A 57,671-nucleotide genomic window follows, 5' to 3' on the forward strand; every position below is an offset into this window, starting at 1 on the left:
GGCTGCACACCTACAATCACCACCGCGGACACACCGCGCTCGCAGGCAAACCACCCGCCAGCCGCGTCCCCAACCTCACAGGGCAATACACCTAGTCCTCGTCGCGCAGGCGGCGCCAGACCCGGGTGCGGTGCAGGACGTAGACGGCGGCGAAGACGACGACGGTCTGGAGGCCGACGGCGAGCAGCCAGAAGACGATCCTGCTCTCCAGCTCGTTGGTCAGGTACTCGAAGTTCATGCCGAAGAACCCGGTCAGGAAGGACAGCGGCAGGAAGATCACCGAGACGATGGCCAGCCGGTTGATGACGCCGTTCTGTTCGCCGGCGACCAGCGAGGAGTAGCTGCCGAGCGCGCGGCGGGCGGCCTCCTGGAGGGACTCGATGCCCGCCAGGACGCCGCGCGCGGCCCGCTCGAACTCCTGCGCCAGCCGCTGGCGTTCGGGCGGGAACTCCTCGCTCATCATCCGGCGGGTGATCACGTCGTCGACCGCCTGGAGGTAGGGCAGCAGCGAGTGGTGCAGCAGGGCGGCCCGGCGGCGCAGCTGGGACAGCAGGTAGATCTGCTGGGGGCGCCGCGCCTCGAACATGTCGTCCTCCAGCTCCTCCACCCTGAGCCGGGCGTCCACCGCCGCGCGCCGGAAGGTCGCGAGCGCCTCCTGGAGCAGCAGGAAGAGCGTCGCCACGGCGTTGGCGGGCCGCTCCTGCCGCAGGTGCCGCGCGATGTCCGCCGCCGGGACCGGCCGGTCGTGGTGGGCGACGACCAGGTAGCGCTCGGCGGCCAGGACGTGCACATGGGCGATGCCCGCGTCCCGGACCACCGGCACGACCAGGGCGGCGACGCCCCCGAGGAACTCGGCCCGCGACAACTCGCCCCACCGGCCGAACCAGTCCAGGTTCTCGGCGTCGAGTCCGAGCCTGCGCGCCACCGACTCCTCCGCCCGGCCGGCCTCCTTGGGCAGTTCGACGACGAGGAGCACGAACGTGTCCAGCGCGAGGCGGCGGCGCGCCTCCGCCACGGAGAGCGGCATCGAGTCCCCCTCCGGCACCGACACCATCGTTACGATCATCGCCCTCACCGCTGGTCGGCCGCGCCTCCTCCGCTCCAGCCTGCGGGCACCCCCGGCCCCCCGCACCCGCACCCCCTCGTGTGCCGCACCCGACGGCTCCGAACGGGTGAGGGCCGGCCGTTCCCGCCGGTCAGGCGACCGTGCGCAGGCTGTCCGCCGCCGTCGTGGTCATGCCCCGTACCACCCGGTGCGCGCAGGCCGCCGTGAGGAGTTCGCCGAGCAGGTCCGGGTCGCCGATCTCCAGACCGAGGAGCGACTCGATGCGCTCCAGACGCTGGTAGAGGGACTGCCGGCCGATGTGGAGCAGGGCGGCGGTGCGGGTCGGGGAACAGCCGTGGCGCAGGTGCACCTCCAGGGTGCGGACCAGGTCGCTGGGGTGGGCCGCCTCCCAGGCCAGCAGCGGGCCGAGGGTGTGCCGGACGAGCGCGGCGAGGCGCTCCCGGTTGGCGGCGACCCCGCCCCGGGTCAGCTCCCGTTCCAGGGCGAGGGCGCGGGCGGAGGTCACCGACGGGCCCTCGGGGGCGGCGGGTTCGGCGGGCGGCACGGTCAGCGCGAGTTCGAGGGTCGTCCGGGCCGCGCGCAGCGTCCCGCTCCAGTGCAGCCAGCCGCCGCCGGCGTCGACCGCGTGCCCGACGGCGACGGTGAGCCCGGGGGCGGCGGCCGCGCGGAAGGCCTCCTGGACCAGGCGGACCGGGTCGCCCGGGACGGCGGGCCCGCCGAGGCCCGCGCCCCTGCCGCCCCGGCCGGCGCTCCCCCGGCCGGCGTCGCCCGGCAGGGCGATCAGGGCGAGGACGTCACCGGGGAACGCGGCCCGCATCAGCCCGGCGCCGCCCAGCAGCCGTACCGCCCGGTCCACCGCGCCGGTCTCCCGCGTGCCGTGCACCGACACCCCGATCAGCCGGGCCCCCGGACCGGGATGGAACCCGGCCAGCGCCGACCGCGCCTCCACCTCCGGCTGGTTCAGCGCCGCGCCGTCGGCCAGGTCGGCCAGCAGGGCCGCCGTGTGGTCGTCGCCCCAGGGCCGCACCACCGACCGCCCGGACAGCCCCCGGGCCACGATCGCCCGGTTCGCGGCCTCCGTGATCCGCACGAAGGGCACCACCCGGTGCAGGGCGAGCAGCGGCAGACCGAGCCGGCGGGCCTCGTCGGTCACCTCCGTCGGCATGCTGGGCAGCGACCTGCCGACCTCCACCGCGAGCCCGGCCGCGCCCCGGGCCGCCAGCTCCCGCACGTACCGGCGCCGGACCTCGTCCCCGGCGCCGGTCAGCCCGAAGCCGTTGGTGAGCAGGAGTTCGCCGCCGTCGAGGAAGTTGGCGCCCTCGTAGACCTCGCTGGAGTGCACCCAGCGCACCGGGCGGTCCAACGCGCCCTCCCCGGCGAGCAGTTCGGGGCTGGCGGCGCACACCGGGTCGAGGGAGAGGACTTCGCGGAGGGTGAGTGCGGGCACGGGGACCTCCAGGGGACGGACACGGGCCAGGACATTTCGTCCGGCCGCGGGTTGCCCGGAGGGTACTTTCCGCACGTTGCCCTCGTGTTTCGGCCACAGGAGAGTGAAGTCATGAAGCCTTTGGATCAGGCACAGGCCCGCGCCTGGCTCGCCACCGCAGTCGCCGAGGCCCGCGCCGGGCTCGCCGAGGGAGGCATCCCCATCGGCGCCGCGCTCTACGGCGCCGACGGCGAGCCGCTCGGCCGCGGGCACAACCGGCGCGTCCAGGACGACGACCCGTCCATGCACGCGGAGACGGCCGCCTTCCGGGCGGCGGGACGGCAGCGGACGTACCGGGGCACCACCATGGTGACCACCCTGTCGCCCTGCTGGTACTGCTCCGGTCTGGTGCGGCAGTTCGGGATCTCACGGGTGGTGATCGGCGAGGCGGCCACCTTCCACGGCGGCCACGACTGGCTCGCCGGGCACGGGGTGGAGATCGTCCTGCTGGACGACCCGGAGTGCGTCGGGCTGATGCGCGACTTCATCAACACCAACCCGGCTCTGTGGAACGAGGACATCGGTGAATAGCACGAGCGCCAGCCCCGGCCCCCGTATCCCCACCATCGACCTGCGGCCCTGGCTGGACGGCGACGAGGCCGGCCGGCAGGAGATCGCCCGGACCGTCGACGCAGCCCTGCGGACCGCCGGTTTCCTGCTCGTCACCGGGCACGGGGTCGCCCCGGAGCTGCGCGCCGCGGTACGGGCGGCCGCCCGCGCGTTCTTCGCGCTGCCCGCCGAGGCGAAGGCGGCCTACGAGGCGAAGGTCGGCGGGCGGGGGTGGCTGGGCCCGAAGGCGGAGGCCAACGGCTACTCCGAGGGCACCGAGACCCCGCCGGACCTGAAGGAGTCGCTGACCTTCGCGACCCACGAGCCCTTCGAGGACCCGGTGGTCAACGCCGAGTGGTACGCACCCAACGTGTGGCCGGCCGAGATCCCCGAGCTGCGCACGCTCTGCGAGGAGTACCTGGAGCGGATGGCGGAGCTGGAGAAGGAGCTGCTGTCCCTGCTGGGGTACGCGCTCGGGCTCGAACGGGACTTCTTCAGCCGGCACATGGACCGTCCGACGTACGGCTTCAACATCAACTGGTACCCGGGCACGGACGTCATCGGCGAGCCCGAGCCGGGGCAGTTCCGGATCGGCCCGCACACCGACTTCGGGACGGTGACCATCCTGGACCGGCAGGCCGGCAAGGGCGGCCTCCAGGTCTTCACCGACGACGGCGGCTGGGAGGACGCGCCCTTCGACCCGGAGGCCTTCACCGTCAACATCGGTGACCTGATGGCCCGCTGGACCGGCGACCGCTGGCGCTCCGGCCGCCACCGGGTGCTCCCGCCGCCCGCCGACGCCCCCGCCGAGGAGCTGATGTCCCTCGTCTACTTCGGCGAGTGCACCCCGGGCACCACCGTGGAGTCCGTGCCGGCGCCGGTCGGGCGGGTCGCCTACCCGCCGGTCGACTCCCACGTGTATCTGCGCGCCAAGCTCGACTCCATCACCGTCGGGTGATCTCACAGCGTCAGGATTCGTGACCCAACAGTCATCACCCGATCTGGCCCGGAGCAACTCCCCCTTCCTACACTTGCGTCGAGGGGGGACTGCCTTGCACAGACGGTTGCACGGGCGAGGAGCGCTGTTCGACGTCGAGCCGGCCGGGCTCGTACCGAGGCTCGTCGGGTTACGGCCGTACCAGCACCGCGTGCATCCCTTCGAGCACCCCGGTGAGCTGCCGTTCGTCGTGCTGACCGGGGCGCGGGGGGCCGGCCGGAGCGCGGTGCTGCGGGAGCTGCGGGACGCCTACAAGGGGCACACCCCGGTCGCGCTGATCGACTGTGCGGAGCCGCAGTTCACGGCGCCGCCCGCCGAGCGGCCGCCCGAGTCCTGGTCGCCCCTCGCACAGGCGCTGCTGGTCGTGGCCGAGCAGCTGGCCGAGCCGGTGACCGGGGCCGGGCGGATCACCTTCCCCCGGCTGATGTCCGGGCTGGTGGCGGTGGCCGCCGGGGGCTGGGGCGACGCGGAGGCCGAACGCATCCGGCGCGAGGTGGAGCGCATCCTGCTGCTGAACGAGAGCGGCTCGTGGATCAGCGGCTTCGCCGGGCGGTGGGCCGGGAAGGTGGCCGCGAAGGTCGTCGCCGCCGCCACCGGCACCGGGCCGCTGGTGTCCGGGGCCATCGAGGCCACCCTGGAGTCGGTGGCCGAGGGCTTCTCCAGCCGCCGGCACCAGAAGGCGTCGGTCTGGTACCGGACGTATCCCAACGCGGGCGGCCACGCCCAGCGCGGGCTGATCCTGCTCTCCGGGCACTTCCGGGCCGGCGGCACCAGCCGCGGCCACGCCGAGCGGTATCTGGTGCGGGCCCTGCTCGCCGACCTCACGGAGGCGTACGCGGGCGTGCTGCCGCGCATGCGGCGCCTGGGCCGCCCGCTGGTCCTCGTCGACAACGCGCAGACCGGCCCCGGCCCCGGCCTGCTGGACGCCGTCCTGCGGGACCGCTCCGACGGCGTCGCCGACCAGGTGGCGTTCGTCGCCGGGGCCCGCGGCGACGGCCGCGAACTGCTGCGGGGCGGTGTCCGGCGGGAGCTGGCCGAGGTCGCCCGGCGCACCGGCTGGACGCCGGAGGCGGCGGTGCCGTCCTCGCGGGCGCTGCTGGTGGCCCTGCCGCCGCTCTCCCCCGACGACACCCTGCACCTCGTCGACACCACGGGCGCGCCCCGGCTCCCGCAGGCCGTGCACCGGCTGACCGGCGGCAATCCGCTGGGCGTCGCGGTGCTCGCCGAGGCCGCGGAGCAGAACCCGGACCGGACCGGGTCGCTCGGCGACCTGCTCACCGCCGGCGTACGGCGGGCCGAGGACGGCCCGGCCGCCCCCGCCTACCTCCAGCTCCTGGACCGGCTGGTCCCCGAGGGGAGTCTCGACGAGCTGACCGTGCTCGCCACCGCCCACGACCACGACTCGGCGTGCGCGCTGGCCGCCGCGCTGCTGCCGGACGACTTCGGCCCGGCCGACGTCCGCGGGCTGCAGGCCCGGCTGCTGCGGGAGGGACTGCCCGCCGTGCCCGGCCAGTTCGTCGGCGACCCCTTCGTGCGCACGCTCCTGCTGCTGCGGCTGCATCTGCGGGACGCCGACCACGGCGGCTGGCGCACCGCCCACGAGACGCTGATCGCGCACTACGCGGAGCACCTCGGCACCGACCGCCTCGCCCCCTTCCGGCTGCACCACCAACTGGCCCTCGGCAGGACCGAGTCGGCGGTCGTGCACCTGCGCGACACCTTCGCGCTCCTGGACACCCGGGACTGGCTGCGCGCCCTGCGCTTCATCGCCTCCGCGCCCTACTTCCACGCCCACGACGCCGAGGGCCGCGACTTCACCGGCCACGGCGACCGGCGTACGGCGGTGGCCCTGGGCCGCACCGACGCCCGTCTGGAGCTGCCGGACGGCGTGGCCGTACTGCACCTGCGGGTACGGCGGTTGCTGCACGCGGTGTGGCAGCTCTCCGACCCGCTGGTGCTGCCCGACCCGAAGGTGGCCGACCGGATGCGCTTCGAGCTGGAGCAGCTGTCCAACCTGCGGCCGGCCGGCAACGCGCTGCTGTGGCGGGCCTCCCGGGAGTGGCCGGCGGCTGTGCTCGCCGGGCGGCCGCCGGCCGATCCGGACGACGACGAGGGCGACGACGAGCGGAGCGGGGTGGCGTGATGGCGGGGCGGGGCGTGGGCAGGTGGCTGCGTGAGGGCGTCTGGGAGATCCCGCTGCGCCGCTATCTCGCCCTGCTGGTGGCGGCCGGTCTGGTCGCCGCTCTGGTCGTCGGGGTCCGTGTGATCGCGCACGACGACCGCTCCTGCGCGCCCGGCGTGGCCCGGCCCGAGGGCACCGACGAGTGCGTGGGCGTGGCGACGGGCGCCTACGACTTCGGGCATCCGGAGCTGCGGGCCACGGTCAGGGCGATCGCCAGGGAGAACGCCCGGCTGAAGTCCGGGAGTTATGTGACGGTGGCGGTGATGCTGCCGTACACCGCGACGGCCGCGGCGAGCGTCGCCGACATCCAGCACGAGCTCCAGGGCGCCTACCTGGCCCAGTACCAGGCCAACCACGAGTCCAACGGGGAGGTCCCGGCGATCCGGCTGGTGCTGGCCAACCCCGGGGCGACCAGCCAGTACTGGCAGCGGATGGTCACGCAGCTGGCCGGGATGACCGGCGGCCCGGACCGGCTGCGGGCCGTCGCGGGGGTGGGGCAGAGCACCGACGACAACAAGAAGGCCGTCAAGGAGCTGACCCGGCTGGGGATTCCGGTGGTGGGGTCCTCGATCACGGCGGACGACCTGGCCAACGGGCAGGACGGCAAGGACCCCTACCCCGGCCTGGCCCGGGTCTCCCCCACCAACACCGACGAGGCCCGCGCCCTCGCCTCCTTCGCCAAGGTCGGCGCGGACCGGGCGGTGCTGGTGTACGACAAGCCGGGCGACCCGTACACCCGGACCCTCCAGAAGTCGTTCGCCACGCTGATCAAGGGATCGTCGCTTTACGGGGACTGGACGTTCACGCCGCCGGCCGACCGCAGCCAGGAGGGGACGACGGCGAACACGTTCCAGCACATCACCAACACGATCTGCGACACGAAGCGGCCGGTCGACACGATCCTGTTCGCCGGACGCCACACGCAGCTGCGGCAGTTCATCAACGCGATGGCCGACCGGGGCTGCCGGGACCGCAAGTTCACGGTGCTGACCGGCGACGAGGGCTCGTACCTGGCAGGGGAGAAGCGCCTGGCCAAGGACGCCCTCGGGCCCACGCTGTCGGTCCGCTACACCGCTCTCGCCCACCCGGACGCGTGGGGCGCGGGCAGCCCGCGGACCGGGGGGTCGGCGGCCGACGCGCGGACGCTGAAGGAGCTGCTGGAGAAGGCGCTGAGGAAGCCGGTGGGGCCGATCGGGTCGGTGGCGCTGGAGGACGGACAGCTGATCATCGCGTACGACGCGATGCGGCTCACGGTGCACGGCATCCGCGAGGCGGTGCCGGAGGGGAGGTCGGTGCCGACCCTGGCGGACGTGGGCCTGCAGTGGCCCCAGGTGAAGGGGTCGCTGCGGGTGGACGGGGCGAGCGGGTGGATCTGCCTCGACGTGCACGGGAACCCCTACGACAAGGCGGTGCCGATCGTGGAGCTGGGCGCGGGGGGCGCGTCGCGGTTCCTGGCCCTCGCGTGGCCGGAGGGCAAGCCGCCGAGCGCGGAGTGCCTGCCGCCCGCCTGACCTAGAATCCCTCGATCAGGCGTTCGAATCTGGTGCGCCAGGCCTGTTCCGTCTCCCGCTCGCCCCGGAACTCGTGGGTGAAGCGCAGCACGCAGCCGCCCTCGCCGTCCCGTTCCAGATGGAAGCGGACCCTGCCGCCCGGGGAGACCGTGTACTCCGCGACCCGGTCCACGTCCCAGGCCGTCACGTTGCCGGTGCCCAGGTCGCCGAGGGTGACCGTGCCGCCCATCCTCGGTTGCAGCACGTCGACCGGGGTGAACCAGGCGGCCAGCCCCTCCGGGGTGGACAGGCTCGGCCAGACCTGGCCCATCGGGGTCGGGAGGCGGACCAGGAAGTGGATGATGTGCGTGTTCCCGTGGGTCTGGCTGATGCCCTGTTCGACGGAACCGCTCATGACACCAGCGTGACCCCGGCCACCGCGATCCGCACCCCACGGGCGCTCGGCGCCGGTCAGACGCCCGCGTACGAGTGCTTGCCGGTGACGAAGATGTTGACGCCGTAGTAGTTGAACAGCCAGCAGCCGAAGGCGATCATCGCCAGGTAGGCGGCCTTGCGGCCCTTCCAGCCGGCGGTGGCGCGGGCGTGCAGGTAGCAGGCGTAGGCGACCCAGGTGATGAAGGACCAGGTCTCCTTGGGGTCCCAGTTCCAGTAGCGGCCCCAGGCGCTGCCGGCCCAGATCGCGCCCGCGATGATCGTGAAGGTCCACAGCGGGAAGACGGCCGCGTTGACCCGGTAGGCGAACTTGTCCAGGGAGGCCGAGGCGGGCAGCCGCTCCAGCACGGACGTGGCGAAGCTGCCCGGCTTGCCGCCGTTCTCCAGCTTGCTCTCGTAGGCGTCCTTGAAGAGGTAGAGGATCGTGCCCACCGCGCCCACGTAGAAGACCGCGCCGCAGAAGATCGCCGTCGAGACGTGGATGTAGAGCCAGTACGAGTGCAGGGCCGGGACCAGCGGCTCGCTCGCCGTGTAGAGGACGGTGACCGCGAGGCCGAGGTCCAGCAGGACCGTGGTGATCAGGAACAGGCCGAGCCAGCGGACGTTCTTCCGCAGGGCCAGCAGCGTCAGGTAGACGCCGACGGCGACGGTGGAGAACGTGATGTTGAACTCGTACATGTTGCCCCACGGCGCCCGCTGCACGGAGGCCGCGCGGGCGATCACGCCCGCCAGCTCCACCAGGAAGGCGAGGACCGTGAGGGAGATCGCGATCCGGCCGTAGAGGTCGCCCTGCTCGTCGCCGCCGTGGGCGCCGGGGCCGTCCGGGACGTCCCGCGAGCCGGCCGCGGACCGCACGACGACCTGCGGGCGCTCCAGTACGGCGGTGCCGCCGGCCTTCTTGACCGTGACGGCGGGCGCCGTCCTCGCCGCCGGCTTGTTCGTCAGCGCGCTGGCGGTGCGCGCGACCCGGCTGCGGGAGCCGAGCAGCCACTCGAAGATGTAGGCGAAGAACGCCAGCGTGTAGACGGCCATCGAGGAGTAGACGAGCGTGTTGCTCATGCTCGCCAGATGCTCGTTGGTCGCGGCGAGGGTCGTTGCGGCGGCGGAAGTCATCGCTTCTCAGCCCCTTCGGCAGGTACGACTTCGGGGTCGGGGGATTCTGCGGGGTCGGCGTCGGCGGGGGCGGGGGGCCCTGGTGCCTGGTCGTAGAGGATTCCCGCGAGGTCGCCCAGTTCCTCGGGCACCTTCGCGGACTCGCTGCGGCCCAGGCCGGCCATCTCGACGACGGTGACGCCGTCGGGGCCCTGCACCGCGCGCACCCACACACGACGGCGCTGGATGAAGAGCGAGGCGGCCAGGCCGAAGATCGCGGCGATCGCGCCGGCCAGCGCCCAGCCGCCGCCGGGCTCCTGCACGATCTCGAAGCCGGCCCATTCCTTGACGCCCTTCTCGAACGTCACGGAGCCGGCGCCGTTCGGCAGCTGCATGGTCTGGCCGGGCTTGAGGTTGTCGCGGAACTGCGCCCCCTTGGAGTCCTTGAACTCCTTCATGTGGGACTTGTCCAGCTGGTACACGCTCTGCGGGATGCCGGAATCGACGCCGAGGTCACCGTGGTACGGCGTCAGGTTCAGCACCGGGTTGTCCAGCGCCGGGAAGCTGGAGAGCACCGAGGTGCCGCCGGCGTACGTCGGCAGGAAGAAGAGGGAGATGCCGAGCTGCTCGCTGACGCCCTTGGCAATCTCGTAGCCGTCCATCACCTTCACCACGCCCTGGGAGGTGATGTTGCCGTCGAGCGGCAGCAGCGGGACGGCGTCGCGGTAGACGACCTTGCCCTTGCTGTCGCGGACGGTGATGACGGGCGCGTAGCCGTGGCTGACGAGGTAGACCTTGGCGTCGCCGATCCTCAGCGGCTCGTTGACCTTGACGGTGGTCCGCTTCGACTTGCCGTAGGCCCCCTCGCTGTAGTCGATGTCGGCCTTGAAGGAGACCGCCGTGCCCTTGCTGGGGCCGCTGGTCTGGTAGCTGGCGGAGAAGTTCTTCAGGTCGAAGCTGAACGGCACCAGGTCGTCGGTGCTGAACATCGAGCCGGACTTGAAGTCGTCGTACTGGAGGATCGAGTTGGCGAAGCCGTCGCCCTCGACGACCAGCTTGGTGCCGTCCGACTTGTACATCTGGCCGGAGGCGAAGGCGACCAGCAGCACGATCAGCGCGATGTGGAAGACCAGGTTGCCGAACTCGCGGACGTAGCCCTTCTCGGCGGCCACCGCGTTCCCGGCGAGGTGCGAGCGGAAGTGCCGCTTCTTCAGCAGCTTCAGGGCGGCCTCGCGGACCTCCTCGGGCGCCGCGGCCGTCCGCCAGGTCGTGTACGCGGGGAGGCGGTCGAGCCGCTTGGGGGCGCCCGGCGGGCGGCCGCGCAGCTGGCCCACGAACTGCCAGGCGCGGGGGATGATGCAGCCGATGAGGGAGACGAAGAGCAGGATGTAGATCGCCGAGAACCACACCGAGCTGTAGACGTGGAACAGGCCGAGCTTGTCGTAGACCGGCGACAGCGTCTTGTGGGCCTTGCGGAAGTCGTCGACCTTGCTGATGTCGGCGCCGCTCTGCGGGATCAGCGAGCCGGGGATCGCGCCCAGCGACAGCAGCAGGAGCAGCAGCAGCGCGACCCGCATCGAGGTCAGCTGCCGCCAGAACCAGCGGGCCCAGCCGACCACCCCGAGGCCGGGGACGATCGGCGGCTCCTCGACGGGGGCGGTGGAGAGCTGGGAGGAAGCCGCTCCGAGGTCCTGCTCGCCGTTGCCGGTTTCGGTCTTGCTCATCGATCAGATCCCCACAGTGAAGCCGTTGGACCAGCCCTGCATCTCCTGCACGAGGCTGTCCCACGCCCCGGTCAGCAGCAGCACACCGGTCACGATCATCATCGTGCCGCCGATGCGCATCACCCAGACATAGTGGCGCTTGACCCAGCCGAAGGCGCCGAGCGCCTTGCGGAAGGCGACAGCGGCGAGCACGAAGGGCACGCCGAGGCCCAGGCAGTAGGCGACCGTCAGCACGGCGCCCCGGCCCGCGCTCGCCTGGTTGAAGGAGAGCGCGGTGACGGAGGCCAGGGTCGGACCGATGCAGGGGGTCCAGCCGATGCCGAACAGCGCGCCGAGTACCGGTGCCCCTATCAGACCGGTCACCGGCCGCCGGTGGAAGCGGAACTCGCGCTGGGTGAACCAGGGCATCAGGCCCATGAAGAACACGCCCATGGCGATCATCAGGACGCCGAGCACCTTGCCGAGGGTGCCGGACTGCTCCTGGAGGGTCTGGCCGAAGTAGCCGAACAGCGCCCCGCCGGAGACGAACACGGCGGTGAAGCCGAGGACGAAGAGGGAGGCTCCGGCCACCATCCGGCCCCGCCGGGCCTCGGCCAGGTCGGTCCCGGCGACCCCCGTCACATAGGACAGGTAACCGGGCACGAGGGGCAGCACGCACGGGGAGAAGAAGGAGACGAGCCCGCCGAGCAACGCGACCGGCAGGGCGATCAGCAGGGCTCCGCTGAAGACCGTCTCGTTCTTGCCCGTCTCCGCCGCGAGCGTGAGGAGTGCGCTCACGTCACTTCTCCGCGAGGACCGGCTTGATCATCTTGACCAGGTTCTCCTCGCTGAGCGCCGCCAGCGAGCGCGCCGCGACGTTCCCCTTCCGGTCGAGGACCAGGGTGGAGGGGATGGCCTGCGGGTTGAGCGTGCCCTTCTTGAAGCGGAGCATCAGCTTGCCCGTCGGGTCGTACAGGCTCGGGTAGTCGATGTCGTTCTGTTTCTCGAAGGCGACCGCGGAACCGGTGCTGGTGTCGCGCGTGTTGATGCCGACGAACTGGACGCCCTTGCTCGCGTAGGCCTTGGAGACGGAGGCGAAGTAGGGCGCCTCGGCGCGGCACGGGCTGCACCAGGAGCCCCAGACGTTGATGACGACGACCTTGCCCCGGTAGCTCGCGACGTCCAGCGTCCCGTCGTCGATGGTCTTCCCGGACAGGTCGGGGGCCGCCGCGCGGTGGCCCTCGGCGACCGTGTCGATGCCGTCCTTGCCGGTGACGAAGTTGGTGTTGCCGCCTCCGCCGGAGGTGCCGCCGTTGCCGCACGCGGACAGGGTCAGGGCCGCCGCTGCGGCCATGGCGCCCAGCATGACGGCGCGGCTACGGGTACTCATGTGAAAAGTTTCGCATGCCCGTTCTGGGGATCTTGCGCACCCCCCTCGGTCCGGGAACGCCCCCGCTCAGGCCGGGGTTCCCTGCCTGAGGAAGCCCTTCCAGCCGCCGGCCGGCCGCTGCCCCACGTCCAGCGTGCGCAGCCGCTCCAGCGCCTCGGGCCGCTGCACGTCCAGCCAGTCCACGAACTGCCGGAAGGAGACCAGCCGGACGTCGGCGCCCTTTTCCTTCTCCCGGGCGATGTGCTTGAAGGCCGTCTCGACGGCGTCCATGTAGATGCCGCCGTTCCACTGCTCGAAGTGGTTGCCTATGAAGAACGGCGCCCGGTTCGTCGTGTACGCCCGCTCGAATCCCGCTATGTACGCCTGTGCGGACTGCTGTCGCCAGCCCGGGTAGTTGTGGGCCGGGGCCTTCGTCGAGTTGACCGACTGGTTGGCGAGCATGTTGTAGTCCATGGAGAGGACCTCGAAGGAGCGCCCCGGGAACGGTATCTGCTGAAGGGGCAGGTCCCACACGCCCAGCTTCCGGCCGGGCCACACCTGGCGGCCGCCGGGCGAGGAGGCGTCGTAGCGCCAGCCCAGCTCGCGGGCGGTGGGCAGCAGGTTGTCCTGGCCGAGCAGACAGGGGGTGCGGCCGCCGACCAGCTCCTTGTCGTAGTCGAAGGGCAGGGAGGGCAGGTCGGTCCAGCCGGTGTTGGTCCGCCACTGCTTCACGAACGCCTTGGCCTGGTCTATCTCGCTGCGCCACTGCTTGGGGGTCCAGTTGCCGACGGTGCCGTGGCCGCCGCAGAAGTGCCCGTTGAAGTGGGTGCCTATCTCGTGGCCCTCCAGCCAGGCCCGCCGGACGTTGGTCAGGGTCGCCCTGACGTGCTCGTCGGTGAGGTAGCCGATGTCGGAGGCGCCGCGCGGGTTGTTCGGCGGGTCGTAGAGCCGCTTCTTCGACTCGGGCAGGAGATACAGCCCCGAGAGGAAGAAGGTCATCGACGCGCCGTGCTCCGCGGCGAGGTCCAGGAAGCGCGGGAAGAGGCCGTTGCCGACCTCGCCCGCGCCGTCCCAGGAGAAGATCACGAACTGCGGCGGGGTCTGTCCCGGCTCCAGCGGCTCGGGGGCGGCGGGCTGGCGCGGCTGTTTGCCGGTGACGGAGGTGGAGCCGTCGCCGAGGGGGCGGGCGTTGGGCGTCGGCTTCGCGGACGGCTTCCCCGACGCCCGCGCGGTGGAACCGCCGGCCCGGGTCGCGCCGTCGGAACCGGTGTCCGCACCGCAGCCGGCGAGCCCGAGGGCCAGTCCGGCCGTGGCGCCCGCGCCGACGCCGAGCATGCCCCTGCGCGTGATGATCCCCATGGTTCCCCGATTCGTCACGTCCTCTGGTGGTCACCCACTCAGAGGGCGCGACGAACGATCAGGTTCCGTCACTTCCCGGAGATTTCACGCCAAAAAATGTCATACGCGGTTGAAGTGGCGCAGATCACTCGGACCATTCGGGCCATTCGGGGATCAGGCGCCGAACGCCTTGTCCTTCCCCTTCACCGGCTTGGCACCGGCGCGCAGGTGGGCCGGGACGAGGTCGACGGCGGGCTCGCTGTAGCCCACGGAAACGATCCTGTCCCCCTGGTACGTGAACGTCGTCAGGGAGGCGAGGGTGCACTGCCGCCTGCGCGGGTCGTGCCAGAGCCGGCGCTTCTCGACGTACGAGCGCAGGATCCAGATCGGCAGCTGGTGGCTGACCAGCACGGCCTCGTGACCGCGCGCCCGGTCCCGGGCGGTGTCCAGCGCGCCCTTCATCCGGACGACCTGGTCGACGTACGGCTCGCCCCAGGACGGCTTGAACGGGTTGACGAGGTACTTCCAGTTCGCGGGCTTCTTCAGCGCCCCGTCGCCGACCCCGAAGGTCTTGCCCTGGAAGATGTTCTCGGCCTCGATGAGCCGCTCGTCGGTGGCGAGATCGAGCCCGTGCGCCTTGGCGATCGGGGTCGCGGTCTCCTGCGCGCGCTCCAGCGGGGAGGCGACGACATGGGTGACGTCCCGGGACGCGAGGTGCTCGGCGACCCGGTCGGCCATCTGCCGGCCGAGCTCGGAGAGGTGGTAGCCGGGGAGCCGCCCGTAGAGCACCCCGTCCGGGTTGGCGACCTCGCCGTGCCGCATCACATGCACGACGGTGATGTCCCGCCGCTCGGTCTGCTCGCTCATGCTGCCGTGGCCTCCGCGGCCGCTCGGGCCGCCGCCGGGAGGGCGTCGGCGATCTTCTGGATGGCCCGCTCGTCGTGGGCCGTGGACACGAACCAGGACTCGAAGGACGACGGCGGCAGGTAGACGCCGTCGGAGAGGAGGGAGTGGAAGAAGGCGGTGAACCGGAACGACTCCTGGCCCCGCGCGTCCTCGTAGGTGCGCACCGGGCGGTTGGTGAAGAAGACGGAGAACATGTTGGAGGCGGTCTGCACCTGGTGCGCGACGCCCTCCTTGCTCAGCGCCTCGCCGACCAGTGCCTGGATCTGCGCGGACACGGCGTCGACCTTCTCGTAGGCCGCGTCGTCGAGCAGCCGCAGCTGGGCGAGCCCGGCGGCGGTGGCGACCGGGTTCCCGGAGAGGGTGCCGGCCTGGTAGACGGGGCCGGCGGGCGCGAGGTGCGCCATGACGTCCGCCCGGCCGCCGAAGGCGGCGGCGGGGAACCCGCCGCCCATCACCTTCCCGAAGGTCATCAGGTCGGGCACGACCCCGTCGATCCCGAACCATCCGGCCCGGCTGGTCCGGAAGCCGGTCATGACCTCGTCGGAGATGTAGAGCGCGCCGTTCTCCCGGCAGGCGTTCTTGAGGCCCTGGTTGAAGCCGGGCCCGGGCGGCACGACGCCCATGTTCCCCGGCGAGGCCTCGGTGATCACGCAGGCGATCTCGCCCGGGTGCCGGTGGAAGGCCTCCTGCACGGCTTCGAGGTCGTTGTACGGCAGCACGATCGTGTCCCCGGCCTGCGCACCGGTGACACCCGGGGTGTCGGGCAGCGCGAAGGTGGCGACGCCGCTGCCGGCCGCCGCGAGCAGGGAGTCGACGTGCCCGTGGTAGCACCCGGCGAACTTGATCACCTTGGTGCGGCGGGTGAAGCCGCGGGCGAGCCGGATGGCGCTCATGGTGGCCTCGGTCCCGCTGCTGACGAGCCGCACCTGCTCCAGGGGCCCGATGCGGGCGACCATCTCCTCCGCGAGGGCGACCTCGCCCTCGCCGGGCGTACCGAAGGAGGTACCGCGGGAGACCGCCTCCTGGACGGCGGCGATGACCTCGGGGTGCGAATGACCGAGGATCATCGGCCCCCACGAGCAGACGAGGTCGACGTACTCACGCCCGTCCGCGTCGGTCAGGTACGCGCCCTTGCCCGACACCATGAAGCGGGGCGTGCCGCCGACGGCGCGGAAGGCGCGCACCGGGGAGTTCACACCGCCGGGGGTGACGGCGGAGGCGCGGTCGAAGAGCGCCTGCGAGACGGGCGCGTCGTAGGGATAGGGCGTTTCGCTCTGAGCACTCATGACGTGCGACTTCTCCGCCTTCTCGGACTCCGGTTGCCTGGTGACCTCCTCAGGGTAGGCGGAGGAGGGCGGTGCGCTCGCAGTGGAGGAGCGTGGACGCCGGTCGGGGGGCGGGGCATCTGCGAGACTGTGATCCGATACACGCAGCTCATCCGGCCTGCACGTGGTCGAGGGCTGTAAGGATCCTGCGGACCGATGTTTCGACGCACGTTTCGGCGGGCGGCCGCGGGGGAGGTCACTGACACGATGATCGGGTTGCGCGGCGGGGGCCACGCGTCCTAGAAAAGCAGTCGGGTGGAGATATGCATCGCGGTGGCGGACTGGGCGAGGGGACTGACGACCTGGGTCCTCGACGTGCCCGGCGGGGAAGGCACCGACGCGACGCGGAGGAAGAAGCCGAAGCAGCACGTCAGGAACAAGGCGTACCGAGTGAGTCCGAGCGGCGCGAGCGACGTATCGATCAGTGGGACCAGAGGGGCCGGCGGATCGATCGCGACATCGACCGTCCCGAGAGCGGGAGCAGGAATGGTGGTCGGGTGGGGGTGACGTACAAATACTTCGGCGCACCGGACGGCGCGACCGCGGCCCGCGTCCCGATCTCGATGCGTCCCGAGGAACTCGGCGGCGACGAGCTCGGCATGAACGGCATGTTCACCAAGATCAAGCCGGAGACGATGGCCGCGATGGTGCTGACGGGCATCGAGGGCGTGCCTCTGCACAAGGTTCCGCCGCTGGAACTGGTCGTGCTGCACCCGGACTACGCCGTGGTGAAGCTCCCCATGACGGTCGTCGACCCGCTGCGCGGGATAGGCGAGGAGGCGGTCGGCGCCGCGGCCTTCATCTGGTCCACGGTCCCGGACCGCGGCGGCCCGCGCGACGCGTTCAACGTGTACCAACTCCTGCACGAGTGGCAGGACTTCAGCCACCGCCTGCACGAGGCGGGGCACCAGCCGTACTGCCTCGTGTGGCCGTGAGCGGCATCGGCGCAGGATTCGGGCGGGGCTTGGGAGCCCCGCCCTTTCTCGTCGGCTCCCGGGATTCCCGGTGACCGGCCGGCGCCCTCAGACCCAGGTGTCCAGCCACATCCGGGCCTGCCAGGCGGAGTACGGGATGGTCTGCCCGGTGTAGAGCGGGAAGAAGTAGACGAAGTTCCAGGCGATGAGCAGGACCAGGACGCCCGCGGCCACCGCGCCCCGGATCCGGCGCCGTTCGGTCGCCCCCGGCGGGCCCGCCATCGCCCCGACCGTCATCGCCACGGCCAGGCAGAGGTACGGCACGAAGACGACCGCGTAGAAGGAGAAGACCGTGCGGTCCTGGTACAGGAACCAGGGCAGATAGCCGGCGCCCACCGCGCACAGGACCGCGCCGGCCCGCCAGTCGCGGCGCAGCGCCCAGCGGTAGAGCAGGTAGAGCAGAGCGCCGCAGGCCGCCCACCACAGGGCCGGGGTGCCGAGGGCCAGGACCGTGCGGGAGCAGGCGGACGCGGAGTGGCAGCCGTCCGTGCCGGGTTCCGGCGAGTCGTAGGAGAAGAGCACGGGGCGGCCGAGGACCAGCCAGCTCCAGGGATTCGACTGGTACTTGTGGGGAGTGTGCAGCCCCACGTTGAACTGGTAGACGAGGTACTCGTAGTGCCACAGGCTGCGCAGCGGGGCCGGTATCCACGACCAGGTGCCGCCGCGGCCGTCCGCCCAGTGGCGGCCCCAGCCGTCGTCGGACAGGAACCAGCCGGTCCAGGTCGTCAGATACGTGACGGCGGCGACCGGGGCGAGGGAGAGCACCGAGGGGCCGAGGTCCCGGCGGAGCACGGCCCGGTAGGGGTGGCGGGCCCCGGTCACCCGGCGGGCGCCGACGTCCCAGAGCAGGGTCAGGACCATGAAGAAGGCCAGGAAGTACAGGCCGTTCCACTTGGTGGAGGCGGCCAGGCCCAGGAAGAGACCGGCCGCGAGCCGCCAGGGCCGCCACCCCGTGCGGGCGCGGTCGCCGGTCCCGGCGTCCGGACGGACCCGGCCGTCGGCACCGGTCGGCAGCGCCGCCGCGAGCCGGGCACGGGCCCGGTCCCGGTCGATCAGCAGGGCGCCGAACGCGGCCAGCGCGAACACCGTCACGACGAGGTCCAGCAGGGCGGTCCGGCTCATCACCACGTGCAGTCCGTCGACCGCCAGCAGCGCGCCGGCCAGGCAGCCCAGGAAGGTGGACCGGAACAGCCGCCGTCCGATCCGGCACAGCATCAGGACCGACACGGTGCCCAGCAGCGCCGTCATGAAGCGCCAGCCGAACGGGGTGAGGCCGAACATCCACTCGCCGAGGGCGATCACCCACTTGCCGGTCGGCGGATGCGCGACGAAGGAGCCCTGCCCGGAGAGCGGGACGACCTGCGGGTGGGCCAGGATCTGCGGGTCGGCGACCGTGCGGTCCGGCCAGCTGCCCTCGTATCCGAGCCGCAGCAGCGACCAGGCGTCCTTGGCGTAGTAGGTCTCGTCGAAGACGATCTGCCGCGGCCGGCCCAGGTGCCAGAAACGGATCGCGCCCGCCAGGACGGCGACGAGCACCGGTCCCAGCCAGCCCGTCGCCCGCGCGAGTCGGCGGGCCGCCGCCGGTGGCAGCCGGAGCAGGGCCCACAGCCGGTACGGCGGCTCGGGGAACGGCGGCACCAGGCTCTCGCGGACGCCGGCCGGGGCGCCTCCGTCCGGTCCGGACCGGCGCGGCCACGGCGCCCGCGGCAGCCGCCGCCGGCCGTCGGCCGTCGTAGGCGCACGGCTGTCGTCGACGACCGGGAGGCCGCTCGGGTTACTACTCGTCACTGGATGACCTCTCCCGGGCGCCACTCGTGCACCGGACGCCCCGTCGACCGGTAGGACGACCGCACCGGCTCCCCTGTTCCCGCCGTCCCCTCCGATGTGCGAGGGCCGTACGAACGCGCAGGTGGCGGATGCGACGGGGGTCGCGCCAGGTGCCGCGGGACCGGCTAACTTATGGAGTCACAGCCGGTACAAATACCGGCAATACCGACTTTTTCCTTCTCCGTGAGGCGGCCCGTCATGAGCCTGAGCATCCGCAACCAGATTCCCGGCACCGTCACCGCCGTCACCCCGGGCGCGGTGATGGCGACCGTGAAGGTGCGCCTGGACGGCGGCCAGGACCTCACCGCCGCGATCACGCTGGAGGCGGTCAAGGAGCTGGGCCTCGCCGAGGGTTCGGCCGTACGGGCGATGGTGAAGTCCACCGAGGTCGCGCTCGCCACCGGCCGGGTGGAGGGCGTCTCCATCCGCAACCAGCTGCCCGGCACGGTGAGCGACGTCGCGACCGGCGGGGCGATGGCCACCGTGAAGGTCGCCGTCGACGGGGGCGAGCTGACGGCCGCGATCACCAGGGACGCGGTGACCGACCTCGGCCTGACGGCCGGTTCACCGGTCGTGGCCCTGATCAAGTCGACCGAGGTGTCGCTCGCTTCGGTGTGACGGGGCCGTACGGCCGCTCACCGCTCCCCGTGCTGCCGCCTGATCCTCGTCGCCACCTCGTTCTCCTCCGTCTCCCACCAGGGGCGGACGCGTTCGGCGGACGGGGTGGCGGCGGACGGGGTGGCGGCGGCCGGGGTGGCGGCGGCCGGGACCGAGGGGGCCGGGGCGGTCCGGGCGGCCGGGGCGGTCTGGGCGGCCTGGGCGGGAACGGGCACCGCCGCGGCGGCGGCCGCCTGCTCGTCCAGGCGGCGGTCCAGGGCCGCGGTCTGGACGCGTTCCGCCCGCGCCCACTGGAAGAGGACCGTCAGCAGGAAGGGCAGGGCGACCAGTTCGGCGATGCTCAGCATCGCGCCGCCGCCGAGCTGCTGGTCGTGACGGACGTCGGGGGACCAGGACGGGTGGTGGTGCAGATACCAGGCACCCGCGATCAGCGTGCCGTGCGTCATCACGACCAGGCCCGGGACCGCGTCGATCACCCCGTCCACGAAGACCAGGGCCGCCCGCACCGGATGGGTGCACCAGGCCGGCAGGGTCTCCTCGCCCGTCAGCACCGGTACGACGAACAGGCAGCCCGCGACCAGCAGGTGCAGGTACATCAGCTCGTGCAGCCAGCCCACGCGCAGGGCGGTCGCGAAGTACGGGGTGAAGTAGATTGCCAGCTCGGTGGCGAGCACCAGGGCCGTGCTGACCAGGGGGAAGGTCAGCAGGCGGAGCACGCGTCCGGTCATCGCCCGGCGGACCCGCGCCGCCGCGCGCTCCGGCAGCGCCTCCACCGCGAGCCGCAGCGGGTCGCCCAGGGCCAGGCCCAGCGGGGCCACCAGGTCGAGCAGGATGTTCTGGACGGCGGCGGGCCAGAACAGGACGCGGTCGTAGACCGCGAGGGCGGACATCGTCGCGACGACCAGCGAGCCGAGGCCGAGCAGCCCGAAGGCGGCGGTCCGGGCCGGCGACCAGGACCGGCCGGCGCGGCGCAGCCGCCGCACGCCCCAGCCGTAGAGCGCGCCCAGGGCCAGGACCAGCAGCAGCGCGGGTACGTCCGGCTGCCAGCTGGTCAGCAGCCGAACCGCCGTCAGCTCCTTCATACGGGACGTCCTCCTCGATCACGGGACGAAACGGGCCGGGCCGGTCCCCCGCGCGACGCTATACCCGTCCCGCCCCGCTCCGGTGCAGGGGGTTCCGGTGCACAATCGGGCCGATCACCGACATGACGGCAAAGTGGGGGAACATGTTCGCCAGACGACTGGCCATGACCGTGACGGTCGCTTTCCTGATCACCGGACTCGGCGCCTGCTCCGGCGGGAGCGACACCACCGGCGGGGGCGGTGCTGCCGGCGGGAGCGGCAGCACCGGTGGCAGCGGTGCCGCCGGTGGGAGTGGGGGCGGAAGCGGCGATGACACGGTCTTCGGGCTGAAGGACACGCTCCGGCACGTCGCCGCGAAGACCACCCGGGCGACCCGGCCGCACCTGGTGCGCACGTGCTCCACCGCCACCCGCCGGGTCCGGCACACCTCCACCAGCGGCACCGGCACCCGGCGCAGGACGCGCACCTGGTACACCACCGAGCGCCACCGGTCCTGCACCAAGGTCCACCGCGGCACCGAGACGTACCGCAGGACCGTCCGGCCCGAGGAGTGGTGCGTGCGGCTCGACCACGTGAACGGCGACCGGAACCGGGACGACGTCTGGTACCAGGTCCCTCGCACCACCTACGACGAGGCCGTCGGCACCGACCACCACGCCCGGCTGGAGTTCGTCCCGACCGCCACCGGCTGCTGAGGCCCGCCCCGTCCGCCCCTCCGGCGCACAGCTGCCCACATCTCCCCCACTGGAATGACATGCACTGTTCACACGTCCTCCACTTCTGACGCGTGGGAGCGCAAGGAACCGGCCATTGACTCTCGGGCGCGGCACCCCATTCGGAGCCGCGTGGGGAGAAACCGTTTCCGTATAGGGGGGGCACTGTGGTGTCCGCGCTCGAGGGTTCCGCAGGTCCGGAGCCCGAAAGACCCGTGCCCAGGCGGCAGTCCGCCGCCCGTGGGCTCGGGGACCGGGTCTTCCGGTACCAGTTGACGGCCACCGGTGTCGTCGTCCTCGCCGTCATGGCCGCCGTGGGACTGTTCCTGCTCCTGCGGGCCGGGCAGGCGCTGCGGGCCCGGGGGGTCTGGGACTTCCTCACCACCGCCGAATGGCAGCCGGACGTCCACCGGTTCGGCATCGCGGCCGTGCTCACCGGCACCCTGCTCATCGCCGCCGTCGCCGTCACCATCAGCGTCCCGCTGGCCGTCGGCACCGCCCTGTTCATCTCCGACGTGGCCCCCCGGCCGCTGCGCCGCACGCTCGTCACCATGGTCGACCTGATGGCCGCCGTGCCGTCCGTGGTCTACGGCCTGTGGGGACTGTTCTTCTTCCAGCAGCACGTCATCGGGCTCTCCCGCTGGCTCTCCGACTGGTTCGGCTGGATCCCCGTGTTCAAGGTGGACGGCACCCAGCCGGGCGAGCCGCTCGCCTCCACCAGCGTCTACACCGCGTCCGCGTTCGTCGCCGGGATCGTCGTCGCCCTGATGGTCGCGCCGATCCAGTGCTCGGTGATGCGCGAGGTGTTCGCGCAGGCACCGGCCGGTGAGCGCGAGGGCGCGTACGCGCTCGGCGCCACCCGCTGGGGCATGATCCGGGCGGTCGTGCTGCCCTACGGCATGGGCGGCATCATCGGCGGCACGATGCTGGGGCTCGGCCGGGCGATGGGCGAGACGATCGCCATCTACATGATCATCTCGCCGGTCTTCGTGATCCAGCCGCACATCCTCCAGACCGGCTCGAACTCCGTCTCCTCCCTGATCGCCCTGCACTACGGCGATGCCTCCACCTTCGGCATGTCGGCGCTCATGGCCGCGGGCCTGGCGCTCTTCCTGCTCACCCTGGCGGTCAACTTCACCGCCTCCTCGATCGTGGCCCGGTCACGGTCCGGCGCGCAGAGCGAGGCGTAGCGATGACCGTCGTACAAGAAACCGCGCCCGCCGCGGCGGACGCCGTGGACGCCGTCCCGCCCGCGGACGCGCCCGAGGTCCCGGACGTGCCGCGCCGGATCGGCGGGCCCACCCGCTCCGGCGTGCTGTCCCTGCTCGGCGCCGCGCTCTCCGGACTGTGCGTCGCCGTCCTGCTGTTCGGCGAACTCGCCCCCTTCACAGGCGCGTTGGGGTTCCTCGTCACCGCCTACCTTTCGTTCCTCGGTATCTACGCGGTGCTGACGGGTCTTGACGAGGACGGGCAGGCGGTACGGAACCGGGTGATGACCGTCGTGCTGTGGACGGCGGCCCTGCTGCTGTTCACCGCGCTCGCCTCGGTCGTCGGCTTCACCGCCTGGCGCGGCCGGGAGGCGCTCCCGCACGGCAACTTCTTCACCCAGGACATGCAGGCGGCGGGCCCGCTGGACCCGCTGACCGACGGCGGCATCGCGCACGCCATGCTCGGCACCCTCGTCATGATCACCATCGCGCTGGCGATCACGGTCCCGCTGGGCCTGGCCTGCGCGGTGTACCTGAACCAGATCCCCGGCCGCTTCTCCCGGTTCGTCCGCACGATCGTCGAGGCGATGACCGCGCTGCCGTCGATCGTCGCCGGCCTCATGGTGTACGCGACCTGGATCCTCGGCCTCGGCATGCAGAAGTCGGGCCTGGCGGCGGGCTTCGCGATCAGCGTGATGATGCTGCCGATCGTGATCCGCGCGGCGGACGTCGTCCTGCGCCTGGTACCGGGCACGCTCACCGAGGCCTCCGAGGCGCTCGGCGCCCCGCGCTGGCGGACGGTCTGGCACGTGGTCCTGCCCACCGCCCGCTCGGGCCTCGCCACGGCCGTCATCCTCGGCACCGCGCGCGGCATCGGCGAGACCTCCCCGGTCCTGCTCACGGCGGGCTTCACCGCGGCCCTCAACGGCAACCCGCTGAACGGCCCGATGATCTCCCTCCCGCTGGCCGTCTTCAACTTCGTCCGGTCCCCCGAACCGACGATGATCGCCCGCGGCTTCGGCGCGGCGGCGGTCCTGATGGCCCTGGTCCTGGTCCTCTTCGCGATCGCCCGCGTCATCGGCGGCCGCGGCCCCGGCCACCAGGGCAAGGGCCAGGCGAAACGAGCGGCCCGCGCCTCGCGCAGGGACGCGGCCAGATTCGCCGACCTGCACGCACCCGGCCTCCGCCTCTTCGAGACGGCCGGGAGCAACTCCCCTCCCGGGGACGCGGAGAACCACGCGACCGGCCACGCCGCACCCGCACCCGCACCCGCACCCGCACCCGCACCCGCACCCGCACCCGCACCCGACGAACCCGAACACGGCCCCACGGACGGAGACCGTCACTGATGTCCAGCCCTGTCATCAACGCCCTCAGACGGCTGGGCATCCTGGCCGCACTGATAGGCATCCTCAGCACAGCCACCCCCGCGTCGGCGGACACCTACACCCCCATCGCCGGCGCCGGCTCCACCTGGGCCGAGAACGCCGTCGACGAATGGCGCCGTGCCGTCAACCAGTACGGCATGCGCATCAGTTACGCCGGCACCGGCTCCTCCGACGGCCGCCGCCAGTTCCTCTCCGGCACCGTGGACTTCGCCGTCTCGGACATCCCGTTCCAGACGAACCCCACCGACGGCAGCGCGGCCGAGCGCCCCGCGGCCGGCTCCTACGCCTACATGCCGATCGTGGCCGGCGGCACGGTGTTCATGTACCACCTCACCGTCAACGGCAAGCGGGTCACCAACCTCCGCCTCTCCGGCGACGTGGTCACCAAGATCTTCACCGGGACCGTCAAGACCTGGGACGACGCGGCGATCAAGGCCGACAACCCCGGCCTCCAGCTCCCGCACCGCACGATCGTCCCGGTCGTCCGCTCCGACGGCTCCGGCTCCACCGCCCAGTTCACGATGTGGATGGCCGACCAGCACAAGGCGCTGTGGAACGCCTACTGCGCCAAGGTCGGCCGCTCGGGTTCGTGCGGGCAGACGTCGTACTACCCCACCGTCTCCGGGATGATCGCCCAGTCCGGCGACCTCGGTGTCGCCGGTTACGTCGCCCAGAACTACGGCGAGGGCGCGATCGGTTACGTCAACTACTCCTACGCGCTCAACGCGCACTACCCGGTCGCCAAGGTCCTGAACCACGCGGGCTACTACACCGAGCCGACCCCGCAGAACGTCGCGGTCTCGCTGCTCAAGGCGAAGATCAACACCGACAGGAGCTCGGCGGACTACCTCACCCAGCGGCTCGACGGCGTCTACAACGACAGCGACAGGCGCAACTACCCGCTGTCCAGCTACTCGTACATGATCCTGCCGCTGAAGGTGCAGGGCACCTTCACCAAGGCCAAGGGCAAGACGCTCGGCGCGTTCTCGTACTACTTCATGTGCCAGGGCCAGCAGCAGGCGCCCCAGCTCGGCTACTCGCCGCTGCCCATCAACCTGGTGCAGGCCGGCTTCGAGCAGATCCGCCGCATCCCGGGTGTCGAGACGCAGAACATCAACATCAAGAACTGCAACAACCCGACCTTCACCGCGGGCGGCGAGAACAAGCTCGCCCAGACCGCGCCCTACCCCGCCGCCTGCGACAAGAAGGGCGCCGCGCCCTGCACCAGCGGCAGCGGCGGCGCCACCACCGGCTCCGGCTCCGGCTCCAGCGGCGGTTCCTCGGGCTCCACCGGCGGCTCCGGCACCGGCACCGCCGCCACCGGCTCGACCGGCGGTTCCACGTCCGGCTCCGGCTCCACCGGCTCCACCGCGGGCGGCGGCAGCGCCCAGCCCTCCGTCGACCCCGACACCGGCCAGACCATCTCCCCCGACGGCTCCACCGGCGGCGGCTCGGGCGGTACCGGTACGGCCGCCGACGGCACCGTCGCCCTCGCCCAGCCGGTCGCGGTGGCCACCGGACACGGCTGGACCGGCACCCAGACGCTGATGCTGCTGGCCGCGGCCCTGGTGTTCGGCCTGCTCCTGCTGCCCTCGGTGGTCTCCCGCCTGATCGGCGCCAAGGGCAACGGCCGCTCCGGCGACGGGGGTTCGCGATGAGACGGACCCTGATACGCAACGCGCTGACACGGCTGCTGGCCGGCGCCGCGGTCGGCGCGCTGGCCGGACTCGCGGTCGCCCAGACCGCCCCGCCGGCCGCCGCGGTCACCGGCTCCGCGGTGACCGTCTCCGGACGCGGCGAGTTCAAGGACATGAGGTTCACGGTCAGCCAGACCGCCGATCTCACCAGTCAGGCCGTCACGGTGAGCTGGACCGGCGGCACGGCGACCACCTTCGCGGGCACGCAGTTCAACACCGACTTCGTGCAGATCATGCAGTGCTGGGGCGACGACGACGGCACCGTCCCGGCCAACCCCGGCCCGGCACGCACCCAGTGCCAGTACGGCGCCTCACCGACCACCAGCCGCGGCGGCTGGCCGGGCAACGGCCAGGACGACACCCGGCAGGTCTTCTACAGCGCCGACCCGGCCAACTACGGCCAGGACGACCGGTACGGCGCCGCCAACCCGAACGCCGGCGGCGAGGTCCCCTTCAAGTCGGTCGACGGCACCACGATCACCACGAACACCCAGAACAACGCCCTGTTCAACTACAACACCACCAACGAGATCGACTTCGCCCGCACCGGCTCCGACGGCACCGGCAAGGAGTACTTCGAGGTCCAGACCGCCAACGAGGCACCCCACCTCGGCTGCGGTGAGCCGGTCGCCACGAACGGCGTGACCAGGCCCCGCTCCTGCTGGCTGGTGATCGTCCCGCAGGGCCACCTGGACCTGGACGGACAGCCGTACGCGGACAAGAGCCAGGTCAACGCCGGCTCCCCGGTCTCCTCCACCAACTGGAAGAACCGGATCGCGGTCAGGCTGGACTTCAACAGCGTCGGCACCAACTGCGCCCTCGGCTCCGACGAGCGCGCCACCACCGGCAGCGAGCTGGTGGCCGACGCGATGACCAGCTGGCAGGCCCGGCTCTGCTCGACGGGCAAGGTCTACGGCTACACCGAGCTCGGCGAGCCCGACACCCGGTCCCGGCTGATCTCGGACGCCGCCTCCACCGGCATGGCCTTCACCACCCGCAAGCTGGGCGCCGACCAGGGCACCACGGCACCGTCGGGCACGACGACGTACGCGCCGGTCGCGCTCTCCGGAGCCGTCATCGGCTTCACGATCGAACGAAGAGCCAAGTCCGACGCGCCGGACAGCGTCAGGAAACTCGCCGGCACCAAGGTCGAGTCGATCAAGCTCGACGCCCGACTCGTCGCCAAGCTGCTCACCGAGTCGTACCGCAACTCCACCTGGGGTTCGGTGCTGGGCGGCACCGCGGCCAAGGGGTACGGCTGGGCGAGGAACAACCCGGCCGGTATCGCCTCGGACCCCGAGTTCATCGCGCTCAACCCGGAGTTCGCGTACCTGTCGGTCGCCGAGACGCCGGCCACCGACACCGACCTGATCACCTCGCTCGGCCACTCCGACACCGCCCGCGCGGTGTGGCGGTGGATCCTCGCCGACAAGGAGGCCCGGCAGTTCCTCTCCGGCGTCCCCGACGACGACGGCATGCGGGTCAACCCGTACTACAGCACCAACGCGGACCTGAACCCGGCCGGCGTCGCCTTCGACCCGTCGAACACCGACGACTACCCGAAGAGCGACCCCTGGTGCACGGTCCCGCCCGGCTCGGACGCGCCGTCCACGGCCACCCAGTGCATGACGGACTTCCACCCCTACGTGGACGACATGCACTCCGGCGCCCTGCACACCCGGCGCGCGGACACCCTGTGGAAGTCCAGCTGGGACGCGCTGGCCAGCCCGCAGGCGTACAAGAGCCCGGGCCCGCAGACCGTCGGCTCGCGCTTCATCATCACGATCACCGACGCGGCCTCCGCCGCCCGGTACGGCCTGCAGACCGCCCGGCTGAAGAACACGGCCGGCGCGTACGTCGCGCCGAGCACGGCGAGCCTGACCGCGGCCGCCGCGACCCCCTCCGGCTCCGGCTCCGGCATCGCCGAGATCACCCCGGCCAACGCCACGGCCAAGGGCGCCTACCCGCTCTCCGAGCTGGTCTACGCGGCGGTGCGGCCCGGCGAGGTGAGCAAGGCCGCCCGCCAGGACTACGCGGCCCTGCTGCGCTACGCGGCGGCCACCGGCCAGATCCCGGGCGCCGACCCGGGCCGGCTGCCCGACGGATACGCCCCGCTCTCCACGAAGCTGCGCGCGCGGACCGTGAAGGCGGCGAACGCGCTGCTCGACTACACGGGACCGACGTCCGCGGGGGCCGGCGGCGGCACGGCGGACGGCGGCGGGACCGACACGTCGGACGGCGGGGCCCCGGCCGGGGACGCCGGGACCGACGCCGGTACGACCGGCGGGACGGGCACGGGGGCGGGTACGGGGGCGGACGGTTCCAGCGCCTCGCCCAGCGCCTCGGCGTCGTTCGACGGCGGCAAGGCGCTGCGGACCACGGCCGCCGGGAACACTCCGGCCGACCCGGCCAACCCGCTGCGGTACGCCGTGCCGGTGGGTGCCGCGCTCGGGGCCGTGGCCGGGGCCGGGGCGCCCTTCGCGGGTGACTCCCGGCTGTCGACGGGCGCCGTGACGGCGGCAGTTCGCCGGCTGCGGAATCGACGCGGCTGGCCGCGCCCGCGCGGCGGAAGCCGCTGATTCGACACGGCCCCGCGCCCCTGACGGGGCGCTTCCCCTCAGACGACCGTCCGCCCCGAAAGGCAGTCGGGGCGGACGGTCCGCACCACCCTGCCAGATCCCTCTGCAACACCCCAGCTAGCTCTCGTCAGGAGACTCTCGATGCGCAGACTGCGCTCTCAGGCGGCGTTCGTCGCCGCTGCCGTGGTGGCCGGCGGCCTGGCCCTCGCCACCCCGGCGGTCGCCGACCCGGACGCCGGTGCCTTCCGCCAGCTGGTCGGCGTGGGTTCCGACACCACCCAGGACGTGCTGAACGCCCTGGCGGGCGACACCGTCAACGGCACCAGCTACGCCGCCACCGCGGTGAAGTCGGCGAACGGCGCGGGCATCGCGTCGTACGACGCGATCGAGCCCGGCACCGGCTCGACCACCTCGACCATCACCACCCGCTCCGGCGGCCCGTCCTTCCTGCGCCCGAACGGCTCCGGCAACGGCCGTCTCGCCCTCAGCGAGGCCCTGACCGGCGACAAGTACCCGACCAGCGCCGGTGTCCCGATCAGCGGCCAGGTCGACTTCGCGCGCTCCTCCGGCGGCCCGTCCGTCTCCGGCACCGCCCTCACCTACGTCCCGATGGCGCGGGACGCGTTGGGCGTCGCGGTCCGGGGCTCGGCCCTGGACACGCTGACCGCCGACCAGCTGCACGACATCTACTCGGGCACGATCACCTCGGTGAACGGCCAGACCGTGCACCCGCGCATCCCGCAGGCCGGCTCCGGCACCCGCAAGTTCTTCCTCGCGGCGATCGGCCTGACCGACGCCACGCTCTCCCCGAACGTCACCACCGTCCAGGAGAACCAGGCCGACGCGGCCCTCACCGAGGACGGCGCGCTCGTCCCGTTCTCCGTCGGCTCCTGGATCGCCCAGATCAACGGCATCTCCCCCGACTACAGCAAGACGGCGGCCGCGGCCGGCGGCCACCTGGCCTCCGTCCAGCTGCCGGGCGACAGCGGCGGCGCCACCAGCCCGGTCACCACGGTCAACGGCAAGCTGGCCCCGGTCACCGCGTACTACGAGAACTCGACCTTCGGCCGCGACGTCTACAACGTCGTCCCGACCCGCGCGATCGACACCACCAGCATCTTCTTCGACAAGGACCTCTACGACGTCTTCGTCACCAGCGGCAGCCACACCGCGCAGCTGGCGTCGGACGACGCGGAGAAGGTCATCGCCTCGTTCGGCTTCGTCAACGAGTCCTACAACGGCTTCGTCAACCTCGCCAACAAGCACGTCAAGCAGGGCGGCCTGGAGGAGTCCGGCGTCGACCTCAGCGTGCCCGGCGCCCCCACCCTGAAGTCCTCGGTGGGCGACGCGAGCCTGAAGCTGTCCTGGACCGCCCCGTCGGCCACCGGTCTGCCGGTCACCGACTACCGCGTGACGCTGACCGACGCGGACGGCGGCGTCGTCGCCACCAAGGACCTGTCGGCGTCCACCACGTCGTACTCCTTCACCGGCCTGGCCACCGGCACCTACACCGCCGCGGTCACCGCCAACAACCTCAACGGCACCGGTGCCGAGGCCGGTTGGACCGGCGCGGTCAAGTACACGAGCAAGACGGCGGCCACCACGGCGACCACCGCGTACGGCAAGACCCCGAAGGTCGCGGTCACCGTCACCGGCTCGCACGGCGTCACCCCGAGCGGCAAGGTCACGGTCAAGGAGGGCTCCACCACCCTCGGCACCGGCACCCTGAGCTCGGCCGGCAAGGTCACCATCAGCCTGTCGAACCACCTCAAGGTCGCCACCCACTCCCTGACGGTGTCCTACGGCGGCAGCTCCAAGCTGAACTCGTCCTCGGCGGCCGTCTCCCTGAAGGTCACCAAGGCGGCCGCGTCCGTCTCGGTGTCCGCGCCCACCTCGGTCAAGCACACCGCCAAGGCCAAGGTCACCGTCAAGGTCGCCGCGACCGGCACCACGCCGACCGGCACCGTCCGGATCTACCAGGGCTCCAAGGTGCTGGCCACCGGCACCCTGAGCGGCGGCAAGGTGACGCTCACCCTGCCGAAGCTGTCCAAGGGCAAGCACACCCTGCACGCCTACTACGTCGGCTCCTCGACCGTGGGCGCGAAGACCGGCGCCAACTTCACCGTCAAGTCCACCTGACCGGCTGACGGGCCCGCCGGGAGCCTCAGCGGCTCCCGGCGGCCCGCATGGACCTTCCCGAAGGAGGCGGGCCGCCGTGACCGTCGCCGTACCGACCCCGAAAGCTCTGGCTCCGGCCGTGCCGCGCAGGCCCGTCCGCAGCCTCACCGTCGTCCGCCACCTCTCGCGCGGCGGACTGCTCAGCCTCGCCGCCCTGCTGCTCGGCATCACCGCCCAGCTGCTGGTGGTCAGCGGCGCCCAGGAACGCTCCGCGCAGCACGCCGCCTTCGACGAGCTGCGCGAGCAACTCGCCCTGGGAACGGCCCCGGTGGCCCAGACCGGCCAGGACGGCAGGCTGCTGGCGCCCGGCACGCCGGTCGCCCTCATCGACATCCCGAAGCTGGGCCTGAGCCAGGTCGTCATGGAGGGCACCGACTCCTCCGTCATGACCGACGGCCCCGGTCACCGCCGGGACACCCCGATGCCCGGCCAGACCGGCACCAGCGTGGTGCTGGGCCGGGCGGCCGCGTACGGCGGCCCGTTCGGCGACCTCGCGCGGCTCACCACCGGCGACACCTTCACCGTGATCACCGGCCAGGGCAAGGCGAAGTACCAGGTCGTCGACGTACGGCGGGCCGGGGACCCGGCGCCGACCGCGCTGGCCCAGGGCAAGAGCCGGATCGTCCTGGTCACCGCGACCGGCCGCGACTTCATGCCCTCCGGCGTGCTGCGGGTCGACGCCGACCTGGTCTCCGCGCCGTTCCGGACCCCGTCGGCCGTGATCCGGGCCGGCACCCTGCCCGGCTCGGAGGAGCCGCTGGCCCGCCCGTCCGGGGTGCCGTGGCCGCTGGTGATGTGGCTGCAGGCGCTGCTGCTGGCCGCCGTGGCCGCCGTCTGGGCCTGGCACCGCTGGGGCCGCCACCAGACGTGGATCGTCTTCGCCCCGGTCGTCGCGGTGCTCGGCCTCCAGGTCGCGACGCGCACCACCGAACTGCTGCCGAACCTGCTGTGACCGAGACGACCGAGACGACCGAGATGACCGAGGTGGCCGACGAGATGACCGAGGCAGTTGAGACGACCAAGGCGATTGGGATGACCAAGGCAGTTGAGACGACCAAGGCGGTTGGGACGGCCGACACCGCCGTACTGCCCGCCGTCGTGGACGGCGGCCCCGCCCCCGCCACCCTGGACGCGCGCGCCGTCTCGGCCTGGTTCGGGTCCCACCAGGTGCTCAGCCGGGTGTCGCTGACCATGCCCGCGGGCGAGGTCACCGCGCTGATCGGCCCGTCCGGCTGCGGCAAGTCGACGTTCCTGCGCACCCTGAACCGGATGCACGAGCTGATCCCGTCCGCGCAGTTCGGCGGTGAGGTGCTGTTCGAGGGCGAGGACATCTACGACCCGTCGTGGCGGCTGACCGACGCCCGCCGCAGGATCGGCATGGTCTTCCAGAAGCCGAACCCGTTCCCGGCGATGTCGATCTACGACAACGTGGTGGCCGGCCTCCGGCTGACCGGCACCAGGGTGAGCCGCCGGGAGAAGGACGTGCTGGTCGAGGAGTCCCTCACCCGCGCGGGCCTGTGGAAGGAGGTCCGCGACCGGCTCCGCCAGCCCGGCGGCGCCCTCTCCGGCGGCCAGCAGCAGCGGCTGTGCATCGCGCGGGCCCTGGCGGTCCGCCCCCGGGTGCTGCTGATGGACGAGCCCTGCTCGGCGCTGGACCCCACCTCCACCCGCCGGGTCGAGGAGACGATCCAGGACCTGGCCGGCCAGGTCACGATCGTGATCGTCACCCACAACATGCAGCAGGCGGCGCGCGTCTCCCAGCAGTGCGCGTTCTTCCTGGCCGAACAGGGCACCCCGGGCGGCATCGTCGAGCACGGCGCCACCGGCTCCGTCTTCAACTCCCCGCGGGACGGGCGGACGGCGGACTACGTCGCGGGCCGCTTCGGCTGACCCGGCCGCGCGGGGTCAGCAGTACGGCGGCTGGTTGGTGAGCGAGGACGCCACCCGCATCCAGACGCCGAACTGCCGGTAGAGCGCGGGGAGCCCGCCGCGGGCCTGGACGGTGCGGCTGTCCAGGGCCGTCACCCCCGGGATGCCGAGCAGTACGGCGGGGACGGACGCGGACTGCCAGCGCACGGCGAGAACGGACTCCTCCTCCGACGCCTCCGGCCGCTTCGGCGCGGGTGTCAGGGCCTCGCCGACGGCCTCCTCGATCGCCCGGCGGGCCTCCTCGGCGGGCCGCAGCTCGGCGGCGAACCGGTCCCGGGCGTACTTCACGGGCACGGTGGCGACCGATTCGTCCCACGCCGTCATCTCGGCGCACGCCACGTCGTCACCCGTGAGGGCCACGACGGGGACCCCGAGGACGGCGGCGGTGGCGTGCGCGAGCCCGATCTCCCCGACGGGCCTGCCGTCCAGCCAGATGTCCTCGATCTCGTGGCCCATGAAGCTGTGGCTGAGGACACCGAGGGCACCGGCGCGGGCGTGGTAGCCGACGAAGACCGCGGCGTCGTGCCGTGCGTCGAGCCCCTCCAGCATCATCATCTGCTTCGGCTTGCCGCGGACCAGGCGGGCGGCGGGGTGCAGGTCCTCGGGGAGCAGGTTCCGCATCGGCCCGTGGGCGTCGTTCACGAGGACCTCGGTCGCCCCGGCGGCCACCGCACCGCGTATCGCCGCGTTCACGTCCTCGGCCATCATCCTGCGGCCGCGCTCGTAGTCCCGTCCGCCCGGCTGCACGTCGTCCCGGTCGACGAGACCGGTGATGCCTTCCATGTCCACGCTGATGTAAATATGCACGTCCCGAGGCTATCCGGACCCTACGTATTGTAGTTTCCCCAACGGTCAGGGCGGCCGGTCGGCTCATCGGGGGTACTCATGCAGGGCACGGACACACAGGAGGCGCGGCGCGGCCTCGCCCCCACGGTGGCGGTGCTGGCGGCGAGCCTGCTGATCGCCGCGGTGGGGGTGTACGAGCTGTCCGGGTTCGGCCTCCAGGCCCTCGACCGGCGGCCGCACCTGTTCAGCGACGGGCTGGCGACCGGCGGGGTGATCGTGGCGGCGGTGGCGGCCGGGGCCGCGATCGGCAACCTGGCATGGATACTGGCGGCACGCCGCCGGGCCGAACGGGAGCGTGCGTAGGAACCGGCGGGACGGGAGCGAGCGCGGGAACCGGTGGGACGGGAACGCGCGTGGGAACCGGCGGGACGGAAAGCGTTCGTAAGAGCCCGCGCCCCGTTTCACACCGTGCTCAGCACCCGGTCCGGGTCCCCCACAGCTAACCTACAGCCTGTAGGGTCAGCCCCTTCGTCATCGTCGCCCTCCGTCCCCCGTCCCCCGTCCCCCGTCCCCAAGGTGCCGGTCACCATGTCGCCACAACTGTCGACCCCGATCCCCCCGCGGACGTCCGCCGCCCGCCACGTCCCCGGTGCCGACCCCGGCGGCACACTGCGCAGGCGGGCCGCCGACGCCACCGTCTGGTACCTGCGCCTGATCGCCGTACTGAACATAGTGGCGGTGATGTCGCTGCCGTTCCGCCAGGAGGTCGACGAGCACAACAACGGCCGCCTCACCCTGCACCTGCACCGGCAGCACGCGCACCACTCCGGCCAGTTCTTCACGCCGTACCTGGCCACGGCGGGCCTGGTCTCGGCCGCGCTCGCGATCTTCTTCGTCCTGGTGATGCGGCGCCGCAAGCGGGCGGCCTGGCTGGTCAACACGGTGCTGTCCGCGCCGCTCTTCGCCCTCTACGTCCTCGCGCTCACCCAGCACGACTACCGCGCCCACGTCTTCAACTGGGTCTCCGCCGCCCTCACCGGCCTCTTCGTGGCCGCGCTGCTGATCAGCCGCAAGGAGTTCGACGCGGTGGGCGACCCGTCGAACCCGAAGCTGGCCGCGGCGGTGGCCGCGGGCGGCGTCCTGGTCACGGGCGGCCTGGGCACGCTCCTGGTGCACGCGACGAACAAGCTCCCCGGCGCCACCCTGCCCGACGAGGTCGCCTACACGCTCCTGCGGGGCGTCAGCGTGGGCCCGCTCGCCGACCGGGTGAGCGCGGTCCACGCCCCCCGCTGGACCGACATCGTCATCAACATGCTCCTCGCGGCCGCCTTCTGCCTGGTCCTGTACGCCGGCTTCCGCTCCCCGCGCGGCCGCCGGCTGCTGGGCCCCGAGGACGAGACCCGGCTGCGCGGCCTGCTGGACAGGCACGGCGCCCGCGACTCCCTCGGCTACTTCGCCCTGCGCCGCGACAAGGCCGCGATCTTCTCCCCGACGGGCAAGGCGGCCGTCACCTACCGCGTCGTCGGCGGCGTCAGCCTGGCCTCGGGCGACCCGATCGGCGACCCGGAGGCCTGGCCCGGGGCGATCGACGCGTGGCTGACGGAGGCGCGCCGGCACGCGTGGACGCCCGCCGTGATGGGTGCGAGCGAGGAGGCGGGCACCGTCTACGCCCGCCACGGCCTGGACGCCCTGGAACTGGGCGACGAGGCGATCGTCGACATCGCCGACTTCACCCTGGAGGGCCGGGCGATGCGAGTGGTCCGCCAGGCCCACAACCGGGTCCGCCGGGCCGGCTACACGGTCCGCGTCCGCCGCCACGAGGACATCCCCGCCGACGAGATGGCGACCCTCGTCGACCGGGCCGACCACTGGCGCGACGGCGCCACCGAACGCGGCTTCTCGATGGCCCTGGGCCGCCTCGGCGACCCGGGCGACGGCCGCTGCGTCATGCTCGAATGCCGGGACGCGGACGACACCCCGCGCGCCCTGCTCAGCTTCGTCCCCTGGGGCGAGCACGGCCTCTCCCTCGACCTGATGCGCCGCGACCGCGACGCGGAGAACGGTCTGATGGAGTTCATGGTCGTGGAACTCCTGCTCGGCGCGGCCGACTTGAAGGTCGACCGGGTCTCGCTGAACTTCGCGATGTTCCGCTCGGTCTTCGAACGCGGCTCCCGCCTGGGCGCGGGCCCGGTCCTGCGCCTGTGGCACGCGACCCTGACCTTCTTCTCCCGCTGGTGGCAGATCGAGTCCCTGTACCGCGCCAACGCCAAGTACCGCCCGATATGGGAACCCCGCTACCTCCTCTTCGCCAAGAGCGGCGACATCCCTCGCATCGGCCTCGCCAGCGCCCGCGCGGAGGGCTTCCTCACGGTTCCCTGGGGGCCATGACCAGGCCGGGGACCTTGGGCAGAACGGCGCGGACGGCGTCGGCGACCCGGGGGAGGTCCACGCCGAGGCGGGCGAGGCTGGGCAGGAGTTCCGCCAGGGAGAGGTCGACGAGCCGGACGATGGTGAGGAAGTCGTCGATCGGATCGTTCAGGGGGAGCGGCAGTTCGGTGTGCTGCCTTCCGAAGGTCTCGGTGCAGAGTCTCAGATCGTCGTCGGTCAGGCCGTCGAGTGCGTGCGCGGGAACGTCCAGCCCGCACTCCCTCAGGCGTCGGGCGAAGTCCTCCCGGTCCATCAGCAGAGTGGGCGGGACGGTGACGAGATGGTGCGGCGGCACCGGCCGGTCCCATTCGAGGAAGCGGCCACTGCTCCGGTAGGTCACCAGATCGCCGTCGTCCCGGCTCGGTGTCGCCGGTGCGGTGCTGTGGGAGGTGCGCAGGCCGTAGCGGTGCAGGCAGTCGATGGCCTCCTGCGGTGACACACGCGCGTTCGAGGCCGCTCGGAGGATGAAGGGCATGGGCAGCGTACGGGCGACCAGATCGTCCTCGGTCGCGGGCAGCACGGCGTAGACCTGGTCGAGGACGTCCCGGTCGGCCGGGTACCAGTCGTCGGGAAAGTTGGCGTCCTGCATCCGCAGGCCGTACGCGCGCAGCCGCTCCGCGACGGTTGCGGGTGACAGCCCGCTGTCCACGGCGATGCCGACGAGCTGCCAGATGGGCACCTCCTCCGCCGCCCCGGTCGTGCTGCGAAGACCGTCACGCAGTTCGAGAAGGTCCGGGTCGAAGTCCGCGACGGCGTCGGGCAGGCTTCCAGCGGGAAATCCCCACTCCCGCACCTGGCGCGCGAGGTCGCTCAGCGGGACGCCCGTGCTCAGGGACGCGTGTACGAGGAACCCCGGAGGCACCGCGTGGCGCAGGTCGAGTCGTCGTATCGAGACGTCGTCCCATCCCCACTCCGTACCTGTGCGCAGCACGTCCCGGGCCGACCGCTCGTCCATCGAACCCAGCTCAGGGTCGAGTCCATAGGCCCGAAGCGCCGCCACCACCTCCGGCAGGGACCGGTCGAACGTGTTCATGGCGGACAGCACATGGCCCACCGTGACCGGCTGCCCCGTATCGAGCCACGGGGACGTCCCGTTCATGAGCCTGCTGAGCAGGCGCACCACCCAGTCCTCGGGCGTGCCGGTTGGCATGTCCGCCACGGCCGGGGTGAAGCCGAGCGCCTCCATCCGGCCGACGGCCTCGTCGACGCCGAGGTTCAGCGTCAGATGCGCCCGGAGGAAATGCCCAGGCGCCACCGGCTCGTCCGCCTGGAGCCAGGCGACCGTGCTGTAGTCCCTCGCGACCCCGCGAAGCTCACCGTCGAGCAGGGCGACCGCGGCCTCGTCGGAGACGACGACCGGTTCCCGGGGGCGTCGTGGAGTGGGCAGCCGGAGCAGTTCCATGCGCGCGAGGACCTCGCCGTACGTCATCCCGCAGGCCCGCGCGACTGCCGCCACGTGTCCCGGGGGCACGCGGCTCCGGTTCGGTCCCGGCATGCCCCAGGTGCGGGGCGCCGATCGCGCCCGGTCCTCGGTGCGCATCAGTACGTCCGACGGCCGGGCCGGCAGCACCTCCCGGACCTCGGACAGCTCCGGAACGAGCATGGTCAGCGCCGTCAGTTCGTGGTTCGGGCGGTGTGCCAGCAACCGCCACAGCAGCGTCGCGTCGTCCGTAAATGTATTGGCGACCTGGGTGATCGGGACGCCCAGGTCGTTGCGGTGGCGGCCATGGACCAAGGAGACGTCGGGCGGGAAGAACCCCGCCGTCGCCACGGGTGCCCGGTGCCCGTTCAGGTCCAGGTCGATCCCCTGCCCGCCGGCCGCCTCGGTCACGAGGTCCGCCAGCCGGGGGCTGTGTGCGGCCACGTCCGCCAGCCAGGCGGGCGTCAGCAGGGGCGGGTCGGCCGCGAACAGCGCCGGCAGCGCGGCCGTGAGGAGCCGTTCGACCTGTTCGTCCACGTCCTGGTCGAGGATCTCGCCACGGTCCACGGACAGGTCTCGGGGACTGCTGGCCCCCGTCAGGTTCACCACGGCCCCCCGCAGCCGGCCGGAGTCCGCCGGTCCGGCCGCCAGCACCCCCTGTCGTACCCGGGGCTCGACGAAGATGCCGTCGACGAGGACACCGCCGCCGTACTCGCACCAGACCACCTGGCCGTCGCGGCCCGCACCCGCCTCGGGCCAGGGGAACGTGTTCCCGTGCGCGACGACCCCGTCCGGCCGGCCCCCGGCCGAGGACTCCCTGGTCTCCAGCACACCGGGCCGCCAGGGCGCCCGCTCCTGGCCGTCGTTCCTCCTGGCCTTCGTCGGGAACTCGGCGACGCCCAGCAGCCGGCGCAGCTCCCGCACGCAGGACGGCGCCTTCTCGGCGTCCCGGAGGTAGAGGCGGACCCTGGTGCCGACGAACGAGCGGTCCTCGGAGGGCCTGACCCGGAAGTAGTGGCCGGGGCCGGTGATCAGCACGGTGAGCGGCTCCGACCTGCCGTTGGCGGCGCAGGTGGTGACCCGGATCTCGTCCGCGAGCATGAAGTAGCTGAGCACGCCGATGCCGAACCTGCTGTTCGGATGGACCGTGATGCCGCTCCTGCGCCACCCCTCCAGCTCCTCCTGGAACCGGGCGTGGTCCTTGAAGCGGACACCGGCCTGGGAGAACACCTCCGCGAGCACGGTCTCGTCCATGCCGATGCCGTCGTCCTGGCACTCCAGGTAGTGCCGCTGCTCGACCTCGTCGAAGTCCTGGACGAAGACGATCCTCCCTTCGTAGCTGTCGCTGCCGGTCCTGGCGTGCTCCCAGGCTCGGCGCAGCCGGCAGGCGTCCAGGGCGTTCTGGTACAGCTCGCGGATGGCGAGGGAGCGGTCCCGGTAGAGGTTCTCGCCCATGAGGAGTTCCTGGACGCGTACCTCGTCCAGCCGGAACCGGATCACCTCGCCGGCCCGCCGGGGCTCACCGGCCTCGTCCACCTCGTGCACCTCGTCCGGGTGCGCGTACGCGGGAAACGCGCCCATCTCGCCCGCGGGCCGGTGCCTGCGCGCGCCCCGCAGCAGGGTGTCGACGTGCTGCGCCTGCTCGACGAGCGCCGCCACGACGGCGGGGTGGTGGCAGGAGGCCCTCAGCACCAGGGTGTCGTCACGCGGGTACCAGTGGGCCTCGCGCAGCGTGTCCCGCAGCGACTTCGCCGTCACCGGATCCGGGATGCCCACGTGCTCGACGATGTCCGAGGGCAGGTCGGTCGCCTCCATGGCCATGGCGTGGGCGATCGCGAACAGCGGCCCCACCAACTGCTCCCGGACGTCCCGCCACTTCCCGCCGCCGAGCCGGACCGGGGTCGGCTCCTGCCTCAGCAGTCCGTCGCGCCCGGTGCCGTACAGCTTGCGCGGCGGCGCCTGGACGCAGGACAGCAGAGGGGACAGGAACCTGGGGGCGAGGAGCTGGCCGAGGCCCGTGTCGCCGGGCTCCAGATCGGCGAGCAGATCGGGGAGCGCGCCCACTTCCTGCTTCGCCCACTGGTGAAAGAGCCACCAGCCGATCTCCGGCCGCCCGTCCCCGCGGTCGGGCAGAGCGTGGCCTCGGTTGGCCTGGCGGATGAGCCGCTTGTGGTTGCGCAACTGGACGTTCTGCTTCTCCCGGTGTGCCGAACGCCCCGCCCGTTCCTCCAGATCCGTGGGGTCGGCATCGGCGAGGGCGAGGACGGTGTACGCCCCGTGCGTCTGGTGCAGGAAGGGCAGCAGAGCCATCAGTGCGGCCTCGGCGGGCGCCAGCACCGGCCCCCTCGGACCGTCGGGCATCTTGTGCATCAGCAGATCCAGCGCCTCGCTGATGCGCCGACCCAGCTCCGGGTCGTGCCAGGGGTCCCGCTCCAGTGGGTCGCGCCGCTCGTCGTACAGCTTCGCCAGCCGTCGTACGACATCCCGGGTCCGTTCCCGCAGCCCTTCGGCTTCCTCCTGCTCGGCGGGGTCGACGAGGAGCCACGCCCGGGATCCGGTCGCCGCGTCCGACCAGTCGTGCCGTTCCTGCGGTGGGGGCGGGGGCCTGCGGTCGGCGGCCTTGCCGACCCGGGCCTTGTGGGCCGCTTCCGCGAGGCGCTGCCACTGCTGCGACGTGAGACGGGGGATGCCGGCCGGGTTACGGGTTCTGGCGCGTTCCGTCAGCACGTTCAGGAACGCGAGCAGTCTGGCGGTGTCGCGCGGTGGATTGCAGCGGAGCCAGTCCGCGACCGTGCTGGCGGCAACGGGCAGCGATCGCCTGGTCTCCAGGGCCGCGGCAACGGATGTCGCACTGGGCTTTCCGGCCGCGTCGATCAGCCTCCGCACCTGCTCCTCGTACGTCACGCGGCCCGTCCCCCTCCGTGCCCGTCCGCCCTCGCACCGGCGCGAGTCGTACGACTCGTACGACTCGCGAACTCGCAGATTACCGGCTTGACCTGCGCTGTCACCGGCGTTCGCGGACATCGGCCGCGAACGCGGACGGCGGCCTCGGGGCACATTCGTCGGCGTCTCCACCACCACCGCCGCCGCGATCTCCGGAAGGAACCCCGATGACCGCCCCCGTCCTCCTCGCCGCCCTGTGCGGCCTGCTCGCGCTGCTGATCGTGGCCTGTGCCGCCGTCCTGATCACCCGCACCGCGCTCGGCGACGCCGACTCGAAGGACCGGGCGCGGATCCTCACCGCCGTCGCCGAGGTGGTGCGGGCGCTGCGGGGCAAGCGGTGATGCCCGCCGGCCCCGCACGCAGCGGCTGCTCCACGCCTCCCGTCCGCGGCCTCGTCATCGCTGGTGCCCCGGCCACGGAAACCCGCTCCCGCAGGCTGTGTGCCGGTGTCAGCGGCACATCGCCCGGCCCCTACCGCAGCGCCCGAATCACGAACCGGTGCCGGTGCGCGAAGCCGCCGGTCACCGGTCCGGCGGCCCGTGTTCGCGCGCCGCCCGGCCGCTTCAGGCCCGGGTCGCGCCGCCGCCCGTCAGGCCGCCGCCGACCGTGAAGCCGATGGTCGCGCCGCCGCCCTCGCGGCGGAAGGCGAAGGGGGCGCCGCCGTGGGCCATGGCGACCTCGCGGACGATGGAGAGGCCGAGGCCGGAGCCGGGCAGGGAGCGGGCGTCGGCGGCGCGGTAGAAGCGGTCGAAGATGCGGATCAGGTCGCCGTCGGCGATACCGGGACCGCGGTCGAGGACCTCGACCCGGACCGTGCCGGGACGGGCCGGGCCGGTGACGTTGATCTCGATGGGGCCCTTGCCGTCCCGGTCGAACTTGGCCGCGTTCTCGACCAGGTTGGACAGGGCCCGCTGGAGCATGCCGGGCCGGCCGTCGGTGGTGGTGTCGCCGCTGAAGCGCAGCAGGATGTCGCGGCCGGTGCGGCGGCGGGCCAGCCCCGCCACGTCCTCCGCGATGTCGGCGAGGTCCACCCGCTGCGGCGGCTCGCTGTCCGACTGCCCCGCCGCGAGATCGACCAGCTCGTTGACCAGGTCGGTCAGCTCGCGCGCCTCCTGGCCGAGGTCGGCGACGAGCTCGTCGCGGGTGGCGGGCGGCAGCTCGTCGATACGGCGCAGGAGGGAGATGTTCGTACGGAGGGAGGTGAGGGGGGTGCGCAGCTCGTGCCCCGCGTCCTGGACCAGACGGCGCTGGTCCTCCTCCGACTGGGCGAGGCGGCCGAGCATCCGGTCGAAGGCCCGGCCCAGGCGGCCCACCTCGTCGAGGCCGGTGACCGGGACCTGGATGCCCAGCTGCCGGGTGCGGGCCACGTCCTCCGCGGCCGAGGTGAGGATCACCAGGCGGCGGGTGATCCGCCGGGCCAGCCACCACCCGAACAGCCCGGCGGCGATCACGACCACCGCCATCAGCGCGAGCGTGCGCTGCTGGAGCGCCCGCAGCAGATCCTCGGTGTCGCTGAACTCCTGTGCCACCTGCACCGCGCCCCGCCCGTCGCCGAGCGCGACCGTGGCGACCCGGAACAGGTCCTCGCCGACCCGGACGTCCTTGTGCTGGGCCGTCGTCCCGGCCGCCTCGGCGATGGCGGCCGCCCGGTCCGCGGCGGTCACGGGCAGCACCGGGCTGCCGTGGTCGACGATCTCCCCCCGCGCGCCCAGCACCTGCACGTCCGTCCGCGCCGGCCGGACCACCTCGTGCCCCGGCCGGGTGGAGGAGAAGAAGTCCTCCGGCACCATCTGGTGCTGCTTGACCTCGTCCTGGACGTCGGAGACGACCTGGGTGAACACCGACTGCTGGTCGACGCGGACCAGGCGGGCGGCGGCGTTGTACGACAGGATGCCGACCACGATGGTGACGGCGGCCGTGACCGCCGCGAAGGAGACGACGAAGGTCGTACGGAGTGAGACGAGCTTGGGCCGGCGGTGGGCCAGCACCCGGCTGAGCCGCCTCAGACGGCCCACTCAGTCCTCCCGCAGCACGTAACCCACGCCCCGGACCGTGTGGATCAGCTGCGGGGCGCCGGGCTCGTCGAGCTTGCGGCGCAGGTAGCCGACGTACACGGCGAGGTTCTTGGAGCCGGGGCCGAAGTCGTAGCCCCAGATCCGGTCGTAGATCGTGGAGTGGTCGAGGACGATCCCGGCGTTGCGGGCGAGGAGTTCGAGCAGCTCGAACTCGGTGCGCGTCAGCTCCAGCTCGCGCCTGCCCCGCCAGGCCCGGCGGGCCTGGAGGTCCATGCGCAGGCCGGCGGCCTCGACCTGGCGGTCGGAGACCAGCGGTTCGCGGCCGGGCTCGGCGGCGGGCCCGCCGCCGGTGCCACCGCCGGTGGTCACCGGGGAGGTGCGGCGCAGCAGCGCGCGCAGCCGGGCGAAGACCTCCTCGACGTCGAAGGGCTTCACGACGTAGTCGTCGGCGCCGGCGTCCAGGCCGGCGATCCGGTCGGCGGTCTCGACCAGCGCGGTCAGCATCAGGATGGGGGTGCGGTCGCCCTCGGCGCGCAGCACGCGGCAGACCTGGAGGCCGTCGATGCCGGGCATCATCACGTCGAGGACGAGTACGTCGGGCTGGTCGCGGTGGGCGTGCGCCAGGGCTTCCACACCGTCCGCGACCGCCGTCACCTCATAACCCTCCAGGGTGAGGGCCCGCTCCAGGGCGTGGCGGATGGCGCGGTCGTCTTCGGCGAGCAGCACAGTCTGGGGCACACACCCAGTCTGCCAAGGCCTCCGGCGGTTCCGCCGTGGTGAGCGGGCCTACGATCACCCTTTTTACCTGCCTCTCACCGTCACAGAGGCAACCGGAGGGAAAACGCCGGGCCCGCCCGCGCCGACGCCCTCAGGGGGCGCTCACGGCGCACTCACGGCGCCCGCACGGGGCGCTCAGCTCGCGGACAGCCTCGCCAGTTGCTCCGCGAAGGGAACCACCGTCGGCAGGACCCCGTCGGCCTTCTCCCGCCCCGCCGCACCGGACAGCCCCGCCGCACCGGACAGCCCCGCCATCAGCGCCGCCAGCTCGGCCGCCGCGCGTTCCACGCGGCTCTGCAGGCCTTCCGCGCCCCAGTCCTCCGACGCCGCGTACACGGCCGTCGGGACGACGACCGCCCGCAGGTAGGCGAAGAGGGGGCGCAGCGCGTGCTCCAGGACCAGGGAGTGCCGGGCCGTCCCGCCGGTCGCCGCGACCAGCACCGGCTTGCCCACCAGCGCCTCCTTGTCGAGCACGTCGAAGAACGACTTGAACAGGCCGCTGTAGGACGCGGTGAAGACCGGTGTGACGGCGATGAGCCCGTCCGCCCGCGTCACCGCGTCCAGCGCGGCGGCCAGCTTCCGCCCGGGGAAGCCGTTGGTGAAGTTGTGCGCGATCTCGACGGCGAGGCCGCGCAGCTCCACGACCTCCGCCTCGACCCCCGCCTCGACCCCCGCATCCACCCCGGCGCCGGCCGCGGCCCGGCCCACCGCGGCGGCCAGCCGGTCGGCCAGCAGCCGCGTGGACGAGGGCACGCTCAGCCCCGCCGAGACGACGACGAGCTTCATTCCCCAGCCTCCTTCTCCGCCGCGGCCAGCAGCGACGCGTGCGTCGGCGCCTCCGGTACGTTCGCCGGACGGCCGTTCGCGAACTCCTTGCGCAGCACCGGCACGACCTCCTCGCCCAGCATGTCGAGCTGCTCCAGGACCGTCTTCAGCGGCAGCCCCGCGTGGTCGACCAGGAACAGCTGGCGCTGGTAGTCACCGGCGTACTCCCGGAACGCCAGCGTCTTCTCGATGACCTGCTCGGGCGTGCCGACGGTCAGCGGGGTCTGGTCGGTGAAGTCCTCCAGGGAGGGCCCGTGGCCGTAGACCGGGGCGTTGTCGAAGTACGGCCGGAACTCGCGCACCGCGTCCTGGGAGTTCTTCCGCATGAACACCTGGCCGCCGAGCCCGACGATCGCCTGTTCCGCCGTCCCGTGGCCGTAGTGGGCGTACCGGGACCGGTACAGCTCGACCATCCGCTTGGTGTGGTCGGCGGGCCAGAAGATGTTGTTGTGGAAGAAGCCGTCGCCGTAGTACGCGGCCTGCTCGGCTATCTCGGGCGAGCGGATGGAGCCGTGCCAGACGAACGGGGCGATCCCGTCCAGCGGGCGCGGGGTGGACGTGAAGCCCTGGAGCGGGCCGCGGAACTTGCCCTCCCAGTCCACGACGTCCTCCCGCCACAGGCGGTGCAGCAGCGCGTAGTTCTCGATGGCGAGGTTGATGCCCTGGCGGATGTCCTGGCCGAACCAGGGGTAGACCGGGCCGGTGTTGCCGCGGCCCATCATCAGGTCCACCCGGCCGTCGGCCAGGTGCTGGAGCATCGCGAAGTCCTCGGCGATCTTCACCGGGTCGTTGGTGGTGATGAGGGTCGTGGAGGTGGAGAGGATCAGCTTCTCCGTGCGCGCCGCGACGTAGCCGAGCATGGTGGTCGGCGACGACGGCACGAACGGCGGGTTGTGGTGCTCGCCGGTCGCGAACACGTCCAGCCCGACCTCCTCGGCCTTCAGCGCGATCGCCACCATGGCCTTGATGCGCTCCCGCTCGGTCGGCGTGCGTCCCGTGGTGGGGTCCGGCGTGACGTCGCCGACCGTGAAGATCCCGAACTGCATGCTCGCTCACCCTCCAAGTTGTTTACGATTCAACTATACCCCGTGAACGAGCCCCCACCGCCACGTATTCCCCCCCACCGGTCCCCCGCCGGTCCCCCGCCCTCCGCACCGCTCCCCACGGCCGCGCCCCTCCTCGGACGAACGCGGCGGCGGCCCGCGACGTACGATCCGGCCATGACCCCCGCCCACGGCGGCACCCGCGGGATCGTCGACCCGGCCGGGCTCCTCTCCCGCGTGCGGTTCCGCCGCCACCGGCCCGCCGAGCCGCTGCGCCGGTACGTCGAGACGTACTGGTTCATCGACTGGGACCTGCCCGCGCCCTACGTCTCCCACGTGCTCCCGCACCCGTCCGTCCACCTCACCTTCCAGTGGGACGAGGACGAGGGCCCGCCCTACGCCGAACTGACCGGCGTCGCCCTCGGCCGCTACGACCGCAGGCTGACCGGCCGGGGCCGGGTGTGCGGCGTGAAGTTCCGCCCCGGCGGCTTCCGCCCGTACGCCCCCGGCCACCCCGTCTCCCACTGGACCGGCCGCGCCCTCCCCGCGGACCGGGTGATCCCGCCGGCCACCGCCGACACGGCCCGCACGGTCCTCGGCCCCCGCGACGACACCGGACGCGCCGCCACCCTCGACGCCTTCCTCCTCGCCCTCGCCGCCGCCCCCGACCCGCGCGCCGACCGCGCCATGGCCCTCGCCGAACTGATCCGGACCGACGGCACCGTCCGCCGGGTCGGCGACCTCGCCCGGTCCCAGGGCCTGTCCGTGCGCGCCCTGCAACGCCTCTTCGCCGAACACGTCGGCATCACCCCGAAGTGGGCCGTCCTCCGCCACCGCATCCACGGGGCCCTGGAACGGGCGGGCGGCGAGACGGACATCGACTGGGCCCGCCTGGCGGCCGAACTCGGCTACGCCGACCAGGCCCACCTCGTCCGCGACTTCAAGGCGACGATCGGCGTCCCGCCGACGGCGTACCCGAACGGCGGCTGAGGCGGCCGCCGCCACCGTTGCCCGGCAGGACCGCAAGTCTGCCCCCGCGCCCCTGGGAACCCGCCCGCCCGCGTGCGAGCGTGGGCACCAGGTCCGCCCAGGTTCGCCCTCGACCGCCGGAGGAAGGCACATGGGACTCGCCCGCGACGAGAACGCCACGGCAGGGCAGGAGACGGCACCCCAGCGGCCCAGGGCACACCCGGCACCCGCCGGTACCGCCGTGCAGCGGATGCTCGCCGAGCAGGGCCGCGCCGGGAACAGGGCGGTCGTCGAGATGCTGCGGCGGGCCGGACACCCCGGAGCCCAGGCACCGACACCGGCACCGGGACCGGTGCAGCGTTCCGCGGAGGAGGACGGGCACGCCCACGGCGAGGTCCACGACCACAGCCCGGAGGGACAGAGCACCCTGCTGGCCGCCGCCATGCAGTCACCGAGCGAGTCGCTGCCCTCGTCGGTGGTGGCCAAGGCCGGGGCCTTCTACCAGAACGACCGGCTGTCCTCCACCCGCGTCCACCGCGACACCGTCGCCCAGCGGGCCACGGCGGCACTGGGCGCCCAGGCGATGACCGTCGGCCACCACATCTTCCTCTCCGCCGGGGCCACGGGCGACGACAGGCTGATCGGGCACGAGCTCAGCCACGTCGACAAGAACCTCAGGGGAGTGCCCGAGACGGGCAACAGCAACGGCGCCGGAGTCACCGTCACCGACCCCGGCCAGAACTCCGAGCAGGCCGCGGAACGGGACGGCCACGCCTACGCCGCGGGCGAGACCACCGCCCCCTCCCTCGGCAGCTGACCGAGCCGGGAAGCGCCCCGGGCCGGGACGTTGCCGGGTCAGAAGGCGTACTCGTCCCCCGTCGCCAGCACCAGCACCCGCTGCCGGTCGTTCGTACGGTCCTGGTCCGTCGCGCCGCCTCCCCACACCACCGCCACGTCCAGCACCACCTCCGACGCCCGCGACCGCAGCCGTACCGGAATCCGCAGCTGCTCGCCCGGCAGCTCGACGGCCAGCGGCCCGGTGCCGCACACCACCTCCCGGGCACCCGTGCGCGCGCACCCGGCCGGCAGCAGCTGCTCGTCCGCCAGCGCCGCCGACGAGGTCAGCCGCACGCTGGCCCCGGACACCGCGTCCGGCCCGCGGTCGCGCGGAGTCACCCGCACCTCCACCAGGTCGCCGCGCAGCACCGCGGCCCCGTGCACCTCCAGATCGGCCTGCCCGGCCCAGGCGGTGCCGCCCGCGCCGAGCACCAGCGCCCCCACCGCCACCGCCACCGCCAGCCCACACCTACGCATAGCCATGCCACCCGTCCCGTCCGTCTCCGGTCACCGTCTCCGGCATTCGTACGGATGTATGCCACCCGAGCCCCGCCGCAGGCGCCCTCCATCAGGTGACACACGGACGGCATGGCAGGCTGCCGGCATGCTCATCCTGCGCTCCGCCGCCCTCTTCGTCGTCGCCGCCCTGTTCGAGATCGGCGGCGCCTGGCTGGTCTGGCAGGGTGTGCGCGAACACCGCGGCTGGCTCTGGATCACCGGGGGCGTCCTCGCGCTCGGCGCCTACGGCTTCGTCGCCACCTTCCAGCCCGACGCCCACTTCGGCCGCATCCTCGCGGCGTACGGCGGCATCTTCGTCGCCGGTTCCCTCCTCTGGGGCGCCGTCGCCGACGGCTACCGCCCGGACCGCTGGGACCTCACGGGCGCGGCGATCTGCCTCGCGGGCATGGCGGTCATCATGTGGGCACCACGAGGAAACTGACCCGGGGGCGCGGGAAAACCGACCCGAGGGCGCGAGGAACACGGGGAAACCGACCCGAAGGCGCGAGGAACCGCGCGACCGCCACGGCCGACGCCCGCCGACCCCACCGACCCCACCACCCCCGCCGGCCCCCTCCGACCCCACCGCCCCCACGGCCGCCCGGCCGCCCGACCGCCGAAACCGCCCCCCGCCTATCCTTGGCACGGACAAGCCCGTACACGCACCCCCGCTGAGGAGCAACCCATGGCCCCCTCCCGCATCGCGGTCGTCACCGGCGCGAGCAGCGGAATCGGCGCTGCCACGGCCCGGCAGCTCGCCGCCGCCGGCTACCGCGTGGTCCTCACCGCCCGCCGCGAGGACCGCATCGAGGCGCTGGCCAAGGAGATCAACGACGCGGGCCACCAGGCGACCGCCTACCCCCTCGACGTGACCGACCGTGCGGCGGTGGACGAGTTCGCGACGGCCTTCGAGGCGATCGCCGTCCTCGTCAACAACGCCGGCGGAGCGCTCGGCGCCGACCCGGTGGCCACCGGCGACCCGGCCGACTGGCGCACGATGTACGAGACGAACGTCATCGGCACCCTCAACATCACCCAGGCGCTGCTGCCCAAGCTGGAGGCGAGCGGCGACGGCACGGTGGTCGTCGTCTCGTCCACGGCGGGGCTCGGCACCTACGAGGGCGGCGCCGGTTACGTCGCCGCCAAGCACGGCGAGCACGTCCTCGCCGAGACCCTCCGCCTGGAGATCGTCGGCAAGCCGGTGCGCGTGATCGAGATCGCCCCCGGCATGGTCAAGACGGACGAGTTCGCGCTGACCCGCTTCGGCGGCGACCCGGAGAAGGCGGCCAAGGTCTACCAGGGCGTGGCCGAGCCCCTCACCGCCGACGACGTGGCCGACACCATCACCTGGACGGTCACCCGCCCCAGCCACGTCAACGTCGACCTCCTCGTCCTGCGCCCCCGCGCCCAGGCCTCCAACACCAAGGTCCACCGGGAACTCTGATGCCCGAGGAGGACGCGGCGAAGGCCCTGGAAGCGGACCTGGAACAGGCCCGCCTGCGCCAGGAGACGAAGAACGAACGCCAGGTCTGGTACTTCCTGGCCTACTTCCTCTTCGGCATCCACATCCTCGCCTTCGTGATGATCTACGCGGTCCACCACGCCAAGTGACGGACCGCGAGGTCAGCCCTTCACGCAGACGACCTGCCTGAGCTTCGCCACGACCTCCACCAGGTCCCGCTGCTGGTCGATGACCTGGTCGATCGGCTTGTACGCGCCCGGGATCTCGTCCACGACACCGGAGTCCTTGCGGCACTCCACGCCCCGGGTCTGCTCCTCCAGGTCCTTCGTCGAGAAGCGCCGCTTGGCGGCGTTGCGGCTCATGCGCCGGCCGGCTCCGTGCGAGGCGGAGTTGAAGGCCAGCTCGTTCCCGAGCCCCTTCACGATGTACGAGCCCGTGCCCATGGAGCCCGGGATGATGCCGTAGTCACCGGAGCCGGCCCGGATCGCGCCCTTGCGGGTCACGAGCAGGTCCATCCCCTCGTACCGCTCCTCCGCCACGTAGTTGTGGTGGCAGGAGATCTCCGGCTCGAAGAGCGGCTTCGCCTTCCTGAACTCCTTGCGGATCACGTCCTTCAGGAGCGCCATCATCAGCGTGCGGTTGTGCTTCGCGTACTCCTGCGCCCAGAACAGGTCGTTGCGGTACGCCGCCATCTGGGGGGTGTCCGCGACGAAGACCGCGAGGTCCCGGTCGACCAGGCCCTGGTTGTGCGGGAGCTTCTGGGCCACGCCGATGTGGTGCTCGGCGAGTTCCTTGCCGATGTTCCGGGAACCGGAGTGCAGCATGAGCCAGACCGAATCGGACGTATCAATACATACTTCAATAAAATGATTGCCTGCACCGAGCGTCCCCATCTGCTGGTGCGCCCGTCCCTCGCGGAACTTCACCGCGTCCGCCACCCCGTCGAACCGCCCCCAGAACTCCCCCCAGCCGGCCGTGGCCAGGCCGTGGAAGTCGCCCGGTTCGACCGGGTCCGCATGCATGCCCCGGCCCACCGGAATCGCCTGTTCGATCCTGGAGCGCAGGCGGGACAGGTCGCCGGGCAGGTCGTTCGCCGTCAGGGACGTCCTCACCGCGGACATCCCGCAGCCGATGTCGACGCCGACCGCCGCCGGGCAGACCGCGCCGTGCAGGGCGATGACCGAGCCGACCGTCGCCCCCTTGCCGTAGTGGACGTCCGGCATGACCGCGAGGCCCTTGATCCACGGCAGGGTCGCGACGTTGCGCAGTTGCTGGAGCGCCCCGTCCTCGACCGTCGCCGGGTCGGTCCACATCCGGATCGGTACCTTCGCGCCCGGTATCTCCACGTACGACATGACGTCCTCGTTCCCCCGTGAAATATGACAAAAAGAGTCAATGGTTCAGAACGCAAATGCGATGCCAAGGATTCCGAAATCAGACACGGGACCGGCGTTCACAGCAGTGCGTGCGATACACATTGTCTCCAGGGGGCTCCCCGCCGCGGCAAGCGAATAACCAGCGGGGACAGTGGAGCAGGACCGAGCGACCCAGTGAACGGAAGGAAGCTGACCGTGCAGCGGAAGGCGTACGTAACCGGCACCGCCGCCCTTCTCGCGGCCCTGCTGGCCGGCTGCACGAGCGGTTCCGGCGGCGGGGGCGACACCAGCGACAAGAACGCGGACACCGGCACCTCCACGGTCGCCGCCCAGCCCGGCAAGTACCGCACCCTCCCCGAGGCCTGCGGCGCGGTCGGCCAGAGCACCCTGGACTCCCTGCTGCCGGGCATCGCCCAGATCAGCGACGAGGAGCAGCGCCGCAAGGCCTACGCGGGCACGGCCACGCTCACCTACGACACGGACCGCAAGGTCGGCTGCCGCTGGAAGGTCGAGTCCGCCGACGCCACGGACCGGCTCTTCGTCGACTTCGAGCGCGTGGTGTCGTACGACAACGCGGTCAGCGACGCCACCGAGGCGCAGACGATCTACACACGGCTGGAGACGGCTGCCGACATCCCCGAGTCCGCTCCCCCGAGCGCGACGGAGTCGGACGCGGCGTCGCAGTCACCGTCCGGATCGGCGTCGGGTTCGGCGTCGCCCTCCTCGTCGGCGTCCGCCCCCGCGTCGTCCTCGTCGGCGAAGTCGTCTTCGTCGGCGAAGTCGTCCGCGTCGTCCTCGGACGCGGCCGACGCCTCCGCCTCGCCCTCCACCACCCCGGCCGACCTCCAGCCCCGCGCCCTGACCGACCTGGGTGACGAGGCGTACCTCGACGACCAGCTGAGCGGCTCGGGTTCGACGGCCGAGCAGCGGACGGTGACTGTGGTGTTCCGCACGTCCAACGTCGTGGTGACCATCGAGTACGAGGAGCAGCCGATGGCCACCGGAACGGTCCCGGACAGCAAGGAAATGCAGGACAGGGCGCGGAATCTGGCCGCCCAACTGGCCGAGGCCCTCAACGGCTGAGGCTCCGCGCACCCCCTCTCCACCCCGTCCGCAAAGCACGCGAACCGGAACCGCACAGCTCCCTCACCGCGTACGGTGGCCCCTCGGACCCGATCCGACCGCAGGAACCCCGAACGTATGAGTGAAGGAACCATGCAGCGAGTAGCAGTCCAGCGAGACGACCAGCGCGCCCGGAGCGAACGGAACGCACAGCGACGGGCAGGGCGTCTGCGCCGCGGCCTCGTCTGCGCGGCCGCCGTCCCCGCCGTCGCGCTGTTCGCGGCGGCCTGCTCCTCCGGCTCGGACAGTGACGCGCAGGGGACGGGCGGCGGCTCCTCCTCCTCCAACCCGGCCACCGCGCCCAGCAGTTCGGCGGCGCCGTCGGCGACCGTGCAGGCGGCGAAGTACGCGAAGCTGCCCGAGCCGTGCGCGGCGGTGTCGAAGAAGACGCTCACCGAGCTGGTGCCCAAGGGCGCGAAGTCGGGCAAGGAGGGCTCGTCCGACGACGTGGCCACGCGGGGCAGTTGCTCGTGGAGCAGCCTGTCCAACAACGGGGTGAAGGGCTCGGAGTTCCGCTGGCTCAACATCTCGCTGCTGCGGTTCGACTCGGACAGCAGCCGTGGTTCCGGCGACAAGCAGGCCGAGTCGTACTACGCGAGTCAGGTGCAGGACGCGCAGTCGGTGACCGGTGCCAAGAACACCAAGTCGGAGCCGGTGAGCGGGGCCGGTGACCAGGCCACCGCGGTGCGCTACGACCTGAAGAAGAAGGAAGGCTCCTTCAAGCAGCAGACGGTCGTGGCGCGGGTCGCGAACGTGGTCGTCACCCTCGACTACAACGGCGCGGGTCTCGCGGGCGGGAAGACGCCGGACGCGGACACCCTCACGAAGGCCGCGGAGAAGGCCGTCAAGGAGGCCGTGGCGGCGGTCGCGGCGGTCGACGGAGCGGCCTCGACGCCGAGTTCACCTGCGGCGACGCCCTCGAAGTCGGCGTCCGCGTCGCCGAGCGCGTCCGCCTCGTCCACCAAGTCGTCGGCCGCGAAGAGCTGACCGGCCGCGCGTAGGCCGCACTGATGTGCCACCCTGTTGCGCGCAACAACACGCAAGGGGAGGGGAGTACGGGTGGCCGCGCCAATACAGCTGACTCGGATGCACCGCATTCTCATCGGTGTGGTCGTTTCCGGCGCGATGATCATCGCCGGTATCGGCTTCGCCGGTTCGTACGCGGCCGTCCGTGAGCTGGCCATCAAGAAGGGCTTCGGGAACTTCTCGTACGTCTTCCCGATCGGCATCGACGCGGGTATCTGCGTCCTGCTCGCCCTGGATCTGCTGCTGACCTGGATCCGGATCCCCTTCCCGCTGCTGCGCCAGACGGCGTGGCTGCTGACGATCGCGACGATCGCGTTCAACGGCGCGGCGGCGTGGCCGGACCCGCTGGGTGTGGGCATGCACGCGGTGATCCCGATCCTGTTCGTGGTCTCGGTGGAGGCGGCCCGGCACGCGATCGGGCGGATCGCCGACATCACGGCGGACAAGCACATGGAGGGGGTGCGCCTGACCCGCTGGCTGCTCTCCCCCGTGCCCACGTTCCTGCTGTGGCGCCGGATGAAGCTGTGGGAGCTGCGCTCCTACGACCAGGTCATCAAGCTGGAACAGGAACGTCTCGTCTACCAGGCGAGACTCCGCTCCCGGTTCGGCCGCGCCTGGCGCCGGAAGGCTCCGGTGGAGTCGCTGATGCCGCTGCGGCTGGCACGGTACGGCGTCCCGCTGGCGGACACGGCCCCGGAGGGACTGGCGGCGGCCGGCATAGAGCTGCCGGCGCTCCCCGTCGTACAGCCCGTGCAGGCGGTCCAGGCCGCACCGGCGGTGCAGGCGGTCCAGGCCGCCGAGGCGGCGCCGGTCGCGCAGCGGGCGGCTGCGCCCGCCGAGCAGCGGCCGCAGCTGGTCCCCGGGCCGGCGGCCGCACCCGATCCGGAGATCAACCTCTGGCTGCACGCCCGGGATCCGCAGCAGATCGAGTACAGCGGCGGTTACGACCCCGACTACGAGCCGCCCTTCGAGCCGCAGTACACCGACGAGCAGCTCGCCGCCTGGTACGCGGAGCAGCAGCGGTACGAGGAGGAGCAGTACCGGCAGTACCAGCAGCAGCCCCCGCAGGAGGAACCGCTGCCCGAGGAGTCCCCCTCGGAGACCACCGGCAGCTTCCCCATCCCCTCCGGCCCGGGGCGCACCCGCGAGCTGGGCGAGGGCGGCGGCCCGCCGGAGCCGACCGAGGAGGACTTCTACCTGGTCTTCAAGAAGTCGATAGACGGCGGTTACCCGAGTTCCGGCCAGTTCAGGGGGGACGTGGAGGCGACCTTCGGCACCCTGCTCGCGCAGCGTGAGGCGGAGCGCATGGTCAACCGCTTCACCAACCGCCACACGGCGGAACTGACGGACGACCACATCGCGTAGCAGCGAGCGAAGACGGCAGAAGGGGCCCTCCGCCGAGGAGGGCCCCTTCTCTGTTTCTCTCCGTGCCGCGGTCCGCTGCCGCTACTCGCCGAGCAGCCGCCGGACCCGGTCCTGGCCGACGGCGAGCAGCAGGGTGGGCAGGCGGGGGCCGGTGTCGCGGCTCACCAGCAGGTGGTAGAGCAGCGCGAAGAACGAGCGCTGGGCGGTCTTGATCTCCGGCGGCAGCTCCTTGGCCGTCGCGTCGGCGGGGAACCCGGCCTGCACCTTGGGCACGCCGTACACGAGGTGGGTCAGGCCGTCGAGCGACCAGTGCTCGGCGAGTCCGTCGAGCAGGAGCCGCAGCGACTGCTGGGACGCCTCGTCGAGGGACTTGAGCAGCTCGGCGTCCGGCTCGTCGCGGACGATCGTGCGCTGGTCGGCCGGTACCTGGGTGTTGATCCAGGCCTCGGCCTTGTCGTAGCGCGGCCGGGCCTCGTCGACCGAGCCCAGCGGGTGGGCCGGGTCCAGCTCGCTGAGGATCCGCAGCGCCTGGTCCTCGTGGCCGGCGGTGATGTCGGCGACGGAGGCGAGCGTGCGGTACGGCAGCGGTCGCGCGGTGCGCGGCAGCTCACCGCCGGCCGTGCCGACCGCGCGGGAGTGCGCGGCGACGTCGCCGGGCAGCGCGGAACCCTCGGCGACCTTGGTGTCGAGCTTGTCCCACTCGTCGTACAGGCGCTGGATCTCCTGGTCGAAGGCGATCTTGAAGGACTGGTTGGGCCGGCGCCGGGCGTACAGCCAGCGCAGGATCTGCGGCTCCATGATCTTCAGCGCGTCGGCCGGGGTGGGCACCCCGCCCCGGGACGAGGACATCTTGGCCATGCCGCTGATGCCGACGAAGGCGTACATGGGGCCGATGGGCTGCTCGCCGCCGAAGATGCCGACGATCTGGCCGCCGACCTGGAAGCTGGAGCCCGGCGAGGAGTGGTCGACGCCGCTGGGCTCGAAGACGACGCCCTCGTAGGCCCAGCGCATCGGCCAGTCGACCTTCCAGACCAGCTTGCCGCGGTTGAACTCGCTGAGCCGGACGGTCTCCGCGAAGCCGCAGTCGGCGCAGGTGTAGGCCAGCTCGGTGGTGTCGTCGTCGTAGCCGGTGACGGTGGTGAGGTCCTTGCCGCAGCCGCCGCAGTACGGCTTGTACGGGAAGTACCCGGCGGAGCCGGAGGAGCCGTCGTCCTCGCCGGCCGCGCCGGAGCCCTCCTCGGCCTCCAGCTCGGCCTCCAGCTCGGCCTCGTCGACGGCCTTCTGATGGGGCTTCTTGCCGGTCTTCGGCTTGGTCCGGTACTGGGCGAGGATCGCGTCGATGTCGCCGCGGTGCTTCATGGCGTGCAGGACCTGCTCGCGGTACACGCCGGAGGTGTACTGCGCGGTCTGGCTGATCCCGTCGAACTCCACGCCGAGCTCGGCCAGCGACTCGACCATCGCGGCCTTGAAGTGCTCGGCCCAGTTCGGGTGCGCGGAGCCCTCCGGGGCGGGCACGGAGGTCAGCGGCTTGCCGATGTGCTCGGCCCAGGTCCCGTCGACGCCGGCGACCCCGGCCGGCACCTTGCGGTAGCGGTCGTAGTCGTCCCAGGAGATCAGGTGCCGGACCTGGTGGCCGCGGCGCCGGACCTCGTCCGCGACCAGGTGCGGGGTCATGACCTCGCGCAGGTTGCCGAGGTGGATCGGGCCGGACGGGGAGAGCCCGGACGCGACGACGACCGGTTTGCCCGGGGCCCGACGCTCCGACTCCTCGATGACCTCATCCGCGAAACGGGAGACCCAGTCGGTGGTCTCGGTGCTCTGAGCCACGATCGGCACGTCCTTCTTTCTGGCATGGGGCAGCCGGTACGGTCGCACGGCTGACCGCCCCATTGTCCCAGGCACCGCCGCATCCACGAAAACGGCTTTCCAAAGAAGGTTTCAAGCTCAGGTCAGGGGCGCGCGGCCGAGAAAACCGCTTTACCCCCCATGGGATACTGGCTGTGCCCATCCGACCCACGAGGAGAACGGCTTCCACCCCATGGCCCCGGTCACGTCGCTCACCGATCTCGTCCACCAGCGCCTCGCGAACGCTCTCTCGGCGACCCTGCCGGAGGCGGATGCGGACCCGCTGCTGCGACGCAGCGACCGGGCGGACTACCAGGCGAACGGCATCCTCGCGCTCGCCAAGAAGGCCAAGGCCAACCCGCGGGAGCTGGCGACGCAGGTCGTCTCGCGGATCACCACCGGCGCGGACCTGATCCAGGAGGTCGAGGTCTCCGGCCCCGGCTTCCTCAACATCACGGTCGCGGACCGGGCGATCACCGGGAACCTGGCCGCGCGCTACGCCGACGGCGACCGTCTCGGCGTGCCGCCGAAGGCGGACCCGGGTGTCACGGTCATCGACTACGCGCAGCCGAACGTGGCCAAGGAGATGCACGTCGGCCACCTGCGCTCCGCGGTGATCGGCGACGCCCTGCGCGGCATGCTGGACTTCACCGGCGAGCGGACGATCGGCCGGCACCACATCGGCGACTGGGGCACCCAGTTCGGCATGCTCATCCAGTACCTGATCGAGAACCCGGACGAGCTGTCCGCGGAGACCGACACGGACGGCGAGCAGGCCATGTCGAACCTGAACCGGGTCTACAAGGCGTCCCGGGCGGTCTTCGACACGGACGAGGGGTTCAAGGAGCGGGCCCGCAAGCGGGTGGTCGCCCTCCAGTCCGGCGACAAGGAGACGCTGGAGCTGTGGCAGCGGTTCGTGGACGAGTCGAAGGTCTACTTCTACTCGGTCTTCGAGAAGCTGGACATGGAGATCCGGGACGACGAGATCGTCGGCGAGTCGGCGTACAACGACGGCATGCCGGAGACGGCCCGGCTGCTGGAGGAGATGGGCGTCGCGGTCCGTTCCGAGGGCGCGCTCGTGGTCTTCTTCGACGACATCCGGGGCAAGGACGACCAGCCGGTCCCGCTGATCGTGCAGAAGGCCGACGGCGGCTTCGGCTACGCGGCCTCCGACCTGACGGCGATCCGCGACCGGGTCGCGGACCTGCGTGCCACGTCCCTGATCTACGTCGTGGACGTGCGGCAGTCCCTGCACTTCAAGATGGTCTTCGAGGCGGCCCGGCGGGCCGGCTGGCTCACCGGTGACGTCACCGCGCACAACATGGGCTACGGCACGGTGCTGGGGGCGGACGGCAAGCCGTTCAAGACGCGTGCGGGTGAGACCGTACGGCTGGAGGACCTGCTGGACGAGGCGGTGCAGCGGGCCGCCCAGGTCGTCCGGGAGAAGGCGCAGGACCTCAGCGAGGACGAGATCCAGGAGCGGGCGCAGCAGGTCGGCATCGGCGCGGTGAAGTACGCCGACCTGTCGACCTCCGCCAACCGGGACTACAAGTTCGACCTGGACCAGATGGTCTCGCTGAACGGCGACACCTCCGTCTACCTCCAGTACGCGTACGCCCGGATCCGGTCGATCCTCCGCAAGGCGGGAGACGTACGGCCCCTCGCGCACCCGGAGCTGGAGCTGCACGCGGCGGAGCGGGCGCTGGGCCTGCACCTGGACGCGTTCGGGGACACGGTCTTCGAGGCGGCGGCGGAGTACGCCCCGCACAAGCTGGCCGCGTACCTGTACCAGCTGGCGTCGCTGTACACGTCGTTCTACGACAAGTGCCCGGTCCTGAAGGCCGACACCCCGGCCCAGGTGGAGAACCGCCTGTTCCTGTGCGACCTGACGGCCCGCACCCTCCACCAGGGCATGTCCCTCCTGGGCATCCGGACACCCGGCCGGCTCTGACACGCCCGCATCGGGCTCATCCTGGGACACGCCCCTGCTTGAGCTGCTGGATGAGGCCGTCCAACGCCGAGACGCGGGTCTGGATGTCGTCCAAGTCGGCCGTCAGTCCGGCCAGGTGCTCGTCCACCTGCTCGCGGTCGTAACCCCGTCGCACCAACTCGAAGCCGTAGGACGTCGGTTGGATGTCGTCGACGCGGCCGGAACGCTCCTTCAGGGCGTTCCGGTACGCGTCGGCGATGATGTCCGCCGGCCGACGCCGCCCGACCCTCCCGGTGCCTCGCGCACCCGGCGCCGTCGAGATCAGCTGCTCGATCGCCGCTTCCATCTGGGTGAGCACGATCCGCGTCTGGTCACGGACCTTCATGAGACTGTCGATCCTCCGGTCCACCTGCTCGCGGTCGTATCCCCGCCGGACCAGGTCGAACCCGCTGAACGGCTTGTCCTGTTCCGCCGCCTGCCCGGTGGCGGTCTGCGCCGGCGGCCTTCCGGCTTCCTGCGCGAGGTCTGCGGCATCGGTCCTTTCCTGGTCCATGACCACGGCCGGGCCGGCCTGCTGCGTGTGCTGCCCGTACGGCTCGTGCCGCCTCCGGGCCGCGTCCGCAGCCGCGGCTTCGGTGATCGCCGCGGCTTGGGCCAACGCGTCGTCGACGATCGTCCTGGCCTTCAGGGCGGCGGCGCGACCGGCCTCCTCGGTCATCTCCCGGGCCTGCCGGGACGCGGCGGTCAGCAGGCGGTCGGCCTCCTCGCGGGCGGCGCGAAGCACCTTCTCGGCGACGGCATGGGCGTGCCCCGCGTGTGCGAACCTCAGGACGTCGCTGTGCGGCAGCGCCGCCTG

At 72.2% G+C, this 57,671-nt stretch carries 48 protein-coding genes (1 of these 48 running past the window's edge); 26 read left to right on the forward strand and 22 right to left on the reverse strand.

The annotated features are described in order from the left end of the window. Nucleotides 1-91: 91 nt before the first annotated feature. Entirely contained in the window at nt 92-1,066 is a 975-nt protein-coding gene (locus tag ACZ619_RS38965; RefSeq protein ID WP_469609639.1) for a magnesium transporter CorA family protein, read from the reverse strand. A gap of 130 nt (nt 1,067-1,196) precedes the next feature. Next, nucleotides 1,197-2,513: a PucR family transcriptional regulator gene (locus ACZ619_RS38970; protein WP_469609642.1), complete on the reverse strand. Its 1,317-nt coding sequence runs from the start codon at nt 2,511-2,513 to the stop codon at nt 1,197-1,199. A 111-nt stretch (nt 2,514-2,624) separates the two neighbouring features. Here ACZ619_RS38970 and ACZ619_RS38975 point away from each other — a divergent pair, with 111 nt between their 5' ends. From ACZ619_RS38975 to ACZ619_RS38990, 4 genes are all read left to right on the forward strand, one after another. Next, nucleotides 2,625-3,083, forward strand: coding sequence for a nucleoside deaminase (locus ACZ619_RS38975; RefSeq protein ID WP_469609645.1), 459 nt, complete (start codon nt 2,625-2,627; stop codon nt 3,081-3,083). After that, entirely contained in the window at nt 3,076-4,059 is a 984-nt protein-coding gene (locus ACZ619_RS38980) for an isopenicillin N synthase family dioxygenase (protein WP_469609647.1), read from the forward strand. The genes ACZ619_RS38975 and ACZ619_RS38980 overlap by 8 nt, the downstream gene beginning before the upstream one ends. Before the next feature lie 94 nt (nt 4,060-4,153). Then, nucleotides 4,154-6,241 carry a hypothetical protein gene (locus tag ACZ619_RS38985; protein ID WP_469609650.1) on the forward strand — a complete coding sequence of 696 codons (2,088 nt, stop codon included), beginning with the start codon at nt 4,154-4,156 and terminating at the stop codon, nt 6,239-6,241. Then, complete coding sequence (locus tag ACZ619_RS38990; protein ID WP_469609652.1) at nt 6,241-7,791, forward strand: type 1 periplasmic-binding domain-containing protein; 1,551 nt, start codon at nt 6,241-6,243, stop codon at nt 7,789-7,791. The genes ACZ619_RS38985 and ACZ619_RS38990 overlap by 1 nt, the downstream gene beginning before the upstream one ends. A 1-nt stretch (nt 7,792) precedes the next feature. Here ACZ619_RS38990 and ACZ619_RS38995 read toward each other — a convergent pair whose 3' ends face one another. The 8 genes from ACZ619_RS38995 to hemL form a co-directional block, all read right to left on the reverse strand. Beyond that, nucleotides 7,793-8,185 (reverse strand): SRPBCC family protein, encoded by a 393-nt coding sequence (locus tag ACZ619_RS38995; protein WP_469609654.1) that lies wholly within the window; start codon nt 8,183-8,185, stop codon nt 7,793-7,795. Nucleotides 8,186-8,241: 56 nt separating this feature from the next. After that, entirely contained in the window at nt 8,242-9,336 is a 1,095-nt protein-coding gene (gene ccsB / locus ACZ619_RS39000) for a c-type cytochrome biogenesis protein CcsB (protein ID WP_469609656.1), read from the reverse strand. After that, entirely contained in the window at nt 9,333-11,039 is a 1,707-nt protein-coding gene (resB, locus tag ACZ619_RS39005; protein WP_469609659.1) for a cytochrome c biogenesis protein ResB, read from the reverse strand. The genes ccsB and resB overlap by 4 nt, the downstream gene beginning before the upstream one ends. Before the next feature lie 3 nt (nt 11,040-11,042). Next, nucleotides 11,043-11,816 (reverse strand): cytochrome c biogenesis CcdA family protein, encoded by a 774-nt coding sequence (locus ACZ619_RS39010; RefSeq protein WP_469609662.1) that lies wholly within the window; start codon nt 11,814-11,816, stop codon nt 11,043-11,045. 1 nt (nt 11,817) lies between these two features. Next, nucleotides 11,818-12,408, reverse strand: coding sequence for a TlpA family protein disulfide reductase (locus ACZ619_RS39015; protein WP_469609664.1), 591 nt, complete (start codon nt 12,406-12,408; stop codon nt 11,818-11,820). Nucleotides 12,409-12,474: 66 nt separating this feature from the next. Continuing rightward, complete coding sequence (locus ACZ619_RS39020; RefSeq protein WP_469609667.1) at nt 12,475-13,746, reverse strand: polysaccharide deacetylase family protein; 1,272 nt, start codon at nt 13,744-13,746, stop codon at nt 12,475-12,477. Nucleotides 13,747-13,899: 153 nt separating this feature from the next. Continuing rightward, a complete protein-coding gene (locus ACZ619_RS39025) occupies nt 13,900-14,592 on the reverse strand; it encodes a histidine phosphatase family protein (RefSeq protein ID WP_469609670.1) in 693 nt (230 codons plus the stop codon). Beyond that, nucleotides 14,589-15,917: a glutamate-1-semialdehyde 2,1-aminomutase gene (gene hemL / locus ACZ619_RS39030; protein ID WP_469609673.1), complete on the reverse strand. Its 1,329-nt coding sequence runs from the start codon at nt 15,915-15,917 to the stop codon at nt 14,589-14,591. Before hemL ends, ACZ619_RS39025 begins: the two co-directional genes overlap by 4 nt. A gap of 302 nt (nt 15,918-16,219) precedes the next feature. Here hemL and ACZ619_RS39035 point away from each other — a divergent pair, with 302 nt between their 5' ends. Further along, nucleotides 16,220-16,891, forward strand: a complete 672-nt coding sequence (locus tag ACZ619_RS39035; protein WP_469609674.1) for a hypothetical protein — start codon at nt 16,220-16,222, stop codon at nt 16,889-16,891. Nucleotides 16,892-16,978: 87 nt separating this feature from the next. On the opposite strand, the gene ACZ619_RS39040 is transcribed toward ACZ619_RS39035, so the two are convergent. After that, on the reverse strand, nt 16,979-18,718 hold the full coding sequence (locus ACZ619_RS39040) for a dolichyl-phosphate-mannose--protein mannosyltransferase (protein WP_469609677.1): 1,740 nt from the start codon (nt 18,716-18,718) through the stop codon (nt 16,979-16,981). Between the two features lie 237 nt (nt 18,719-18,955). Here ACZ619_RS39040 and ACZ619_RS39045 point away from each other — a divergent pair, with 237 nt between their 5' ends. Then, nucleotides 18,956-19,375 (forward strand): TOBE domain-containing protein, encoded by a 420-nt coding sequence (locus ACZ619_RS39045; RefSeq protein WP_469609680.1) that lies wholly within the window; start codon nt 18,956-18,958, stop codon nt 19,373-19,375. 17 nt (nt 19,376-19,392) lie between these two features. On the opposite strand, the gene ACZ619_RS39050 is transcribed toward ACZ619_RS39045, so the two are convergent. Then, entirely contained in the window at nt 19,393-20,457 is a 1,065-nt protein-coding gene (locus ACZ619_RS39050; RefSeq protein ID WP_469609683.1) for a cytochrome c oxidase assembly protein, read from the reverse strand. 143 nt (nt 20,458-20,600) lie between these two features. On the opposite strand from ACZ619_RS39050, the gene ACZ619_RS39055 reads away from it, so the two are divergent. From ACZ619_RS39055 to ACZ619_RS39090, 8 genes are all read left to right on the forward strand, one after another. Next, on the forward strand, nt 20,601-21,152 hold the full coding sequence (locus ACZ619_RS39055; RefSeq protein WP_469609686.1) for a hypothetical protein: 552 nt from the start codon (nt 20,601-20,603) through the stop codon (nt 21,150-21,152). Between the two features lie 233 nt (nt 21,153-21,385). Continuing rightward, complete coding sequence (gene pstC, locus ACZ619_RS39060; protein WP_469609689.1) at nt 21,386-22,360, forward strand: phosphate ABC transporter permease subunit PstC; 975 nt, start codon at nt 21,386-21,388, stop codon at nt 22,358-22,360. 2 nt (nt 22,361-22,362) lie between these two features. Next, entirely contained in the window at nt 22,363-23,727 is a 1,365-nt protein-coding gene (gene pstA, locus ACZ619_RS39065) for a phosphate ABC transporter permease PstA (RefSeq protein ID WP_469609692.1), read from the forward strand. After that, nucleotides 23,727-25,424, forward strand: coding sequence for a substrate-binding domain-containing protein (locus ACZ619_RS39070; RefSeq protein ID WP_469609695.1), 1,698 nt, complete (start codon nt 23,727-23,729; stop codon nt 25,422-25,424). Before pstA ends, ACZ619_RS39070 begins: the two co-directional genes overlap by 1 nt. Then, complete coding sequence (locus ACZ619_RS39075) at nt 25,421-28,042, forward strand: hypothetical protein (protein WP_469609697.1); 2,622 nt, start codon at nt 25,421-25,423, stop codon at nt 28,040-28,042. Before ACZ619_RS39070 ends, ACZ619_RS39075 begins: the two co-directional genes overlap by 4 nt. A gap of 141 nt (nt 28,043-28,183) precedes the next feature. Then, a complete protein-coding gene (locus ACZ619_RS39080; protein WP_469609699.1) occupies nt 28,184-30,181 on the forward strand; it encodes an Ig-like domain repeat protein in 1,998 nt (665 codons plus the stop codon). A 76-nt stretch (nt 30,182-30,257) separates the two neighbouring features. Further along, on the forward strand, nt 30,258-31,172 hold the full coding sequence (locus tag ACZ619_RS39085) for a sortase (RefSeq protein ID WP_469609702.1): 915 nt from the start codon (nt 30,258-30,260) through the stop codon (nt 31,170-31,172). Nucleotides 31,173-31,252: 80 nt separating this feature from the next. Beyond that, nucleotides 31,253-32,110 (forward strand): phosphate ABC transporter ATP-binding protein, encoded by an 858-nt coding sequence (locus ACZ619_RS39090; protein ID WP_469609834.1) that lies wholly within the window; start codon nt 31,253-31,255, stop codon nt 32,108-32,110. Between the two features lie 15 nt (nt 32,111-32,125). Here ACZ619_RS39090 and ACZ619_RS39095 read toward each other — a convergent pair whose 3' ends face one another. After that, nucleotides 32,126-32,956 (reverse strand): M55 family metallopeptidase, encoded by an 831-nt coding sequence (locus ACZ619_RS39095; RefSeq protein WP_469609705.1) that lies wholly within the window; start codon nt 32,954-32,956, stop codon nt 32,126-32,128. A gap of 78 nt (nt 32,957-33,034) precedes the next feature. Between ACZ619_RS39095 and ACZ619_RS39100 the strand changes: the two genes are divergently transcribed. Together ACZ619_RS39100 and ACZ619_RS39105 are read left to right on the forward strand one after the other, a co-directional pair. Next, complete coding sequence (locus tag ACZ619_RS39100) at nt 33,035-33,298, forward strand: hypothetical protein (RefSeq protein WP_469609708.1); 264 nt, start codon at nt 33,035-33,037, stop codon at nt 33,296-33,298. A 225-nt stretch (nt 33,299-33,523) separates the two neighbouring features. Then, nucleotides 33,524-35,323 (forward strand): phosphatidylglycerol lysyltransferase domain-containing protein, encoded by a 1,800-nt coding sequence (locus ACZ619_RS39105; protein WP_469609711.1) that lies wholly within the window; start codon nt 33,524-33,526, stop codon nt 35,321-35,323. Here the strand turns inward: ACZ619_RS39105 and ACZ619_RS39110 are convergent. After that, nucleotides 35,301-39,686, reverse strand: a complete 4,386-nt coding sequence (locus ACZ619_RS39110; protein ID WP_469609714.1) for a wHTH domain-containing protein — start codon at nt 39,684-39,686, stop codon at nt 35,301-35,303. The genes ACZ619_RS39105 and ACZ619_RS39110 overlap by 23 nt on opposite strands. Before the next feature lie 206 nt (nt 39,687-39,892). On the opposite strand from ACZ619_RS39110, the gene ACZ619_RS39115 reads away from it, so the two are divergent. Next, the gene (locus ACZ619_RS39115) at nt 39,893-40,066 is read left to right on the forward strand and encodes a hypothetical protein (RefSeq protein WP_469609717.1); all 174 of its coding nucleotides are present in this window, start codon (nt 39,893-39,895) and stop codon (nt 40,064-40,066) included. Nucleotides 40,067-40,288: 222 nt separating this feature from the next. Here ACZ619_RS39115 and ACZ619_RS39120 read toward each other — a convergent pair whose 3' ends face one another. From ACZ619_RS39120 to ACZ619_RS39135, 4 genes are all read right to left on the reverse strand, one after another. Continuing rightward, nucleotides 40,289-41,731: a sensor histidine kinase gene (locus ACZ619_RS39120; protein WP_469609837.1), complete on the reverse strand. Its 1,443-nt coding sequence runs from the start codon at nt 41,729-41,731 to the stop codon at nt 40,289-40,291. Between the two features lie 9 nt (nt 41,732-41,740). After that, on the reverse strand, nt 41,741-42,478 hold the full coding sequence (locus ACZ619_RS39125) for a response regulator transcription factor (protein WP_469609723.1): 738 nt from the start codon (nt 42,476-42,478) through the stop codon (nt 41,741-41,743). Between the two features lie 174 nt (nt 42,479-42,652). Next, the gene (locus ACZ619_RS39130; protein WP_469609726.1) at nt 42,653-43,303 is read right to left on the reverse strand and encodes a CE1759 family FMN reductase; all 651 of its coding nucleotides are present in this window, start codon (nt 43,301-43,303) and stop codon (nt 42,653-42,655) included. Next, on the reverse strand, nt 43,300-44,388 hold the full coding sequence (locus ACZ619_RS39135; RefSeq protein WP_469609729.1) for an LLM class flavin-dependent oxidoreductase: 1,089 nt from the start codon (nt 44,386-44,388) through the stop codon (nt 43,300-43,302). Before ACZ619_RS39135 ends, ACZ619_RS39130 begins: the two co-directional genes overlap by 4 nt. 174 nt (nt 44,389-44,562) lie before the next feature. Between ACZ619_RS39135 and ACZ619_RS39140 the strand changes: the two genes are divergently transcribed. Both ACZ619_RS39140 and ACZ619_RS39145 read left to right on the forward strand, forming a co-directional pair. Further along, nucleotides 44,563-45,375 carry a DUF6597 domain-containing transcriptional factor gene (locus tag ACZ619_RS39140; RefSeq protein ID WP_469609731.1) on the forward strand — a complete coding sequence of 271 codons (813 nt, stop codon included), beginning with the start codon at nt 44,563-44,565 and terminating at the stop codon, nt 45,373-45,375. Nucleotides 45,376-45,505: 130 nt separating this feature from the next. Then, a complete protein-coding gene (locus ACZ619_RS39145; protein ID WP_469609734.1) occupies nt 45,506-46,171 on the forward strand; it encodes an eCIS core domain-containing protein in 666 nt (221 codons plus the stop codon). Between the two features lie 38 nt (nt 46,172-46,209). Here ACZ619_RS39145 and ACZ619_RS39150 read toward each other — a convergent pair whose 3' ends face one another. Beyond that, nucleotides 46,210-46,674 (reverse strand): hypothetical protein, encoded by a 465-nt coding sequence (locus ACZ619_RS39150; RefSeq protein ID WP_469609736.1) that lies wholly within the window; start codon nt 46,672-46,674, stop codon nt 46,210-46,212. A gap of 121 nt (nt 46,675-46,795) precedes the next feature. Between ACZ619_RS39150 and ACZ619_RS39155 the strand changes: the two genes are divergently transcribed. From ACZ619_RS39155 to ACZ619_RS39165, 3 genes are all read left to right on the forward strand, one after another. Next, nucleotides 46,796-47,131 (forward strand): YnfA family protein, encoded by a 336-nt coding sequence (locus ACZ619_RS39155; RefSeq protein WP_469609739.1) that lies wholly within the window; start codon nt 46,796-46,798, stop codon nt 47,129-47,131. A gap of 243 nt (nt 47,132-47,374) precedes the next feature. After that, nucleotides 47,375-48,133, forward strand: coding sequence for an SDR family NAD(P)-dependent oxidoreductase (locus tag ACZ619_RS39160; protein WP_469609742.1), 759 nt, complete (start codon nt 47,375-47,377; stop codon nt 48,131-48,133). Continuing rightward, nucleotides 48,133-48,300 (forward strand): hypothetical protein, encoded by a 168-nt coding sequence (locus ACZ619_RS39165; protein WP_469609744.1) that lies wholly within the window; start codon nt 48,133-48,135, stop codon nt 48,298-48,300. Before ACZ619_RS39160 ends, ACZ619_RS39165 begins: the two co-directional genes overlap by 1 nt. A 12-nt stretch (nt 48,301-48,312) precedes the next feature. Here ACZ619_RS39165 and ACZ619_RS39170 read toward each other — a convergent pair whose 3' ends face one another. Further along, nucleotides 48,313-49,506: an RtcB family protein gene (locus ACZ619_RS39170; protein ID WP_469609747.1), complete on the reverse strand. Its 1,194-nt coding sequence runs from the start codon at nt 49,504-49,506 to the stop codon at nt 48,313-48,315. Nucleotides 49,507-49,722: 216 nt separating this feature from the next. Here ACZ619_RS39170 and ACZ619_RS39175 point away from each other — a divergent pair, with 216 nt between their 5' ends. The 3 genes from ACZ619_RS39175 to ACZ619_RS39185 all read left to right on the forward strand — a co-directional run bounded on the left by ACZ619_RS39175 (nt 49,723) and on the right by ACZ619_RS39185 (nt 53,040). Next, nucleotides 49,723-50,610 carry a DUF3558 domain-containing protein gene (locus ACZ619_RS39175; protein WP_469609749.1) on the forward strand — a complete coding sequence of 296 codons (888 nt, stop codon included), beginning with the start codon at nt 49,723-49,725 and terminating at the stop codon, nt 50,608-50,610. A 117-nt stretch (nt 50,611-50,727) separates the two neighbouring features. Beyond that, complete coding sequence (locus ACZ619_RS39180; protein ID WP_469609751.1) at nt 50,728-51,636, forward strand: DUF3558 family protein; 909 nt, start codon at nt 50,728-50,730, stop codon at nt 51,634-51,636. A gap of 99 nt (nt 51,637-51,735) precedes the next feature. Further along, on the forward strand, nt 51,736-53,040 hold the full coding sequence (locus ACZ619_RS39185) for a DUF2637 domain-containing protein (protein WP_469609754.1): 1,305 nt from the start codon (nt 51,736-51,738) through the stop codon (nt 53,038-53,040). A gap of 81 nt (nt 53,041-53,121) precedes the next feature. Here the strand turns inward: ACZ619_RS39185 and lysS are convergent, their stop codons facing one another. Then, entirely contained in the window at nt 53,122-54,876 is a 1,755-nt protein-coding gene (gene lysS / locus ACZ619_RS39190; RefSeq protein ID WP_469609757.1) for a lysine--tRNA ligase, read from the reverse strand. Between the two features lie 202 nt (nt 54,877-55,078). On the opposite strand from lysS, the gene argS reads away from it, so the two are divergent. Next, a complete protein-coding gene (gene argS, locus ACZ619_RS39195; RefSeq protein WP_469609760.1) occupies nt 55,079-56,836 on the forward strand; it encodes an arginine--tRNA ligase in 1,758 nt (585 codons plus the stop codon). 16 nt (nt 56,837-56,852) lie between these two features. On the opposite strand, the gene ACZ619_RS39200 is transcribed toward argS, so the two are convergent. After that, a protein-coding gene (locus tag ACZ619_RS39200; protein ID WP_469609763.1) for a serine/threonine-protein kinase crosses the window boundary here: on the reverse strand, nt 56,853-57,671 show its 3' end. Its footprint extends 849 nt past the window's final position; 819 of the gene's 1,668 nt are visible here — the last part of the coding sequence; its start codon lies beyond the right edge, outside the window — the gene reads right to left on this strand; it ends in the stop codon at nt 56,853-56,855.

This window comes from Streptomyces sp. NPDC104367 (assembly GCF_055583825.1).

Coding starts and splice junctions, on each gene's coding strand:
- ACZ619_RS39070 (WP_469609695.1), top strand. CDS start 23,727: ATGTCCAGCCCTGTCATCAACGCCCTCAGACGGCTGGGCATCCTGGCC.
- ACZ619_RS39115 (WP_469609717.1), top strand. CDS start 39,893: ATGACCGCCCCCGTCCTCCTCGCCGCCCTGTGCGGCCTGCTCGCGCTG.
- ACZ619_RS39090 (WP_469609834.1), top strand. CDS start 31,253: ATGACCAAGGCAGTTGAGACGACCAAGGCGGTTGGGACGGCCGACACC.
- ACZ619_RS39055 (WP_469609686.1), top strand. CDS start 20,601: ATGTTCGCCAGACGACTGGCCATGACCGTGACGGTCGCTTTCCTGATC.
- ACZ619_RS39155 (WP_469609739.1), top strand. CDS start 46,796: ATGCTCATCCTGCGCTCCGCCGCCCTCTTCGTCGTCGCCGCCCTGTTC.
- ACZ619_RS39140 (WP_469609731.1), top strand. CDS start 44,563: ATGACCCCCGCCCACGGCGGCACCCGCGGGATCGTCGACCCGGCCGGG.
- ACZ619_RS39075 (WP_469609697.1), top strand. CDS start 25,421: ATGAGACGGACCCTGATACGCAACGCGCTGACACGGCTGCTGGCCGGC.
- ACZ619_RS39185 (WP_469609754.1), top strand. CDS start 51,736: ATGCACCGCATTCTCATCGGTGTGGTCGTTTCCGGCGCGATGATCATC.
- ACZ619_RS38995 (WP_469609654.1), bottom strand. CDS start 8,185: ATGAGCGGTTCCGTCGAACAGGGCATCAGCCAGACCCACGGGAACACG.
- ACZ619_RS39080 (WP_469609699.1), top strand. CDS start 28,184: ATGCGCAGACTGCGCTCTCAGGCGGCGTTCGTCGCCGCTGCCGTGGTG.
- ACZ619_RS38965 (WP_469609639.1), bottom strand. CDS start 1,066: ATGATCGTAACGATGGTGTCGGTGCCGGAGGGGGACTCGATGCCGCTC.
- ACZ619_RS39015 (WP_469609664.1), bottom strand. CDS start 12,408: ATGAGTACCCGTAGCCGCGCCGTCATGCTGGGCGCCATGGCCGCAGCG.
- ACZ619_RS39165 (WP_469609744.1), top strand. CDS start 48,133: ATGCCCGAGGAGGACGCGGCGAAGGCCCTGGAAGCGGACCTGGAACAG.
- ACZ619_RS39105 (WP_469609711.1), top strand. CDS start 33,524: ATGTCGCCACAACTGTCGACCCCGATCCCCCCGCGGACGTCCGCCGCC.
- ACZ619_RS39020 (WP_469609667.1), bottom strand. CDS start 13,746: ATGGGGATCATCACGCGCAGGGGCATGCTCGGCGTCGGCGCGGGCGCC.
- ACZ619_RS39145 (WP_469609734.1), top strand. CDS start 45,506: ATGGGACTCGCCCGCGACGAGAACGCCACGGCAGGGCAGGAGACGGCA.
- ACZ619_RS39135 (WP_469609729.1), bottom strand. CDS start 44,388: ATGCAGTTCGGGATCTTCACGGTCGGCGACGTCACGCCGGACCCCACC.
- ACZ619_RS39050 (WP_469609683.1), bottom strand. CDS start 20,457: ATGAAGGAGCTGACGGCGGTTCGGCTGCTGACCAGCTGGCAGCCGGAC.
- ACZ619_RS39035 (WP_469609674.1), top strand. CDS start 16,220: ATGCATCGCGGTGGCGGACTGGGCGAGGGGACTGACGACCTGGGTCCT.
- ACZ619_RS38975 (WP_469609645.1), top strand. CDS start 2,625: ATGAAGCCTTTGGATCAGGCACAGGCCCGCGCCTGGCTCGCCACCGCA.
- ACZ619_RS39130 (WP_469609726.1), bottom strand. CDS start 43,303: ATGAAGCTCGTCGTCGTCTCGGCGGGGCTGAGCGTGCCCTCGTCCACG.
- argS (WP_469609760.1), top strand. CDS start 55,079: ATGGCCCCGGTCACGTCGCTCACCGATCTCGTCCACCAGCGCCTCGCG.
- ACZ619_RS39100 (WP_469609708.1), top strand. CDS start 33,035: ATGCAGGGCACGGACACACAGGAGGCGCGGCGCGGCCTCGCCCCCACG.
- ACZ619_RS38990 (WP_469609652.1), top strand. CDS start 6,241: ATGGCGGGGCGGGGCGTGGGCAGGTGGCTGCGTGAGGGCGTCTGGGAG.
- ACZ619_RS39170 (WP_469609747.1), bottom strand. CDS start 49,506: ATGTCGTACGTGGAGATACCGGGCGCGAAGGTACCGATCCGGATGTGG.
- pstA (WP_469609692.1), top strand. CDS start 22,363: ATGACCGTCGTACAAGAAACCGCGCCCGCCGCGGCGGACGCCGTGGAC.
- ACZ619_RS39045 (WP_469609680.1), top strand. CDS start 18,956: ATGAGCCTGAGCATCCGCAACCAGATTCCCGGCACCGTCACCGCCGTC.
- ACZ619_RS39150 (WP_469609736.1), bottom strand. CDS start 46,674: ATGGCTATGCGTAGGTGTGGGCTGGCGGTGGCGGTGGCGGTGGGGGCG.
- ccsB (WP_469609656.1), bottom strand. CDS start 9,336: ATGACTTCCGCCGCCGCAACGACCCTCGCCGCGACCAACGAGCATCTG.
- ACZ619_RS39160 (WP_469609742.1), top strand. CDS start 47,375: ATGGCCCCCTCCCGCATCGCGGTCGTCACCGGCGCGAGCAGCGGAATC.
- ACZ619_RS39180 (WP_469609751.1), top strand. CDS start 50,728: ATGAGTGAAGGAACCATGCAGCGAGTAGCAGTCCAGCGAGACGACCAG.
- resB (WP_469609659.1), bottom strand. CDS start 11,039: ATGAGCAAGACCGAAACCGGCAACGGCGAGCAGGACCTCGGAGCGGCT.
- hemL (WP_469609673.1), bottom strand. CDS start 15,917: ATGAGTGCTCAGAGCGAAACGCCCTATCCCTACGACGCGCCCGTCTCG.
- ACZ619_RS39025 (WP_469609670.1), bottom strand. CDS start 14,592: ATGAGCGAGCAGACCGAGCGGCGGGACATCACCGTCGTGCATGTGATG.